General features: G+C 65.4%; 52 protein-coding genes (2 of these 52 running past the window's edge). 39 read left to right on the top strand and 13 right to left on the bottom strand.

What is annotated here, in order from left to right; all coding sequences use genetic code 11:
* A protein-coding gene (locus ACIGJC_RS10520; RefSeq protein ID WP_483711517.1) for an ArsR/SmtB family transcription factor crosses the window boundary here: on the bottom strand, window positions 1-128 show its 5' end (the start). Its footprint begins 241 nt before the window's first position; 128 of the gene's 369 nt are visible here — the first part of the coding sequence; its start codon is at window positions 126-128; its stop codon lies off the left edge, out of view.
* A gap of 173 nt (window positions 129-301) precedes the next feature.
* Between ACIGJC_RS10520 and ACIGJC_RS10515 the strand changes: the two genes are divergently transcribed.
* On the top strand, window positions 302-1444 hold the full coding sequence (locus tag ACIGJC_RS10515; protein ID WP_483708717.1) for a PLP-dependent cysteine synthase family protein: 1143 nt from the start codon (window positions 302-304) through the stop codon (window positions 1442-1444).
* Window positions 1445-1512: 68 nt separating this feature from the next.
* On the top strand, window positions 1513-2385 hold the full coding sequence (locus tag ACIGJC_RS10510; protein ID WP_483708716.1) for a class I SAM-dependent methyltransferase: 873 nt from the start codon (window positions 1513-1515) through the stop codon (window positions 2383-2385).
* Window positions 2386-2428: 43 nt separating this feature from the next.
* Here the strand turns inward: ACIGJC_RS10510 and ACIGJC_RS10505 are convergent, their stop codons facing one another.
* The gene (locus ACIGJC_RS10505; protein ID WP_483708715.1) at window positions 2429-4024 is read right to left on the bottom strand and encodes an ABC transporter substrate-binding protein; all 1596 of its coding nucleotides are present in this window, start codon (window positions 4022-4024) and stop codon (window positions 2429-2431) included.
* Between the two features lie 150 nt (window positions 4025-4174).
* Between ACIGJC_RS10505 and trmB the strand changes: the two genes are divergently transcribed.
* Window positions 4175-4852 (top strand): tRNA (guanine(46)-N(7))-methyltransferase TrmB, encoded by a 678-nt coding sequence (gene trmB, locus ACIGJC_RS10500; RefSeq protein WP_483708714.1) that lies wholly within the window; start codon window positions 4175-4177, stop codon window positions 4850-4852.
* A gap of 60 nt (window positions 4853-4912) precedes the next feature.
* Here trmB and ACIGJC_RS10495 read toward each other — a convergent pair whose 3' ends face one another.
* From ACIGJC_RS10495 to ACIGJC_RS10465, 7 genes are all read right to left on the bottom strand, one after another.
* Window positions 4913-6115 (bottom strand): DUF2863 family protein, encoded by a 1203-nt coding sequence (locus ACIGJC_RS10495; protein ID WP_483708713.1) that lies wholly within the window; start codon window positions 6113-6115, stop codon window positions 4913-4915.
* 102 nt (window positions 6116-6217) lie between these two features.
* Window positions 6218-6358 (bottom strand): hypothetical protein, encoded by a 141-nt coding sequence (locus tag ACIGJC_RS10490; protein ID WP_483708712.1) that lies wholly within the window; start codon window positions 6356-6358, stop codon window positions 6218-6220.
* Window positions 6359-6581: 223 nt separating this feature from the next.
* Window positions 6582-9293, bottom strand: coding sequence for an aconitate hydratase AcnA (gene acnA / locus ACIGJC_RS10485; RefSeq protein ID WP_483708711.1), 2712 nt, complete (start codon window positions 9291-9293; stop codon window positions 6582-6584).
* A 246-nt stretch (window positions 9294-9539) separates the two neighbouring features.
* Window positions 9540-10085 carry a hypothetical protein gene (locus tag ACIGJC_RS10480; protein ID WP_483708710.1) on the bottom strand — a complete coding sequence of 182 codons (546 nt, stop codon included), beginning with the start codon at window positions 10083-10085 and terminating at the stop codon, window positions 9540-9542.
* 194 nt (window positions 10086-10279) lie between these two features.
* Entirely contained in the window at window positions 10280-11461 is a 1182-nt protein-coding gene (gene prpC / locus ACIGJC_RS10475; protein WP_483708709.1) for a bifunctional 2-methylcitrate synthase/citrate synthase, read from the bottom strand.
* A gap of 56 nt (window positions 11462-11517) precedes the next feature.
* The gene (locus ACIGJC_RS10470) at window positions 11518-12498 is read right to left on the bottom strand and encodes an HpcH/HpaI aldolase/citrate lyase family protein (protein WP_483711516.1); all 981 of its coding nucleotides are present in this window, start codon (window positions 12496-12498) and stop codon (window positions 11518-11520) included.
* 126 nt (window positions 12499-12624) lie between these two features.
* Window positions 12625-13608 (bottom strand): malate dehydrogenase, encoded by a 984-nt coding sequence (locus ACIGJC_RS10465; RefSeq protein WP_483708708.1) that lies wholly within the window; start codon window positions 13606-13608, stop codon window positions 12625-12627.
* Between the two features lie 380 nt (window positions 13609-13988).
* Between ACIGJC_RS10465 and ACIGJC_RS10460 the strand changes: the two genes are divergently transcribed.
* The 29 genes from ACIGJC_RS10460 to ACIGJC_RS10320 all read left to right on the top strand — a co-directional run bounded on the left by ACIGJC_RS10460 (window position 13989) and on the right by ACIGJC_RS10320 (window position 45460).
* Window positions 13989-14855, top strand: a complete 867-nt coding sequence (locus ACIGJC_RS10460) for a GntR family transcriptional regulator (RefSeq protein WP_483708707.1) — start codon at window positions 13989-13991, stop codon at window positions 14853-14855.
* 276 nt (window positions 14856-15131) lie between these two features.
* Entirely contained in the window at window positions 15132-15542 is a 411-nt protein-coding gene (gene sdhC, locus ACIGJC_RS10455; protein WP_483708706.1) for a succinate dehydrogenase, cytochrome b556 subunit, read from the top strand.
* An 11-nt stretch (window positions 15543-15553) separates the two neighbouring features.
* On the top strand, window positions 15554-15919 hold the full coding sequence (sdhD, locus tag ACIGJC_RS10450; protein ID WP_483708705.1) for a succinate dehydrogenase, hydrophobic membrane anchor protein: 366 nt from the start codon (window positions 15554-15556) through the stop codon (window positions 15917-15919).
* Between the two features lie 3 nt (window positions 15920-15922).
* Entirely contained in the window at window positions 15923-17701 is a 1779-nt protein-coding gene (gene sdhA / locus ACIGJC_RS10445; protein WP_483708704.1) for a succinate dehydrogenase flavoprotein subunit, read from the top strand.
* 34 nt (window positions 17702-17735) lie between these two features.
* The gene (locus ACIGJC_RS10440; protein ID WP_211948961.1) at window positions 17736-18437 is read left to right on the top strand and encodes a succinate dehydrogenase iron-sulfur subunit; all 702 of its coding nucleotides are present in this window, start codon (window positions 17736-17738) and stop codon (window positions 18435-18437) included.
* A 92-nt stretch (window positions 18438-18529) separates the two neighbouring features.
* Window positions 18530-18817, top strand: coding sequence for an FAD assembly factor SdhE (locus ACIGJC_RS10435; RefSeq protein WP_483708703.1), 288 nt, complete (start codon window positions 18530-18532; stop codon window positions 18815-18817).
* A 44-nt stretch (window positions 18818-18861) separates the two neighbouring features.
* Window positions 18862-20163 carry a citrate synthase gene (gltA, locus tag ACIGJC_RS10430; RefSeq protein ID WP_483708702.1) on the top strand — a complete coding sequence of 434 codons (1302 nt, stop codon included), beginning with the start codon at window positions 18862-18864 and terminating at the stop codon, window positions 20161-20163.
* Between the two features lie 520 nt (window positions 20164-20683).
* Window positions 20684-21799 carry a branched-chain amino acid ABC transporter substrate-binding protein gene (locus ACIGJC_RS10425; RefSeq protein ID WP_483708701.1) on the top strand — a complete coding sequence of 372 codons (1116 nt, stop codon included), beginning with the start codon at window positions 20684-20686 and terminating at the stop codon, window positions 21797-21799.
* A gap of 90 nt (window positions 21800-21889) precedes the next feature.
* Complete coding sequence (livH, locus tag ACIGJC_RS10420) at window positions 21890-22816, top strand: high-affinity branched-chain amino acid ABC transporter permease LivH (protein ID WP_483708700.1); 927 nt, start codon at window positions 21890-21892, stop codon at window positions 22814-22816.
* Window positions 22817-22829: 13 nt separating this feature from the next.
* The gene (locus tag ACIGJC_RS10415; protein ID WP_483708699.1) at window positions 22830-24083 is read left to right on the top strand and encodes a high-affinity branched-chain amino acid ABC transporter permease LivM; all 1254 of its coding nucleotides are present in this window, start codon (window positions 22830-22832) and stop codon (window positions 24081-24083) included.
* Window positions 24080-24853 (top strand): high-affinity branched-chain amino acid ABC transporter ATP-binding protein LivG, encoded by a 774-nt coding sequence (gene livG / locus ACIGJC_RS10410; protein ID WP_483708698.1) that lies wholly within the window; start codon window positions 24080-24082, stop codon window positions 24851-24853. The genes ACIGJC_RS10415 and livG overlap by 4 nt, the downstream gene beginning before the upstream one ends.
* Window positions 24853-25554, top strand: a complete 702-nt coding sequence (locus ACIGJC_RS10405; protein ID WP_483708697.1) for an ABC transporter ATP-binding protein — start codon at window positions 24853-24855, stop codon at window positions 25552-25554. Before livG ends, ACIGJC_RS10405 begins: the two co-directional genes overlap by 1 nt.
* Window positions 25555-25873: 319 nt before the next feature.
* Entirely contained in the window at window positions 25874-27283 is a 1410-nt protein-coding gene (leuC, locus tag ACIGJC_RS10400; RefSeq protein WP_483708696.1) for a 3-isopropylmalate dehydratase large subunit, read from the top strand.
* 7 nt (window positions 27284-27290) lie between these two features.
* Window positions 27291-27422: an entericidin A/B family lipoprotein gene (locus ACIGJC_RS10395; RefSeq protein ID WP_483708695.1), complete on the top strand. Its 132-nt coding sequence runs from the start codon at window positions 27291-27293 to the stop codon at window positions 27420-27422.
* A gap of 10 nt (window positions 27423-27432) precedes the next feature.
* A complete protein-coding gene (gene leuD / locus ACIGJC_RS10390) occupies window positions 27433-28083 on the top strand; it encodes a 3-isopropylmalate dehydratase small subunit (protein ID WP_483708694.1) in 651 nt (216 codons plus the stop codon).
* 33 nt (window positions 28084-28116) lie between these two features.
* A complete protein-coding gene (gene leuB / locus ACIGJC_RS10385; RefSeq protein ID WP_483708693.1) occupies window positions 28117-29184 on the top strand; it encodes a 3-isopropylmalate dehydrogenase in 1068 nt (355 codons plus the stop codon).
* A gap of 322 nt (window positions 29185-29506) precedes the next feature.
* Window positions 29507-30643, top strand: a complete 1137-nt coding sequence (asd, locus tag ACIGJC_RS10380) for an aspartate-semialdehyde dehydrogenase (RefSeq protein WP_483708692.1) — start codon at window positions 29507-29509, stop codon at window positions 30641-30643.
* 281 nt (window positions 30644-30924) lie between these two features.
* Window positions 30925-33747, top strand: coding sequence for a motility hub landmark protein FimV (locus ACIGJC_RS10375; RefSeq protein ID WP_483708691.1), 2823 nt, complete (start codon window positions 30925-30927; stop codon window positions 33745-33747).
* 124 nt (window positions 33748-33871) lie between these two features.
* A complete protein-coding gene (truA, locus tag ACIGJC_RS10370) occupies window positions 33872-34693 on the top strand; it encodes a tRNA pseudouridine(38-40) synthase TruA (RefSeq protein ID WP_483708690.1) in 822 nt (273 codons plus the stop codon).
* Window positions 34680-35381 carry a phosphoribosylanthranilate isomerase gene (locus ACIGJC_RS10365; protein WP_483708689.1) on the top strand — a complete coding sequence of 234 codons (702 nt, stop codon included), beginning with the start codon at window positions 34680-34682 and terminating at the stop codon, window positions 35379-35381. Before truA ends, ACIGJC_RS10365 begins: the two co-directional genes overlap by 14 nt.
* 114 nt (window positions 35382-35495) lie before the next feature.
* Window positions 35496-36689, top strand: coding sequence for a tryptophan synthase subunit beta (gene trpB, locus ACIGJC_RS10360; protein ID WP_483708688.1), 1194 nt, complete (start codon window positions 35496-35498; stop codon window positions 36687-36689).
* Window positions 36689-37603: a DNA-methyltransferase gene (locus ACIGJC_RS10355; protein ID WP_483708687.1), complete on the top strand. Its 915-nt coding sequence runs from the start codon at window positions 36689-36691 to the stop codon at window positions 37601-37603. Before trpB ends, ACIGJC_RS10355 begins: the two co-directional genes overlap by 1 nt.
* A 1-nt stretch (window position 37604) precedes the next feature.
* Window positions 37605-38402: a tryptophan synthase subunit alpha gene (gene trpA / locus ACIGJC_RS10350; protein WP_483708686.1), complete on the top strand. Its 798-nt coding sequence runs from the start codon at window positions 37605-37607 to the stop codon at window positions 38400-38402.
* Window positions 38403-38613: 211 nt separating this feature from the next.
* Window positions 38614-39486, top strand: a complete 873-nt coding sequence (accD, locus tag ACIGJC_RS10345) for an acetyl-CoA carboxylase, carboxyltransferase subunit beta (protein WP_483708685.1) — start codon at window positions 38614-38616, stop codon at window positions 39484-39486.
* Window positions 39487-39621: 135 nt separating this feature from the next.
* Entirely contained in the window at window positions 39622-40932 is a 1311-nt protein-coding gene (folC, locus tag ACIGJC_RS10340; protein WP_483708684.1) for a bifunctional tetrahydrofolate synthase/dihydrofolate synthase, read from the top strand.
* Between the two features lie 111 nt (window positions 40933-41043).
* Complete coding sequence (locus ACIGJC_RS10335) at window positions 41044-41781, top strand: SPOR domain-containing protein (protein ID WP_483708683.1); 738 nt, start codon at window positions 41044-41046, stop codon at window positions 41779-41781.
* A gap of 37 nt (window positions 41782-41818) precedes the next feature.
* Entirely contained in the window at window positions 41819-42316 is a 498-nt protein-coding gene (locus ACIGJC_RS10330) for a CvpA family protein (RefSeq protein ID WP_483708682.1), read from the top strand.
* Window positions 42317-42416: 100 nt separating this feature from the next.
* Window positions 42417-43943, top strand: a complete 1527-nt coding sequence (gene purF / locus ACIGJC_RS10325) for an amidophosphoribosyltransferase (protein ID WP_483708681.1) — start codon at window positions 42417-42419, stop codon at window positions 43941-43943.
* A gap of 311 nt (window positions 43944-44254) precedes the next feature.
* Complete coding sequence (locus ACIGJC_RS10320) at window positions 44255-45460, top strand: O-succinylhomoserine sulfhydrylase (RefSeq protein WP_483708680.1); 1206 nt, start codon at window positions 44255-44257, stop codon at window positions 45458-45460.
* A 20-nt stretch (window positions 45461-45480) separates the two neighbouring features.
* Here the strand turns inward: ACIGJC_RS10320 and ACIGJC_RS10315 are convergent, their stop codons facing one another.
* The 4 genes from ACIGJC_RS10315 to rpsU all read right to left on the bottom strand — a co-directional run bounded on the left by ACIGJC_RS10315 (window position 45481) and on the right by rpsU (window position 47987).
* Window positions 45481-45639 carry a hypothetical protein gene (locus ACIGJC_RS10315; protein ID WP_483708679.1) on the bottom strand — a complete coding sequence of 53 codons (159 nt, stop codon included), beginning with the start codon at window positions 45637-45639 and terminating at the stop codon, window positions 45481-45483.
* 182 nt (window positions 45640-45821) lie between these two features.
* A complete protein-coding gene (locus ACIGJC_RS10310) occupies window positions 45822-46682 on the bottom strand; it encodes an ABC transporter permease (protein ID WP_483708678.1) in 861 nt (286 codons plus the stop codon).
* Window position 46683: 1 nt separating this feature from the next.
* Window positions 46684-47595 (bottom strand): nodulation factor ABC transporter ATP-binding protein NodI, encoded by a 912-nt coding sequence (nodI, locus tag ACIGJC_RS10305; RefSeq protein WP_483708677.1) that lies wholly within the window; start codon window positions 47593-47595, stop codon window positions 46684-46686.
* A gap of 179 nt (window positions 47596-47774) precedes the next feature.
* The gene (gene rpsU / locus ACIGJC_RS10300) at window positions 47775-47987 is read right to left on the bottom strand and encodes a 30S ribosomal protein S21 (RefSeq protein ID WP_211948988.1); all 213 of its coding nucleotides are present in this window, start codon (window positions 47985-47987) and stop codon (window positions 47775-47777) included.
* A 525-nt stretch (window positions 47988-48512) separates the two neighbouring features.
* On the opposite strand from rpsU, the gene ACIGJC_RS10295 reads away from it, so the two are divergent.
* The 7 genes from ACIGJC_RS10295 to kdpE all read left to right on the top strand — a co-directional run.
* Entirely contained in the window at window positions 48513-48683 is a 171-nt protein-coding gene (locus tag ACIGJC_RS10295; protein ID WP_483708676.1) for a hypothetical protein, read from the top strand.
* Window positions 48683-48772 carry a K(+)-transporting ATPase subunit F gene (kdpF, locus tag ACIGJC_RS10290; RefSeq protein ID WP_483708675.1) on the top strand — a complete coding sequence of 30 codons (90 nt, stop codon included), beginning with the start codon at window positions 48683-48685 and terminating at the stop codon, window positions 48770-48772. The genes ACIGJC_RS10295 and kdpF overlap by 1 nt, the downstream gene beginning before the upstream one ends.
* Window positions 48772-50589, top strand: coding sequence for a potassium-transporting ATPase subunit KdpA (kdpA, locus tag ACIGJC_RS10285; RefSeq protein WP_483708674.1), 1818 nt, complete (start codon window positions 48772-48774; stop codon window positions 50587-50589). Before kdpF ends, kdpA begins: the two co-directional genes overlap by 1 nt.
* A 19-nt stretch (window positions 50590-50608) precedes the next feature.
* A complete protein-coding gene (gene kdpB / locus ACIGJC_RS10280) occupies window positions 50609-52828 on the top strand; it encodes a potassium-transporting ATPase subunit KdpB (protein ID WP_483708673.1) in 2220 nt (739 codons plus the stop codon).
* 27 nt (window positions 52829-52855) lie between these two features.
* A complete protein-coding gene (gene kdpC, locus ACIGJC_RS10275) occupies window positions 52856-53482 on the top strand; it encodes a potassium-transporting ATPase subunit KdpC (protein ID WP_483708672.1) in 627 nt (208 codons plus the stop codon).
* Between the two features lie 78 nt (window positions 53483-53560).
* Window positions 53561-56413, top strand: coding sequence for a DUF4118 domain-containing protein (locus tag ACIGJC_RS10270; protein WP_483708671.1), 2853 nt, complete (start codon window positions 53561-53563; stop codon window positions 56411-56413).
* A 24-nt stretch (window positions 56414-56437) separates the two neighbouring features.
* On the top strand, window positions 56438-56689 hold the 5' end (the start) of the coding sequence (gene kdpE / locus ACIGJC_RS10265; RefSeq protein ID WP_483708670.1) for a two-component system response regulator KdpE. Its footprint extends 444 nt past the window's final position; 252 of the gene's 696 nt are visible here — the first part of the coding sequence; the start codon lies at window positions 56438-56440; the stop codon falls past the right edge of the window.

The following is a 56689-nucleotide window of genomic DNA, read 5'->3' as shown; positions in this document are numbered from 1 at the left end:
ATATCGAACGGGCGCGCCAGTTCGCTGACCGGGGCATCGCCCTCGGACAGCCGCGCCAGGATCGCGCGGCGCGTCGGGTCGGCCAGGGCGGCGAAGATGGTGGAGAGCGGGTCGCTGGTGTTTGGCATGTCTTCATTTAACGTGTTGGTTAAATGAAGATCAAGGGCTGTTACATCTGCCGTTTGCTCCATGCCCGCCGATACGGTGGCATCGGCTCTTCCTGTACGATGGCGGCACGCCCCACCGCCCCGGTCCCTCCGCAGACCGGGCCTGTCACTCGCAGTATTGCCGGGGAAGTGCCATGCCGCATTCAGCCTGGACCCACGAAGCGATCCACCGCATCGAGGCCGATTTCAACCGGTCCTCCGATACCCACCTGATTCCTCTGGACCTGCCGGGCTATCCGGACATCCGCTTCTACTTCAAGGACGAATCCAGCCACCCGACCGGCAGTCTCAAGCACCGGCTCGCGCGGTCGCTGTTCCTGTATGCGCTGTGCAATGGATGGCTGCATGAGGACAGCACGGTAGTGGAGGCATCGAGCGGCTCGACCGCGATCTCGGAAGCCTATTTCGCGCGCCTGCTGGGGCTGCCGTTCGTGGCGGTGATCCCGGCCGGCACCTCGCGTGCCAAGGTGGAGGCCATCGAGTTCTATGGCGGGCGCTGCCATCTCGTCGACAACCCGTCCGAGATCTACGCCGAGTCGCACCGCATCGCGCGCGAATCGGGCGGGCATTTCATGGACCAGTTCACCTACGCCGAACGCGCGACGGACTGGCGCGCCAACAACAATATCGCCGAGTCCATCTTCAAGCAGATGGCGCAGGAACTGCATCCGGTACCGGCGTGGATCGTGGCCAGCGGCGGCACGGGCGGCACGGTGGCCACGCTGGGGCGCTACGTGGCCTACCGGCGGCACCAGACGCGCATCCTTTGCGCGGATCCGGAGAACTCCGTGTTCTTCGATCATTTCCGTGGCTGCCTGGCGGGGCAACCCGATCCGGCACTGACGCTTGATACGGGCTCGCGCATCGAAGGCATCGGCCGTCCGCGCGTGGAGCGGTCTTTTCTCCCGACCTGCATCGACGCCATGCTCAAGGTGCCCGACGCCATGTCGTTCGCCGCGATGCGCTACCTGGCGCAACGGTTCGGGCGCCGCGTGGGCGGATCGACCGGCACCAACTTTGTCGGCGTGCTGTACCTCGCGCAGCGCATGCGCGCGGCCGGGCAGGGCGGCGCGATCGTCACGCTGCTGTGCGACAGCGGCGAACGCTATGCCACAACCTATTACGACGACGACTGGTACCAGGAACAGCGCATCCAGGTGGACGCGGCGGACGCACTGATCGGCCGTGCCGTGAAAGGTGAACCGGTGCTGACGCCGCTGGCAGTGGACGGCCTGGCGGCCGCGGGTGACGGGTTTCCCGGCGGCGCCGCGGAATGACCGCGCGCGTTTCTGTCACAATCGCGGCTTTCCTGCGCTGGCTGCTGGCCTGCCCGAACAAGCAAGACATGACCCTACTGAAACGCAAATCGATCGAGGCCGTGGCCTCGCGCCGCCCCGCGCGCGGCACCCGTACGCGCGGCGAACGCCCGGCCAAGGAAGAAAAGCGCATGACGCCGCGCTTTGCCCCGGTGACGTTCTCCGAAATGGACGGCGTGCGTTACCTGCACTTCGGCACCGAGTGGGTACAAGGCGCGATGCGCCTGCGCAAGCCCGATGCTATCGAACTCGAATACGCCCAGCAGATGATGGCGTGGCTGCTGTTCCTGTCGCCCTCAGCGCCGGACTTCCACGTGGTGCAGCTCGGTCTGGGCGCGGCGGCGCTGACCAAGTTCAGCCACCGGCATTTCGCGCGGGCCCGCGTGACCGCGGTGGAGCTGAACCCGGCGGTGATCATCGCCGGCCGCAGCATGTTCGGCCTGCGCGAGGACGACGCGCGCCTGAGCGTGCGCGAGCAGGATGCCTGGGATTATGTGATGGACGCCGCCAGCACGGAGTCGGTCGATGCGCTGCAGGTGGACCTGTACGATGCCACGGCGCGCGGCCCGGTGCTCGACACCACCGCCTTCTACCGCGCCTGCCGCCGTACGCTGAAGTCGCCGGGCGTGATGACCATCAACCTGTTCGGCGACCACGACAGCTTCCCGAAGAACATCGAGCGCATCTGCGATGCCTTCGACAACCGCGTGCTGGTGTTCCCGGAAGTCCACGACGGCAACGTCATCGCCCTGGCGTTCAACGGGCCGACCATCGACGTGTCGTGGGAAACGCTGGAAGCGCGTGCCGACGTGGTGGAAACGACCACCGGGCTGCCGGCGCGCGACTGGGTGAAGAAGCTGCGCGGGGCCAATGCGCGCCAGGAAGAGAAGCTGGTGATCTGATGGATAGCTGATGCGCGGGGCCCGCCGCGGCATCAGCGGGCCGTCACTCCTTGTGGAAGAACTGCGCGAGCGACCACTCGTCGGTACGCGCTTCGTACTTCAGGCCCTTCTTCATCGCCCACATCGCGAGCTGGCTGTGCGACGGAATGATGGCGTGGTCATCCAGCGCGAATTTCGCGGCGGCCTTCGCGTTCTCTTCGCGCGCCTTGTCGCTGCTGACTGTGGTGAGCGATTTTTCGATCAGCTTGTCCAGTTGCGGATTGCTGTACTTGCCCCAGTTCCATGTACCGTAGCCGGTCTTGGGATCGGGTGTGCCGACGATCGAGCGCAGCGCCACGTCGGCCGCGGCGGAGCCCCAGCCCAGCATCTCGAACGAGAAATCGCCCTGGCGCGCGCGCGTGAAGTACACCGCCACCGGCATGGTTTCAACCTTGGTCTGGATGCCCACTCGCGTCAGCATGCTCGCGGTGGCCTGCGCCACGGCGGCATCGTTCAGGTAGCGGTTGTTGGTCGCGTGCAGCGTCAGCCCGAAGCCGTTCGGATAGCCGGCGGCGGCCAGCAGCTTCTTCGCGCCTTCCGCGTCGTAGGCCTCGGGCTTGGTCCCCGGGTGCCCGAAGATCTGCGGCGACACCAGCGACGATGCCGGCACCGCCAGGCCCTCCATGATGCGGCTGACGATGGCGTCGCGGTTGATGGCCTTCGAGATCGCGGCGCGCACGCGCGCATCCTTGAACGGGTTCTTGCCCAGCGGCTTGCCCGCCTTGTCGGTGACGTACGGCGGGTTGTCGCGCGACTGGTCCATCTGCCAGAAGATCGTGCGCCATGACACCGTCTGCTCGATGCGGAACTTCGGGTTTTGCTTGAGCTTGGCCACGTCGGCCGCCGGCACGCTTTCGATGACATCGACATCGCCCGCGAGCAACGCGGCGGAGCGGGCGCCGTTGTCGGTGATGATGCGGAAGATCGCGCGGTCCCATTCGGGCTTCGGACCCCAGTAGTCGGGATTGCGCGCCATTACGATCTCCTGGCCGCGCGCGAAGCGCACGAACTTGAACGGGCCGGTGCCGATCATGGCCTTGCCCGAGTCGAAGTCGGCCTGCGTGAGCGTGGCGGCCACCTTCTTTGGCAGGATCGGCACGCTGTTCAGGTCATTGGCCAGGTTGGCGTAGTTCGGCACGTTCATGGTCAGGCGCACCGTCAGGGCGTCGGGCGTGTCGATGCGCGCGATCGGCTTGGTGTAGCTGGTGAACGAGCCGGGGCTGTTGACCAGCTTCTCGGGCCGCTCCAGCGAAGCCTTGACGTCCGCACTCGTGAACGGCGAACCGTCGTGCCATTTCACGTTGGGGCGCAGCTTGATTTCCCACGTGGTCGGGTTAAGCGGCTTCCAGGACAGCGCGAGCCCCGGGATGTAGCGCGCGTTCTTGTCCATGAACACCAGCGACTCGAACATATGCAGCGCGATGGCGTTGTTCGGGCCGGCGTTGTTCCATTGCGGGTCCATCGACGTGACATCGGCGGCCAGGCCAATGCGCAGGTCTTCGGCGCGTGCGCCGCCGATGGCCGAAAGCGTGAAGACGGCGCCACAGAGCAACGCGGCGCGAATGGCGCGGGAGGGGTTGGAAGGGCGGCGGAAAGGCATGGCGCTAGGCTCCTCATGCTGGCCCGGTCGGCCGCGGGCGAGGCGGGCGCGCGGCCATGGGCGGTTGTCGGGCAATTTGCCCGCATTGTGCCGGCAAAACGACATCCATGCAGGCTTTCCAGTCAGGCGCGGGTGCCCGGCGCCGTTAAAATGGCGGCCATGTTTGCCAATTCTCCCAACATTGTCTCGGCACAGTCCGACATACACGAACACCTCGCGGCACGCGTGACACGCCATCTTGCCGAGCCGTTTCGCAAGCCGATCGGCGATGTCAGCCGACGCGCGCTCGACCAGGCGTTGGCGCAGTGGCGGCAGGCCGGCGACGTACCGCTGATCCTCGACGCGGGCTGCGGCGTGGGCGAAAGCACGCTGCGCCTGGCCACGGCATTCCCGGACCATTTCGTGATCGGCGTGGATCAGTCGGAGAAGCGCCTCGGTGCCGGCAAGGACTGGTGGGGCGACGCGCCCATGCCCGGCAATTTCTGCTGGGCGCGCGCCGACCTCGTCGATGTGTGGCGCATGTTGCAGGAAGCCCGCGTGCCGGTGGCGCGGCACTATGTGCTCTATCCGAATCCATGGCCGAAGATCGGGCATCTCGGACGGCGCTGGCAGGGGCACGCCGTGTTTCCCGCGCTGGCAGCCTGTGGCGATTACCTGGAATGCCGCAGCAACTGGAAGATCTACATCGACGAGTTCGCGGCGGCGCTGGGCATGCTCGGCCGCTCGTCCGCCACCGAGGCCTGGCAGCCGGAGCCTGCGATGACGCCGTTCGAGCGCAAGTACGCGGCATCAGGGCATGGCCTGTGGCGCTGCGTGACGCAGCGCTAGCCGCAAAGCACAACGGCCCGCAGTGCGGGCCGTTGCGTGGAAGCGGGAGAAATCCCTGCTTCAGTGGAACAGGGGCTGCTGCGTCGGCGCGTCTTCGGGCAACTCGGCGTGAACGATCTCGCCATTGCGGTCCGCATAGAGCGGCGTGCCGCAGTCTTCGCAGTATTCCGGATCGAACAACGCGGCGTGGCGGAAGATGTCCTCGACGCCGGCATTGCGCAGCTCTTCGCAGATCTGCTCGAGCGGGTTGCCCTTCTCGTCGGCATCCACTTCGCCGGCTTCGCGGCCATAGACTGGCCAGACGATGCCGTAGATCACGTCCTTTTCGCCACGCATGGTGAAGCCGACGCGGTACTCTTCCACCACTTCCTCGCCGAACGCCGCCACCACCGCCGCGAGCTGGCCGGCCGGTACGTCCAGCGTGCCGCTCAGGTAGTTCACGGCCGCGCGCACGGTCAGCGGGCGGATGCTCTTGTCGGATTCGCGGCAGGACAGGAAGAAGGCGTCCGGCAGCAGCAGTTCGAACTCGCAGCCCGGCAGCAGCAGGGCCACGGTGGCCTGCACCTGGCTGCGCCACTGTTCGAGACAGGTCGAGCGCTCGGCGTGGTGTTCCTTGGCATCTTCCTGCCAGCGGAACAGCCCTTGTTCGTGCGGTGCCACCACCACGGCCAGCAGGTAGCGCGGATCGGCCAGGATCGGCGCGGTTTCGGGCAGGTCGCGCAGGTCCACCTTGGGCACCGTACCGCTCAGTGCGGCGGCGGCCAGCTTGTGGGTCAGCGCGAAGGTGTCGCTATGGGTGCGCGGCAGCTGGTCGATGCTGTACAGGTACGGCGACAGCGCCACTTTGGTGCCGGTGGCCAGCACGTGTGCCTGCAGGTGCACGGCCAGCGTCTGCGCCAGGTCGGGCTTCAGCGAGCCGGACGGAATGGCGTAGCGGGTATGGGCCAGGATGGGCGCGGCGACCAGCAGCGCATCATAGCGCACGCCATCGGCTTCCACCGTGGCCGATTCGGCCAGCGTCTCGGCCTGCTCGGCCAGCACGTCGGAGGCGTCCGCGTTGTGCTTGAACAGGTGTTCGAGCGCCGCGTCGAGCGCGGTCTGGCTGCCATTCTTCAGCAGCCGGCCCAGGCGTTGCGAGAGCCGCCGTTCCCAGTAAGCGTCCTCCATGCGGCTGCCCGATGCATCGAGGGCGAGCGCATCGGCCACCAGTCGCTCGGCATCGGGCGAAAGACGCGGGGAAGCCTTGGGGCGAAAACCTGCCATATAGAGAAACCGTCCGTTTTTTCGTAAAACGGTATTCTACTCGCTGCGCTGACAGGAATGACGCCTGTCCGAGCGGACTGGCGCCATGTCCGGGTGTCTGTCCTACTTTTGCTCGGCGGCAGCCGGTGCGTGGGTTTCGGTGCCGTGCTGCTCACCGCCCATCGACACATCGCCGCCGCCCTTGCTGAGCAGGTAGAAGGCGGCGCCGGCGACGACGACGAACGCAATGATGATCTTGACCATGGTGTCTCCTGGATTCGTGGATCGGAGGACTGTGGCTGGCTGGCCTCCGGGCGTTGAACGCCATTCTTGTGAGGCACAGTGTGGCAGCGCTGGCTTGCGTGGAACTTACACGCGGCTAGCCCGAAAAGTGATGAACGAATTTCCTGCGCCCCAATGAAAACCGCCCGCCCCGCCCGGCACAAGGCCGGGCAGGGCGGGCGGCGGTCGTCAGTACGCGAGCCGCTCAGGCTGCCAGCAACTGGCGCAGCACGAACGGCAGGATGCCGCCGTGGTTGTAGTAGTCGACTTCGATCGGCGTGTCGATGCGCAGCAGCACCGGTACGCGCTGCACGTCGCCGTTGGCGCGCTTGATCACGAGCACCACGTCCTGCTGTGGCTTGAGTTCGCCCTCGATGCCTTCGATGTCGAAGGTCTCGTTGCCCGTGATGCCCAGCGTCTGCGCGCTGTCGCTGCCCTTGAACTGCAGCGGCAGCACGCCCATGCCGACCAGGTTGGAGCGGTGGATGCGCTCGAAGCTGCGGGCGATCACCGCCTTCACGCCAAGCAGCTGCGTGCCCTTGGCCGCCCAGTCGCGCGATGAGCCGGTGCCGTATTCCTCGCCGCCGAATACCACCGTGGGGGTGCCTTCGGCGATGTACTTCATCGCGGCGTCGTAGATCGACATCTCGTCGCCGGTCGGATGGTGGATGGTCAGGCCGCCTTCCACGCGCGAACCGTCGGCCTTCGGCGGGATCATCAGGTTCTTGATGCGCACGTTGGCGAAGGTGCCGCGCATCATCACCTCATGGTTGCCGCGGCGCGAACCGTAGCTGTTGAAGTCCGCCTTCAGCACGCCATGCGACAGCAGGTACTTGCCGGCGGGCGAGGTGTCCTTGATCGAGCCGGCCGGGGAGATGTGGTCGGTCGTCACGGAATCGCCAAAGACGCCCAGTGCCCGGGCGCCGCGCACGCTGGGGCTGACGCCGGACGGCTCCAGCGTGAAGTCATCGAAGAAGGGCGGTTCGGCGATATACGTCGACTCCGGCCAGTCGTAGACCTGGCCCTTGGTGCCCTTGATCGCGCCCCACAGCTTGCTCGGCTTCTTGACCTGCTCGTAGTTGCCCTTGAAGGTCTTGGCATCCATCGCAAACTTCATCAGCGCATGGATTTCGTCCGAGCTCGGCCAGATGTCGCCGAGCCAGATGTCCTTGCCGCCCTTGCCCTTGCCGACCGGCTCGGTCATCAGGTCGCGCGTCACGTTGCCGGCGATGGCATAGGCCACCACCAGCGGCGGCGACGCCAGGAAGTTGGCGCGGATATTCGGGTGGATGCGGGCTTCGAAATTGCGGTTGCCCGACAGCACGGCGGCTGCGACCAGGTCGTTGCTGACGATGGCCTCGTTCAGTTCGGGCGTCAGGTCCCCGGCGTTGCCGATGCACGTGGTGCAGCCGTAGGCGGTCACGCCGAAACCGAGTTTTTCCAGGTAGGGCAGCAGGCCGGCGGCCTTCAGGTACTCGGTGACCACGCGGCTTCCGGGGGCCAGCGAGGTCTTGATGTGCGGCGCCACCGTCAGCCCCGCTTCCACGGCTTTCTTCGCCAGCAGGCCGGCGCCGAGCAGTACGCTGGGGTTCGAAGTATTGGTGCAGGAGGTGATGGCCGCGATCAGCACGTCGCCGTTCTTCACGTCGATGCCATCGGCGGTCTGGTAAGTGCGGTCCAGCTCGGCCGGCTCCTTGTTGAAGCCGTTTTCGGCCACGGGCTTGCTGAACAGCGAGCTGAAGGTGCTCTTGACGTTGCCGATCTCGATGCGGTCCTGCGGACGCTTGGGGCCCGCCAGCGACGGGGCCACGGTGCCAAGGTCCAGCGAGACCACCTTGCTGTAGTCAATATCGCCAGCCTTGGGGATGCCGAACATCTGCTGCGCACGGAAATAGCCCTCGAAGGCGGCGATTTCCTCGTCCGAGCGGCCGGTGCCCTGGAAGTAGTCGATGGTCTTCTCGTCCACCGGGAAGAAGCCCATGGTGGCGCCATACTCGGGCGCCATGTTGCCGATGGTGGCGCGGTCCGGCAGCGCCAGGCTGGCGGTGCCTTCGCCGAAGAATTCGACGAACTTGCCGACCACCTTTTCCTTGCGCAGCATCTCGGTGATGGTCAGCACCAGGTCGGTCGCGGTCACGCCTTCACGCAGGCGGCCAGTCAGCTCCACGCCCACCACATCCGGCGTAAGGAAGTACACCGGCTGGCCGAGCATGCCGGCTTCCGCCTCGATGCCGCCCACGCCCCAGCCCACCACGCCGATGCCGTTGATCATGGTGGTGTGGCTGTCGGTGCCGACCAGGGTGTCGGGGTAATACACGCCGTCCTTCTTGTGGACGCCGCGTGCCAGGTATTCCAGGTTGACCTGGTGCACGATGCCGAAGCCCGGCTGCACCACGCCAAAGGTGTCAAAGGCCTGCATGCCCCACTTCATGAACTGGTAGCGCTCGTTGTTGCGCTGGAATTCCAGTTGCATGTTCAGGTCCAGCGCCTTTTTCTCGCGGAAATGGTCGACCTGAACCGAGTGGTCGACCACCAGGTCCACGGGAACCAGCGGTTCGATCTGCTTGGGATTCCGGCCCATTTTCTCGGCCACGTTGCGCATGGCGGCCAGGTCGGCCAGCAACGGCACGCCGGTGAAATCCTGCAGGACGACGCGGGCCACCACAAACGGAATCTCGTCGACACGGTCCGCGTTCGGCTGCCAGCCGGCAAGCTGGCGGACATGTTCCTCGGTCACCTTCTTGCCGTCGCAGTTGCGCAGCACGGACTCGAGCACCACGCGAATCGACACGGGCAGGCGTTCGATCGCCACGTTCAGTTCCTCGCCCAGCCGGGGCAGGGAATAAAACTGGCCCTTGCCTGAAGAGCCGATCTTGAATTCTTGTAGGGTCTGCGTCTTATTGAGGTTGTGGGGCATTGCCATACTCCAGTCGAGGAATGTTGCGGTGGCGTTGAGTCGGACCTGACCCCGGCGGCGCTGTCATGGCGTTCACCGCGGTCCGATGTCGTTGCGACTGATACTCTAACCGCCGCGCACGCCGCCCGCCAGCGCGTGCCGGCGAACGCTGCGTTCGCGCAATGACTGCCATGCCGGCAACCATCCCGAGCCGGCATGGCGCCCGATGGCCCGGCCCTGAGAGGGCCGGCCCGGGAACCGCCGGATTTACTGCTTCGGCACAGCCGACTGCTGGGTCGCGTCGGGCAGTTGCTGTTGTTGTTGCTGCGGCGGCGCGGCCAGCAGCGGCGAGGTCACCGGCGCGCGCAGGCCACCAGCCTGGGTCGGCGCGGCACCGCCGGCCTGCATCTCGGCGTTCTGGCATTCATCGGCCAGGCGCTGGCCGAGGTTCTTGTTGAACAGCATGGCCTTGCTCGGGATCACCACCAGGTCCAGGCCGCTACGGGCGTCGAAGTAGCGGTCGGCACCGGTCACGGTGGACTGGCGCGGCAGCTTGTATTCGCGGCCCTGCCAGTTCACGGTCAGGACTTCATCGCGCAGCATGTTGCCCGAGATGTACAAGGCGTTGCCCAGTTCGCACTGCCATTTTTCGCCGGTCGGCGTCACGGCGGCCGCTGCAGCCGGGGCGGCCTTGCTGCTCTTCTTGGCCGGCGCCTTCTTGGTGGTCTTGTGGGCCGGTTCCTGGGCCATCACGGTGCCGGCGGTGCCGAGGGTGAACGCGCCGAGGCACGCTGCGAGGACGAGCTTTTTCATAGAAATAACCTTTCGGGGTCTGTGTCTTTATGGTCTGGCACGCCTGGGAGGATTCCCGGGCGTGGGCAAGATTCCGCCGATATTCTCTACGATTTGCGGAACAGGGCAAGTAGCCTGCCCTTTCGTTACATAATCGGGCGCAAGTCGGGGGAATGTGGCGGACGCGAGCCTCACATGCGCTTTACTTCCGCGCTTTACTTCCGTTTCGCGATCGGGACGAACTTCAGATTTTCGGGGCCAGTGTAGTTGGCGCTCGGGCGGATGATCTTGTTGTCGATGCGCTGCTCGATGATGTGCGCAGCCCAGCCCGACGTACGCGCGATCACGAACAGCGGCGTGAACATCGCGGTCGGCACGCCCATCATGTGATAGCTCACGGCGCTGAACCAGTCCAGGTTCGGGAACATCTTCTTGATATCCCACATCACCGTTTCCAGGCGCTCGGCGATGTCGAACATCTTCATCGAGCCGGCTTCCTTCGACAGTTCGCGCGCGGTGGCCTTGATGACCTGGTTGCGCGGGTCGGCAATGGTGTACACCGGATGGCCGAAGCCGATCACGACTTCCTTGTTCTCCACGCGGCGGCGGATATCCGCCTCGGCTTCGTCGGCGTTGTCGTAGCGTTTCTGGATCTCGAAGGCCACTTCATTGGCGCCGCCGTGCTTGGGGCCGCGCAGCGCGCCGATCGCGCCGCAGATGGCCGAATACATGTCCGAGCCCGTGCCGGCGATGACGCGGCCGGTGAAGGTCGATGCGTTGAACTCGTGCTCCGCGTACAGGATCATCGAGGTGTGCATCGCGCGTTCCCACTGGGCCGACGGCTTCTTGCCGTGCAGCAGGTGCAGGAAGTGGGCGCCGATGGAGTCATCGTCGGTTTCGACTTCGATGCGGCGGCCGTTGTGGCTGAAGTGGTACCAGTACAGCAGCATCGAGCCCAGGCTGGCCATCAGCTGGTCGGCGATGTCGCGCGCGCCCGGGGTGTTGTGGTCGTCCTTCTCCGGCAGCACGGTGCCCAGCACCGACACGCCGGTGCGCATCACGTCCATCGGGTGGGCCGAGGCCGGCACGCATTCCAGCGCGGCCTTGACGTTGGCGGGCAGGCCGCGCAGCGACTTCAGCCTGGTCTTGTACGCGGCCAGTTCGGCCTTGTTCGGCAGCTTGCCGTGGACCAGCAGGTGGGCGATTTCCTCGAACTCGCAGGCATCGGCCACGTCCAGGATGTCATAGCCGCGGTAGTGCAGGTCGTTGCCGGTACGGCCAACGGTGCACAGGGCGGTGTTACCGGCGGTCACGCCCGACAGGGCAACGGACTTCTTGGGCTTCGGCCCCGTCGGCTGCGGGGCTTCAGCGCGCGCCTCGTTCTTGGTTGCGGACATCCTGTTCTCCTTGAATTTTGGTATTTGCCGGATGTTGTGCGGACGCGGGCCCCGGCCTAGTCGAAGAACAGCTCGGCCACGTTGTCCGGCAGTGGCGTGCCCGTGGCGTGGGCGCGCTGCAGCAGCGACCAGTAGTAGCGGTAGCTGGCGCGGTCGTGCAACTGCCCGTCGTGCCGGATCGGGGCCCAGTTGTTCTCGTGGGCGGCCAGCAGGATCTGGCTGGCGGCGCCGATTTCCTCGATGCCAGGCCGGAACGCGGCGACGATCGGCTCGATCTGGCCCGGATGGATGCTCCACTTGCGCAGGTAGCCGAACTCGGAGCGCGCGCGCAGCGCGTCATCGCCCGCGCGCTGCGGGGCCTGCACGTCGGTGCTGACATTGTGCGAAGGGACCTTGCCGTATCGATGGCAGGCGGCCGAAATCTCCAGCATGGCACGGCGGATCAGCGGGTGCTCGAACTGCTGGGGTGAACGCATGGCATCGCCGGGAATGGCGCCGTGGTGGGCCGACACGAAGTCCATCAGGCCGAAGCTCAGGCATTCGACCTGCACCAGCGAGGCGATTTCGAAAGCCTGTTCGAGCGCGGCGTGCGTTTCGATCAGTACATGGATCGGAATGTGACGCGCAATGCCTGCCGTGCGTGCGGCCTGGTTGACGTGGTCGGTCACGCGCGCCACTTCGACAACGTCGGTCACCTTGGGCACGACCACATACGCCAGCCGTGCGCCGGCGGCACGCACGAGCACATCGACATCCTGCTTCCAGCTTGAATGGGCAGGATCATGGATGCGCACACCCACGCGATTGTGCCGATTGAGCGGGCTGTTCACGAGCCCGGCGCACAGTTCGGCGTGCTCGCGCTCCAGCCCCACGGCGGCACCGTCTTCGCAGTCAAAGGTGATATCGAAGACGGGACCAAGCTCTTGCTGCAGGGCCAGCGATTTGAGCATCAGCCTTTCGCTGCCCGCGTAGTGATCGCACACCGGCAACTGGGTGGGGATGGCTTCGCCCTGGAACAAGACCTCGGAAGGGTGCACTTGGATTCTGGTCAAAAATGATCTGGGGCCGCCGGGAAAGGTCGCGGCCCAACAAAAAACCGGAGCCCGCGCCGATTCTTGAATCGTTGCGGTGCTCCGGTTTCCCTGGCGGAATGGATCCGAAGATCAGCCGAGCAGGTGCTGCACGCCGGCCTTTTCTTCTTCCAGTTCGTTCAGGGTGATGTTGATCTTTTCACGGCTGTAGTCGTCGATCTCCAGGCCCTTGACGATTTCGTACTTGCCGTTGGCGCAGGTCACGGGGTAGCCGAACATGGTGTCGGCCGGGATGCCGTATTCGCCGTTCGACGGGATGCCCATGGTGACGACCTTGCCGTTGGTGCCCAGCACCCAGTCATGCACGTGGTCGATGGCGGCATTGGCAGCCGAAGCGGCCGACGACAGGCCACGGGCTTCGATGATGGCGGCGCCGCGCTTGCCGACGGTCGGCAGGAACACGTCGTTGTTCCACACCGGGTCGTTGATCATGTCCTTGACGCTCTTGCCGTCGACGGTTGCGTAGCGGTAGTCGGCGTACATGGTCGGGCTGTGGTTGCCCCACACGAACATCTTCTCGATCGATGCCACCGGCTTGCCGGTCTTGGCGGCGATTTGCGACAGGGCACGGTTGTGGTCCAGGCGCAGCATGGCGGTGAAGTTCTCGCGCGGCAGGCTCGGGGCCGACTTCATGGCGATGTAGGCATTGGTGTTGGCCGGGTTGCCGACCACCAGCACCTTGACATTGCGGCTGGCGACTTCGTCCAGTGCCTTGCCCTGCACCGTGAAGATCTGGGCGTTGGCTTCGAGCAGGTCCTTGCGCTCCATGCCCTTGCTGCGGGGACGGGCGCCCACCAGCAGGGCGACGTCGGCGTCCTTGAAGGCGACCTTCGGATCATCGGTGATCACCACGCCAGCCAGCAGCGGGAAGGCGCAGTCTTCCAGTTCCATCACCACGCCCTTGACGGCCGCCTGGGCCTGGGGCAGGTCGAGCAGTTGGAGGATGACCGGCTGGTCTTTGCCCAGCATGTCGCCATTGGCGATGCGGAACAGCAGGGAGTAGCCGATCTGGCCAGCGGCGCCGGTCACTGCGACGCGCATTGGGGCTTTAGCCATGAGTAAATCTCCAAACGAAAAGATGGGGGAAACCGGTGGGTGGCGCGCCGCGTAGGGGGAGGCACGTCACCAGGTGCTGGTTGTCGCCATAGCGGGGAGCAGCCGTCCGCCGGAACCAGGTGGCAGGGCCACGGGGCGGAGCCGGTGAGGGAGAGCCACAACGGGTCATGGTAAGGCAACGAAGCGTAAGTCTACTGCGAAGCGGGGCGCGTTAGCCAGATCGGACGGTTGTCTTGTTTCTGTCACGCGTGCCGCCGGCGTGGACCAGCGCGAGTGTAGGCCCGGCCATCCGCGATGTCAATTCATATGTCTTATATAAGACATAAGACATTTAACGTCGGGCTGGACGGGCTTTGCCCTTTTGTGGTGAAATCCCCCCTATGTCCTCCCTGCCTACGTCCCTGACCGGCGCCTCCGCACCCGGAGCGCAGGATTCTGGCGCCGCCAATTCCAGTTCCGGCGCCGGGGCGCAGTCGTCACCATCGCCCTCCCACCCGCCGGCCGCGCTTGCCGCGGCCCACGCCGTGCCGTCGCCTACATTCAGTCCGCTCTACCAGCAGATCAAGGCCCTGATCACGCGCAGCCTGCAATCGGGCGAGTGGAAGCCGGGCGAGATGATTCCCAGCGAAATGGAGCTGGCATCGCGCTACAAGGTCAGCCAGGGCACCGTGCGCAAGGCCATCGACGAGCTCGCCGCCGACAACCTGGTGGCGCGCCGGCAGGGCAAGGGTACCTTCGTCACCACCCACCACGAAGACGTGGTCAAGTTCCGCTTCCTGCGGCTGGTGCCGGACGAAGGGGAGCCGCATTATGGCGCCAGCCAGGTGCTCGAGTGCAAGCGGCTGCGCGCGCCCGCGGAGATTGCCCGGCTGCTCGATATCCGTACCGGCGACAGCGTCGTGCAGATTCGCCGTGTGCTGACATTTTCGGGCGAGTCGACCGTGCTGGACGAGATCTGGCTGCTCGGCGCCAACTTCAAGGGGCTCACGGCAGAGAAGCTGACCGAGTGGAAGGGCCCCATGTACGCATTGTTCGAGGCCGAGTTCGGTACCCGCATGATTCGGGCCTCCGAGAAAATCCGTGCGGTAGCCGCCGACGAGACGGCGGCTACCTTGCTGTCTGTCCCGGTCGGGTCGCCGCTGCTGTCGGTCGAGCGCGTGTCGTATACCTACGGCGACCGTCCGGTCGAGGTGAGGCGCGGGCTGTACGTGACCACGCGCCACTATTACCAGAATGACCTGAGTTGAATATCGGAATATCGCGGCTGCCGGCGGGCCGGGCGCCATGATTATTGCGATATTCGTCATGATGGTTGCGGCTATTGCGGGGCGCGGGTGGTTTTTGCACTTCCCGCATTGCTGTGTGCGATTGTCGGGCGCCGCCTGTCCGGGCCTGATAGCTGAAAATTATTGGTGCGGCGCGCAACAAAGGCGCTAAAATCTCATGGATTTGCCCCAATGCATTCTTTTGCATGCAGGGCAATGGCAGTTTCGTTTTTTGTTTACCGCAAATTGGGGTCTCGCATGGCTGAAGCCGTCAAACAAGCCAGGCCGGAGTTCCGGAATATCGGTGTCTCGCAGATCGCGAAATACCGGTTGCCCTGGGCCGGCAAGGTATCCATCCTGCATCGCGTGAGCGGTGCCTTGATGTTCCTCCTTCTTCCCTTTGTTCTGTACCTGTTTGAGCAGAGCATTACCTCCGAACTGAGCTTCGCAAAGTTCTCGGCGCTGTTGTCCGGTGGCTTCGTCAAGCTGGTTGTGCTGGCCCTGATCTGGGGTTATCTGCATCACTTCTGCGCTGGTATCCGCTTCCTGCTGCTGGACGTGCACGTTGGCGTCTCCAAGCCCGCTTCGGCCAAGTCTGCCATCGGCGTGCTGGTTGTCAGCCTGCTGCTTACCCTGATTTTCGGCCTGAAGCTGTTCGGCCTGTTCTGAGGAGAATCAAGGTGGCAAACAATAATATCGGTCCCAAGCGTCTTGTCGTCGGTGCGCACTACGGCCTGAAAGACTGGCTCGCGCAACGCGTCACGGCCGTGATCATGGTGGTCTTCACCATCGTCCTGGCTATTGCCTTCCTGCTGTCGAACGGCGCTTCGTACGAAGCGTGGGCAGGGCTCTTCTCCAATCAATGGATGAAGATCATCACGTTCCTGACCATCCTGTCGCTGCTGTATCACGCCTGGTTCGGCGTGCGCGACATCTGGATGGACTATGTGAAGCCGATGGCGCTGCGCCTCGTGCTGCAAGTTCTTACGATTCTGTGGCTCGTCGGTTGTGCGGGCTACGCTGCTCAGATTCTCTGGAGGGTGTAATAAATGGTCGCAGTCAAGACTGGATTGCCGCGTCGCCGCTTTGACGTGGTCATCGTCGGTGCTGGCGGCGCCGGGATGCGCGCATCCCTCCAGCTCGCGGAAGCCGGCCTGAACGTCGCCGTGCTGTCCAAGGTGTTCCCGACCCGTTCGCACACCGTGGCGGCGCAGGGCGGCATCGGTGCTTCGCTGGGCAACATGAGCGAGGACAACTGGCACTATCACTTCTACGACACCATCAAGGGCTCCGACTGGCTGGGCGACCAGGACGCCATCGAGTTCATGTGCCGTGAAGCCCCGAAGGTCGTGTACGAGCTCGAGCACTTCGGCATGCCGTTCGACCGCAATGCGGACGGCACGATCTACCAGCGTCCGTTCGGCGGCCACACCGCCAACTACGGCGAGAAGCCTGTGCAGCGCGCCTGCGCCGCGGCGGACCGTACCGGCCACGCACTGCTGCACACGCTGTACCAGCGCAACGTGCGCGCCAAGACCCACTTCTTCGTCGAGTGGATGGCGCTGGACCTGATCCGCGACCAGGACGGCGACGTGCTGGGCGTGACCGCGCTGGAAATGGAAACCGGCGAGGTCTACATCCTCGAAGCCAAGACCACGCTGTTTGCGACCGGCGGTGCCGGACGTATCTACGCGGCTTCCACCAACGCCTTCATCAACACCGGTGACGGCCTGGGCATGGCGGCGCGCGCAGGCGTGCCCCTGGAAGACATGGAGTTCTGGCAGTTCCACCCGACCGGCGTGGCCGGCGCGGGCGTGCTGATCACCGAAGGCGTGCGCGGCGAAGGCGGTATCCTGCGCAACAAGGACGGCGAGCGCTTCATGGAGCGCTATGCCCCGACGCTGAAGGATCTGGCGCCGCGCGACTTCGTGTCGCGCTCGATGGACCAGGAAATCAAGGAAGGCCGCGGCTGTGGCCCGAACGGCGACTACGTGCTGCTCGACCTGACCCACGTCGGTGCCGAGACCATCATGAAGCGCCTGCCGTCGATCCGCGAGATCGGCATGAAGTTCGCCAACGTCGACGCGATCAAGGAACCGATCCCCGTCGTCCCGACCATCCACTACCAGATGGGCGGCATTCCGACGAACTACCATGGCCAGGTCGTGGTGCCGAAGAACGGCAACCCGAACGAAGTGCTCAACGGTTTCTACGCGATCGGCGAATGCTCGTGCGTGTCGGTGCACGGCGCCAACCGCCTGGGCACCAACTCGCTGCTCGACCTCGTGGTGTTCGGCCGTGCGGCTGGCAACCACATCATCGCGCAGAACCTGAAGCAGAAGGAACACAAGCCGCTGCCGGCCGACGCCGCCGACCTCGCGATGTCGCGCCTGGCCAAGCTGCAGGGCACGTCGTCGGGCGAGTACACGCAGGACGTCGCCAACGACATCCGCAAGAACATGCAGTCGCATGCCGGCGTGTTCCGTACGCAGAAGCTGATGGACGAAGGCGTGGAGCGCATCCTGGAAGTGTCGGAGCGCGCCAACAACATCCACCTCAAGGACAAGTCCAAGGTCTTCAACACCGCACTGGTGGAAGCCCTGGAAGTGGCCAACCTGGTGGAAGTGGCCAAGGCCACCATGATCTCGGCGGCTGCCCGCAAGGAGTCGCGCGGTGCACACGCACACAGCGACTTCCCGAACCGCGACGACCAGAACTGGCTCAAGCACACGCTGTTCTACAGCGAAGGCAACCGCCTCGACTACAAGCCGGTGAAGATGAAGCCGCTGACGGTGGAAAGCGTTCCGCCGAAGGCCCGTACCTTCTGAGCACCGCATCGTAGAGAAAACAGGACCCACAGAAATGAAGCGTATTTTCGAAGTCTACCGCTACGATCCGGACAAGGACGCGGCACCTCGCATGCAGACCTACGAGGTCGAGCTCGATGGTCACGAGCGCATGCTGCTGGACGCGCTGGTCAAGCTGAAGAAGCTGGACGAGACCATCTCGTTCCGCCGCTCGTGCCGTGAAGGCGTGTGCGGTTCGGACGCGATGAACATCAACGGCAAGAACGGCCTGGCGTGCCTGACCAATATGCGCGAGCTGCCTGACCGCATCGTGCTGCGTCCGCTGCCTGGCCTGCCGGTCGTGCGCGACCTGATCGTCGACATGACGCAGTTCTTCAAGCAGTACAACTCGATCAAGCCGTTCCTGATCAACGACGAGCCGCCGCCCGAGAAAGAGCGCCTGCAGTCGCCGGAGCAGCGCGACGAGCTGGACGGCCTGTACGAGTGCATTCTGTGCGCGAGCTGCTCGACGTCGTGCCCGTCGTTCTGGTGGAATCCGGACAAGTTCGTCGGCCCGGCCGGCCTGCTGCAGGCTTACCGCTTCATCGCGGATAGCCGCGACCAGGCCACCGGCGAGCGTCTGGACAACCTGAACGACCCGTACCGCCTGTTCCGCTGCCACAGCATCATGAACTGCGTCGACGTGTGCCCGAAGGGTCTGAACCCGACCAAGGCCATCGGCAAGATCAAAGAGCTGATGGTCCGCCGCGCGGTCTGATCCGGCGGAGTTCGCAGTAGAAAGCAGTTGTTGTAAGCGGCGCGTCGGCCTGAGCGGCAATATCAGGCAGGCGCGCCGGAAAGCAGGATGCCATGACCGAGAGTCCCGCCACCATCTTCTCCCACCAGGCCGATCCACACAAACGCGCGCGTCTGCGCTGGCGTGCGCGCCGCGGCCTTCTGGAGAACGACATCATCGTCGAGCGATTTTTCAACCGTTACGAGGAGAGCCTGTCCGACGAGGATGTGGCTTCGCTGAGCACGCTGTTCGAGCTCAGCGACAACGAGTTGATGGACCTGCTCCTTGCCCGCAAGGAGCTCGACGGTGAACTCGACACGCCCCCGATGCAGCGCATTATTGGCCTGCTGCGTTCGGTCTGAGTTTTTGGTCAATACTATTATTCACAGCATTTGAAGGATCCGACATGACGCCGTCCGATGTGAAAGCCACGCTATCGTTCTCCGATGGTTCCCCCAGCGTTGAGCTGCCGATTTACCAGGGCACCGTGGGCCCGGACGTGATCGACATTCGCAAGCTGTACGGCCAGACCGGCAAGTTCACCTACGACCCCGGTTTCATGTCGACGGCTTCGTGTAATTCGAAGATCACCTACATCGACGGCGACAAGGGCGAGCTGCTGTACCGCGGCTACCCGATCGAGCAGCTGGCGCAGAAGTGCGACCACCTCGAAACCTGCTACCTGCTGCTGAAGGGCGAGCTGCCCAACGCCAAGCAGAAGGAAGAATTCGTTGGCCACGTCATGAACCACACCATGGTTCACGAGCAGCTGCAGTTCTTCATGCGCGGTTTCCGCCGCGATGCCCACCCGATGGCCGTGCTGACGGGCCTGGTGGGTGCCATGAGCGCGTTCTACCACGACGCGATGGACATCGACGATCCGCACCAGCGCGAGATCTCGGCCATCCGCCTGATCGCCAAGATGCCGACCATGGTCGCCATGGCGTACAAGTACAACATCGGCCAGCCGTACATCTATCCGCAGAATGACCTGTCCTACTCGGGCAACTTCCTGCGCATGCTGTTCGGCACGCCGTGCGCCCCGTACACCGTGAACCCGGTGCTCGAGCGCGCGCTGGACCGCATCTTCATCCTGCACGCCGACCACGAGCAGAATGCTTCGACCTCGACCGTGCGCCTGGCTGGCTCGTCGGGTACGAACCCGTTTGCCGCCATCGCCGCCGGCGTGGCCTGCCTGTGGGGTCCGGCCCACGGCGGCGCCAACGAAGCCGCACTGAAGATGCTGGAAGAAATCGGCAGCGTCGACAACATCGGCGAGTTCATCAAGCAGGTCAAGGACAAGAACTCGGGCGTGCGCCTGATGGGCTTTGGCCACCGCGTGTACAAGAACTACGATCCGCGCGCCAAGCTGATGCGCGAAACCTGCCATGAAGTGCTGAACGAACTGGGCCTGCACAACGACCCGCTGTTCAAGCTCGCCATGGAGCTGGAAAAGATCGCGCTGGAAGACGAGTACTTCGTCAGCCGCAAGCTGTACCCGAACGTCGACTTCTACTCGGGCATCGTCCAGCGCGCGCTGGGCATCCCGACGTCGCTGTTCACCTGCATCTTCGCGCTGGCTCGTACCCCGGGCTGGATCTCGCAGTGGGAAGAAATGATCACCGATCCGGAATACAAGATCGGCCGTCCGCGCCAGCTGTTCAACGGCGCCGCCACGCGCAACGTGCCGGACGTGGACAAGCGCTAAGCCTTCCACTGCCTGCTGCTGCGCAATGCAGCAAATCGCAAACGCCCCGGCCCGCCGGGGCGTTCGTCTTTCTGGCTCCAGCGCCTTGTGCGATGACGTGAGAGCAGGAAATTGCACGCCAAGTGGTCAGAAGCGCAATTTGTGGAGAATTGTGTCGCAATCTGTCAACTAGGTTCCGCATTTGTTGTGCGATTTTCGCTTCCGGCGGGGAATTTGACCCTATAATGCGGGCTGCTCTGCCGATGGCAGCCGGGCTACCCTCCGGCACGCCGTGCGGCAAGCGGGGCAGGCGACAGCGCTTGCGCAATAGAGAACGCATCAAACGTTGTCTTTCCGAACCATGCTCCCCTGATCCTTCCGGGGGCTGACACATGCCGGGCCCCGCATCTGCTGTCTTCTTGCCGGACCCGTCTGCCGCGTCTCGGACCTGGTTTCCCCTGTCGTCCGCGGTGTGTAGTTCGATTGCGCAGGTCATGCTGTCTCTGCCCGTATGACCACAAAACCAATCGAGGAGCACCCGATGACGCTTTCCCGCCTTACGTCCATTTCGCTGGCCGCCGTGCTGGCTACCCTTGGCGCTGCCGCCAACGCCGAAACCGTGAAGATCGCCATTGCCGGCCCGATGAGCGGTTCGGTTGCCCAGTATGGCGACATGGTCAAGGCCGGTGCGCTGACCGCCATCGAACAGATCAACGCAGCTGGCGGCGCCGGCGGCAACAAGTTCGAAGCGGTGCTGATGGACGACGCCTGCGAGCCGAAACAGGCCGTGGCCGTGGCCAACAAGATTGTCAGCCAGGGCATCAAGTACGTGATCGGCCACGTCTGCTCGGGTTCGACCATTCCGGCTTCGGACATCTACGAGAACGAAGGCATCGTGATGGTCACGCCGTCGGCCACCGCGCCGCAGCTGACCGAGGCCAAGAAGCGCAAGTTCATCTTCCGCACCATCGGCCGCGACGACCAGCAGGGTCCGGCTGCCGCCCAGTACATCATCACCAAGGTCAAGCCGAAGAAGGTCGCGGTACTGCACGACAAGCAGTCGTACGGCCAGGGCATCGCCACTTCGGTGAAGAAGGACCTGGACGCCGCCAAGATCCCCGTGGTCGTGTTTGAAGGCATCAACGCCGGCGATTCGGACTACTCGGCCGTCATCACCAAGCTGAAGTCGCAAGGCGTGGACTTCGTGTACTTCGGCGGCTACCACCCGGAAATGGGCCTGCTGATGCGCCAGGCGCGCGAGCAGGGCGTGAAGGCCACCTTCATGGGTCCCGAAGGCGTGGGCAACAAGGACGTGACCGCGATTGCCGGTCCGGCCTCCGAAGGCATGCTGGTGACGCTGCCGGCCGACTTCTCGGCCGATCCGGCCAATGCCGGCCTGGTGAAGGCTTTCGCCGACAAGAAGCGTGACGCCAACGGTCCGTTCCAGATGCCGGCCTACGCCGCCGTCAAGATCGTTGGCGACGCCATCGCCGGCGCCAAGAGCACCGATCCGGCCAAGGTCGCGGCGTACATGCACAAGAACGCCTTCCAGACCCCGATCGGCAAGGTCGAGTACGACGACAAGGGCGACCTGAAGTCCTTCAAGTTCGTGGTCTACACCTGGCACAAGGACGCCAGCAAGACCGCCGCCAACTAATCCGGGCATTTCCTTCGCCGGCATCCCGCGCCCCCACAAGGGGCGGCGGGATGTTCCGCTATCGGGCTTCGATTTCCTGAGGCTTCCCCCATGAACGAATTTCTTCCACAGTTCACCCAGCAGCTGGTCAACGGCCTGACGCTGGGTGCGATCTATGCGCTGATCGCCATCGGCTACACGATGGTCTACGGCATCATCGGCATGATCAACTTTGCCCACGGCGAGATCTACATGATCGGCGCCTACGTGGGCCTGGTCACACTGACCGCTATCGGCGTGCAGGCCGGTTATCCCTTGCCGCTCGTGCTGGGTGCCGCGCTGCTGGTATCCGTCCTGGTCACCGGCTGCTATGGCTTCGCGGTCGAGCGCGTGGCGTATCGCCCCTTGCGCGGCGGGCCGCGGCTGGTGCCGCTGATCTCGGCCATCGGCATGTCGATCTTCCTGCAGAACTATGTGCAGATCGGGCAGGGCGCACGCGACGTGTCCGTGCCGATCCTGATCTCGGGCGCCATCGAGTTCCAGATGGGCGGCGACTTCGTCGTCACCGTACCGTACTCGCGCCTGCTGATCGTCGGCGTGACGCTGGTGCTGATGATCGCGCTGACCCTCTTCATCGGGCATTCGCGCATGGGCCGCGCCTGCCGCGCCTGCGCCGAAGACATGCGCATGGCCAACCTGCTCGGCATCGACACCAACCGCGTGATCTCGTTCACGTTCGTGCTCGGCGCGATGCTGGCCGCGGTCGGCGGCGTGCTGATCGGGCTGACCATCGGCAAGCTCAATCCGTTTATCGGCTTTATCGCCGGCATCAAGGCGTTCACGGCCGCGGTGCTCGGCGGCATCGGCAGCATCCCGGGCGCGATGCTTGGCGGCGTGCTGCTGGGGCTGGCCGAGACTTTCGCCTCCGGCTACATGCCGGCCGAATACAAGGACGTGGTGGCATTCAGCCTGCTGGTGCTGGTGCTGCTGTTCCGCCCGACCGGCCTGCTCGGCAAGCCGGACGTGGAAAAGGTCTGAGGGGGAACGCGACATGACAAACCGGACTTCTGCAATGCCCGCCGGGCAATCCCTGAAGAATGCGGTGATGGCCGCCGTGATGACGGCCATCCTGACCATTCCCGTCCTTGGCCTGCAGCTCAAGCTGGAAGGCTACAAGGTCGTGCTGGAGCCGCACTGGCGGCCGGTGTGGATCGCCGTGGCGGCGGTCTTCCTGTTCCAGCTGTTCAAGCCGCTGCTGACGCGCGCGGGCAATGCCGTGCGCCTGCCGGCCATGCCGCAGCTCGGCGTGGGGCAGCAGCGCGCAGCGGTGTGGGTGCTGCTGGCCGTCGGCCTGGTGTGGCCGTTCTTCGGCTCGCGCGGCGCGGTGGACGTGGCCACGCTGGCGCTGATCTACGTGATCCTGGGGCTGGGCCTGAACATCGTGGTCGGCTTTGCCGGCCTGCTGGACCTGGGCTACGTGGGCTTCTACGCCGTCGGTGGCTACACCTACGCGATGCTGAACCAGTACTTCGGGCTCAGCTTCTGGGAATGCCTGCCGATCGCGGCGGGGATGTCGGCCACCTTCGGTTTCCTGCTCGGGTTCCCGGTGCTGCGCCTGCGCGGCGACTACCTGGCTATCGTGACGCTGGGCTTTGGCGAGATCACCCGCCTGCTCGCGCGCAACCTGACCGAGTACACCGGCGGCCCGGACGGCATCTCCGGCATTCCGAAACCGACCGTGTTCGGCTTCGAGATGGCGCGCAGCGCCAGCGTGGAGGGCGCACGCACGTTCCACGAGCTGATCGGCCTGGACTACCAGGGCGAGCACATGGTGATCTTCCTGTACCTGATCGCGCTGCTGCTGGTGGGCTTTACGCTGTTCGTCACCAGTCGCCTGATCCGCATGCCGATGGGCCGTGCCTGGGAAGCGCTGCGCGAAGACGAGATCGCGTGCCGTTCGCTGGGCCTCAACCCGACCCGCATCAAGCTGTCGGCGTTCACGCTGGGCGCGGCCTTTGCCGGCATCGGCGGCGCGTTCTTTGCGGCGCGCCAGGGGCTGGTCAACCCGGAATCGTTCACTTTCATCGAATCGGCGCTGGTGCTGGCCGTGGTGGTGCTGGGCGGCATGGGCTCGCAGCTGGGCGTGATCCTGGCGGCGATCCTGCTGACCGTGCTGCCCGAAGTGGCGCGCGGCTTTGCCGAGTACCGGATGCTGATTTTCGGCCTGGTGATGGTCCTGATGATGATGTGGCGTCCGCAGGGCCTGCTGCCCGCGAGCCGTCCGCACGTGGAGTTGCCGCGATGAGTGCCAATGCAGAATTGCTGAAGGTCTCCGGCCTGCAGATGCGCTTCGGCGGCCTGCTGGCGGTGGATGGAATCGAATTCGACGTGAAGCGCGACGAGGTCTTCGCGATCATCGGCCCGAACGGCGCCGGCAAGACCACGGTGTTCAACTGCGTCGGCGGCTTCTACAAGCCGACGGCGGGCGAGGTCACCATGGACGGCCACGCCATCGCCGGCCTGCCGAGCCATATGGTGGCGCGCCACGGCCTGGTGCGCACGTTCCAGAACATCCGCCTGTTCAAGAACCTGACGGTGGTGGAGAACCTTCTCGTCGCGCAGCACCTCCAGGTGCAGGCCGGCCTCCTGCGCGGGCTGTTCGCCACGCCGGCCTACCGCCGCGCCGAGCGCGAGGCGCTGCAGCGTGCCGCTGACTGGCTGGAGCGCATGGGCCTGACCAAGGTCGCCAACCGCGAGGCCGGCACGCTGTCATACGGCCACCAGCGCCGGCTGGAGATCGCGCGCTGCATGATCACCAAGCCGCGCCTGCTGATGCTCGACGAGCCCGCCGCGGGCCTGAACCCGCAGGAGAAGATCGAGCTGTCGCAGCTCATCGACCAGCTGCGCAAGGAGTTTGGCATCGCCGTGCTGCTGATCGAGCACGACATGAGCCTGGTGATGGGCGTGTCGGACCGCATCCTGGTGATGGAGCACGGCAAGCCGATCGTGATCGGCAAGCCCGACGAAGTGCGCAACGACCCGCGCGTGATCAAGGCCTACCTGGGAGAGGACTGATGCTGAAGCTGGAACAGGTCCATACCCACTACGGCGCCGTGGAGGCGCTGTCGGGCGTATCGATCGAAGTCAACAAGGGGGAGATCGTCACCCTGATCGGCAGCAATGGCGCCGGCAAGACGACGCTGATGATGACCGTGTGCGGCTCGCCGCGCGCCTCGAGCGGCCGCGTGCTGTTCGAGGGGCAGGAGATCACCGGCCGCTCCACGCACGAAATCATGCGCATGGGCATGGCCATCTCGCCCGAAGGGCGGCGCGTGTTTCCGAGCCTGACGGTGCTCGAAAACCTGAAGATGGGGGCGTTCTTCGCCAAGCGCGATGAAATCGAGGCGGGCATCGAGCATGTGTTCAAGCTGTTCCCGCGGCTGAACCAGCGCTCGGGCCAGCGTGCCGGCACCATGTCGGGCGGCGAGCAGCAGATGCTGGCGATCGGCCGCGCGCTGATGAGCCGGCCGCGCCTGCTGTTGCTGGACGAGCCCACGCTTGGCCTGGCGCCGCTGGTCATCGCGCAGATCTTCGACATCATCCGCACCATCCGGCAGGAGGGCGTCACGGTGTTCCTGGTCGAGCAGAATGCCAACAAGGCGCTGCAGGTGGCCGACCGCGGCTACGTGCTGGAAACCGGCAAGGTCGTGCTGGCCGATACCGGCGCCAACCTGCTGGCCAACGACCGGATCAAGGCGGCCTACCTGGGCGGCTGATCCTGCTCCCCTCGTTCCCATGCGGGAGCGAGGGGGCAAAAGTGCTTTCGCCATCCGCGAAGGCCCCCTTTCGCCAATCGCGGCGCAGCGCAACGCTGTGCCGGGGCCGGCTGGCGCTGGTCCCGTGGCATAATCGCTTGAGAAGTCAAGCATCGCAAAAGCGCTCGCTTCGGGCGGCTTCCGGCGTCATTATCGCGGTTGTCGTCACGGTGTCCTGCCCTCCGGCAACGAGGCGGGCGGACAAGAAAAGATCCCTGCAAACCACTACGCGGCACCGCGCCATTTCCACCGGAACTGGACGCTGGCCGCCCCCTGCATCATGGCCAAGACGCTCTACGACAAACTCTGGGATGACCACACCGTCCACGTCGAGGAAGACGGCACCACGCTGCTCTACATCGACCGCCACCTGCTGCATGAAGTCACGAGCCCGCAGGCGTTCGAAGGCCTGAAGATGGCGGAGCGCCCGGTATGGCGCATCAGCGCCAACCTGGCGGTGTCGGACCACAACGTGCCGACGACCGATCGCACCCAGGGCATCGCCGATCCGGTGTCGAAGCTGCAGGTCGATACGCTGGACGCCAATTGCGACAGCTTCGGCATTACCCAGTTCAAGATGAACGATCATCGCCAGGGCATCGTGCACGTGATCGGGCCGGAGCAGGGCGCGACGCTGCCGGGCATGACGGTGGTGTGCGGCGATTCGCATACGTCCACGCACGGCGCCTTCGGCGCGCTCGCGCACGGTATCGGCACGTCGGAAGTCGAGCACGTGCTGGCCACCCAGACGCTGCTGGGCAAGAAGGCCAAGAACATGCTGGTCAGCGTGGAAGGCAAGCTGCCGCGCGGCTGCACCGCCAAGGATATCGTGCTGGCGATCATCGGCAAGATCGGCACGGCCGGCGGCACGGGCTACACCATCGAGTTCGCCGGCTCGGCGATCCGCGACCTGACCATGGAAGGCCGCATGACGGTCTGCAACATGGCCATCGAAGCCGGTGCGCGCGCGGGCCTGGTGGCGGTGGACAACGTCACGCTCGAATACGTGAAGGGCCGCCCGTACGCCCCGCAAGGCGTGGAGTGGGAGCAGGCCGTGGGCTACTGGCGTACGCTGCACTCGGACGCCGGCGCCAAGTTCGACCAGGTGGTCGAGCTGCGTGCCGAAGAAATCCGCCCGCAGGTGACCTGGGGCACTTCGCCCGAGATGGTGGTCAGCATCGAAGACCGCGTGCCGGACCCCGAGAAGGAAAAGGACCCGACCAAGCGCAACGCCATGGAGCGCGCGCTCGAGTACATGAACCTCCAACCCAACGTGCCGATCGAGAGCATCAACGTTGACAAGGTGTTCATCGGCTCCTGCACCAACAGCCGCATCGAAGACATGCGCGCCGCCGCGTGGGTCGTGCAGAAGCTGGGCCGCAAGGTGGCGTCCAACGTCAAGCTGGCGATGGTGGTGCCCGGTTCGGGCCTGGTCAAGGAGCAGGCCGAGCGCGAAGGGCTGGACAAGGTGTTCAAGGCCGCGGGCTTCGAATGGCGCGAGCCCGGCTGCTCGATGTGCCTCGCCATGAATGCCGACCGACTCGATCCGGGCGAGCGCTGCGCATCCACGTCGAACCGCAACTTCGAAGGCCGCCAGGGCGCGGGTGGACGTACGCACCTGGTGAGCCCTGCGATGGCGGCTGCCGCCGCCATCGAAGGCCATTTCGTCGATATCCGCAAGCTGGGTTGAGGACGCGATGAAACGGATCCTGATCGCAGTGCTGGCATGCCTGGGCATGCTGCAGCTGGCCGGCTGCAATACCATGGCCGGCCTGGGCAAGGACACGCAGGCCGCCGGCAGCTCGCTTGAGCGCGCGGCCAAGAAGTAAGGAAAGAGACATGGACAAGTTCACCGTACACAGCGGCCTCGTGGCTCCGCTCGACCGCGAAAACGTCGATACCGACGCTATCATCCCGAAGCAGTTCCTGAAGTCGATCCAGCGTACCGGCTTCGGCCCGAACCTGTTCGACGAGTGGCGCTACAAGGACGTCGGCGAGCCTGGCATGGACAACAGCAAGCGTCCCCTGAACCCGGACTTCGTGCTGAACCAGCCGCGCTACCAGGGCGCGTCGATCCTGCTCGCGCGCCGCAACTTCGGCTGCGGCAGCTCGCGTGAACACGCACCGTGGGCGCTGACGCAATACGGCTTCCGCGCCGTGATCGCGCCGAGCTTTGCCGATATCTTCTTCAACAATTGCTACAAGAACGGCCTGCTGCCGGTGGTGCTGAGCGAGTTGCAGGTCGACCACCTGATCAACGAGACCAACGCCTTCAACGGCTACAAACTGACCATCGACCTGGACAAGCAGGCCGTGATCACGCCGGGCGGCGATGCCTACAGCTTCGACATCGCCCCGTTCCGCAAGTACTGCATGCTGAACGGCTTCGACGACATCGGCCTGACGCTGCGTCATGCCGAGAAGATCAAGGCGTATGAAGCCGAGCGCGTGGCAAGGATGCCGTGGCTGAACAACCGCCTGGTCGGCTGAGCGCGGCAGCAAAAATCAAACGAGGAAAACAGCATGAAGATCGCAGTCCTGCCGGGTGACGGCATCGGTCCGGAAATCGTTGCCGAGGCCGTCAAGGTCCTGAACGCCCTCGACGAGAAGTTCGAGATGGAAACTGCCCCGGTGGGCGGCGCCGGCTACGAGGCCGAAGGCCATCCGCTGCCGGAAAACACGCTGAAGCTCGCCCAGGAAGCCGACGCCATCCTGTTCGGCGCCGTGGGCGACTGGAAGTACGACAGCCTGGAGCGCGCGCTGCGCCCGGAGCAGGCCATCCTGGGCCTGCGCAAGCACCTGCAGCTGTTCGCCAACTTCCGCCCGGCCATCTGCTACCCCGAACTGACGGGCGCATCGAGCCTGAAGCCGGAACTGGTGGCGGGCCTCGACATCCTGATCGTTCGCGAACTGAACGGCGACATCTATTTCGGCCAGCCGCGCGGTGTTCGCGAGGCGCCGGACGGCCTGTTCAAGGGCGCGCGCGAAGGCTTCGACACCATGCGCTACAGCGAGCCGGAAATCCGCCGCATCGCGCACGTCGCGTTCCAGGCCGCGGCCAAGCGCGGCAAGAAGCTCTGCAGCGTGGACAAGGCCAACGTGCTCGAGACCTTCCAGTTCTGGAAGGACATCGTGATCGACGTCAGCAAGGAATATCCGGACGTCGAGCTGTCGCACATGTATGTCGACAACGCCGCCATGCAGCTGATCAAGGCGCCCAAGAGCTTCGACGTGATCGTGACCGGCAACATGTTCGGCGACATCCTGTCGGACGAGGCTGCCATGCTGACCGGTTCGATCGGCATGCTGCCGTCGGCATCGCTCGATGCGAACAACAAGGGCCTGTACGAGCCGTCGCACGGCTCGGCGCCGGACATCGCCGGCAAGGGCGTGGCCAATCCGCTGGCCACCATCCTGTCGGCCGCGATGATGCTGCGCTACTCGCTGAACAAGGCCGAGCAGGCCGATCGCATCGAGAACGCCGTCAAGAAGGTGCTGGCGCAGGGCTATCGCACCGGCGACATCCTGACGCCGGGCTGCAAGCAGGTCGGCACGCGTGAAATGGGCGAAGCCGTACTGGCCGCTCTGTAAGTCACAATCCGGGAAAGGCGCTGCATTGCAGCGCCTTTTCTTTTATTTGTCCTGATTTCCCACGCTGCGGCAGCGCCGCAAAATCGTGTAGACTCTGTGGATGGCCCGATTTTCCCAGTCCACCCTGACTGCTGTTGCTGCCCTGACCGCTACCCGCGGCCCGGTCGGCACGATTTCGCTCGGCCAGACCGCAACGACGATTAAAACTATTATTAAAACCGCGATCGCCTAGATCCGTTCGTCGTGCCTGCCCGTCTTCCCCGCGCAGCCACGCCGGGCGAGGAAAATGGCGGGGAAGTAAAAATCACATCCGAGGTAAATCATGATTGTAGGTCTCGTCGGTTGGCGGGGAATGGTCGGCAGCGTCCTGATGCAGCGCATGCAGGAAGAGCGTGATTTCGACCATATCGAGCCCGTCTTCTTCAGCACGTCCAATGCCGGCGGCAAGGCGCCCGCCATGGCCAAGAACGAAACCACGCTCAAGGATGCCAACGACATCGAGGCACTGAAGAAGTGCGACGTGGTGCTGACCGCCCAGGGCGGCGACTACACCAATGAAGTCTTCCCGAAGCTGCGCGCGGCTGGGTGGAAGGGCTACTGGATCGACGCGGCTTCGTCGCTGCGCATGAAGGACGATGCCATCATCGTGCTGGATCCGGTGAACCAGGGTGTGATCAAGGATGCGCTGTCCAAGGGCGTGAAGAATTTCATCGGCGGCAACTGCACGGTCAGTTGCATGCTGATCGGCCTGGGTGGCCTGTTCCAGGCCGACATGGTCGAATGGATGACGTCGATGACCTACCAGGCAGCCTCGGGCGGCGGCGCGCAGCATATGCGCGAGCTGCTGACGCAGTTCGGCACGCTCAACGCTTCGGTCAGGCCGCTGCTGGACAATCCGGCGTCGGCCATCCTGGAAATCGACCGCCAGATCCTGGCGACGCAGCACGGCCTGTCCGCCGAGGAAACCAAGCAGTTCGGCGTGCCGCTGGCCGGCAACCTGATTCCCTGGATCGACAAGGACCTGGGCAACGGCCAGTCGAAGGAAGAATGGAAGGGCGGCGCCGAGACCAACAAGATTCTGGGCCGCGGCGAAGGGTTCCTGGGCGCGACCGGCGCTACGCCGATCGCCGTGGACGGGCTGTGCGTGCGCATCGGCGCCATGCGCTGCCATTCGCAGGCGCTGACCATCAAGCTGCGCAAGGATGTGCCGCTGGACGAGATCGAAAGCATGCTCGCCGAGGCCAACCAGTGGGCCAAGGTGGTGCCGAACACGCGTGAAGCCAGCATGACGGACCTGACCCCCGCTGCCGTGACCGGCACGCTGACCATTCCGGTCGGCCGCCTGCGCAAGATGCAGATGGGTGGTGAGTACCTGTCCGCCTTCACCGTGGGCGACCAGCTGCTGTGGGGCGCGGCCGAACCGCTGCGCCGTATGCTGCGCATTTTGATCGAGTCCTGATCCTCCGGAACCGACCTTTCGGGACCTGGCGGCTATCGTTGCGGCCAGGCAACAGAAACCCCGGATCAGCCTGTGACGCCGCGCCCCTGCGCGGCGTTGTTACATCTGAACGCCTATTTCCCCGGGGGATGGGTCACAATACGTCGGCATGCGCCTGCGTGCCGGCCTTCGTGTCGGCACTGCGCGCAATCTGGCGACGGGCGCACAAGAATGCCCGCTAGCCGGAGCGAATGCTTTGGGGTCGGGTTTCTATCGCTACTAAAACCATAACGGAGCACAAGGTGAGTGTGAGCCAACATCGCCGGAAAGATGCGCCAACCGTCCGTCAGCGCTGGTCAACGCTGGCCGTTACGGCTATCGGCCTGCTGCTTGCGCAGCCGGCTGCCTATGCCGCGGGGTTCGGGCAATTGCGGGTTCAGTCGAATCTGGGTCAGCCGCTGCAGGCCGAGATCGACATCAGCGGGGTGAGTGCAGAAGAGGCAGCAGGGCTCAGCATCAAGCTGGCCCCTCCGGCGGCATATGCCCGCGCGGGGCTGACCTATGTGCCGGCAGTGAGCAGCCTGCGGCTTGACATCGAGCGCCGCGCCAATGGCAGCTACGTGGCCAAGGTCCGGTCCAGCCAGCCGATCAGCGAGCCATTCGTCGACATCCTGGTCGACATGAGCTGGTCCAGCGGCAAGGTGTCGCGGGCCTATACATTCCTGCTTGACCCCGCCGGGGCCAAGCCTTCCAACCAGAGTTTCTCGCCCGCGACGGTCGTGCAGGCCGCCACGCCGGACGCGTCGCCGGCCGCCGCACCGGTGTCGGCACCGCCGCAGCCCGCCGTCGCGCAGGGCACGCAGCCGGCTGCTCCGGCTCCGGTCCCGGTGGCCAAGCCCGCGAGGCAAGCTGCCACGCACCGCGCCCAGCCAGCACAGGCTGGCGCCGACGCAGCGGCAGGCGGTGCGTACACGGTCAAGCGCGGCGACACGCTGTCGTCGATCGCCGGCGATGCCCTGATGGATCAGGAGGGCGTGTCGCTGGACCAGATGCTGGTCGCGCTCTACCGAAACAATCCGAATGCCTTTATCGGCGGCAACATCAACCGCCTGAAATCCGGCACCGTGCTGCAGGTGCCTTCGCGCCAGCAGGCACAGTCGGTGGCGCCCAAGGCTGCCCGCCGCGAGGTGGTTGCGCGCACGCAAGGCTTTGACGCCTACCGGAGCCGCCTGGCGGGTGCCGCCGCGGCCAAGTCGGTCGAGCCGGACAGCGGTCGCCAGCAGTCTGGCAACGTCACCGCACGCGTGCAGGACCAGGCCGTGCCGGCCGCGGGCCCGCAGAACGAACTCAAGCTGAGCAAGGCCGAGCGCTCGGGCGCGGCCAGTGCCGCGGCGCAGGCCGAAGCCAGCGTCGCGCGCGAGCGGCAGTTGAAGGAAGCCGAGAGCCGTCTGGCACAGCTCGAAAAGAACGTCGGCGACATGCAGAAGCTGATCGAGCTGAAGAACAGCGAGATCGCCAAGCTGACACAGGCCAACCAGGCAGCATTGGCCGACAAGGACAAGGCCGAGAAGGCGGCGGACAAGGCCGCGAAGACGGAAGCCAAGGCGCCGAACGTGGTCGCAGCCGAGCCGCCGAAGGCGGATGCGCCGGCCGAAGCCACGCCAGCCACGCCGGCCGCAACCGCGGCACAGGCGACCGCCAGTGCGGCGGCAGCTCCGGCCGCGGCGGCGGCCACTGCAACGGCGGCCGCCTCGGCGCCGGCCGCGGCGGCCAGCGCTGCGCAGGCCGCTGCCCCGGCGTCGGCCCCGGCCGTCAGGCGTCCGCCGGTCGTGGTGCAGGCACAGCCCGCTCCGGAGCCGTCGTTCCTCGACGGCCTGCTGGCCAACCCGATGCTGTTGCCGGGCGGCGGCCTGCTGGTCGCGCTGCTGGGCGGCTATGCAATCTATCGCCGCCGCCAGCAGCAGAAGACGGCCGATAGCGGCGCCTTCGGTGACAGCATCCTGTCGCAGGAAAGCACCGTGATGGCCGGCGCCAATTCGCTGTTTGGCGCCGCCGGTGGCCAGAGCGTGGACACCTCGCAGCACAGCGTGTTCGGTGCCGATTTCCGTATCGGCAACAACATGCCGGAGGCCAGCGAGGTCGACCCGATCGCCGAGGCGGAAGTCTATATCGCCTACGGGCGCGATGTGCAGGCAGAAGAGATCCTGCGCGAAGCGCTCGAGAAGGATCCGGAGCAGCAGCCGATCAGGCTCAAGCTCCTGGAGATTTACAGTAATCGTCAGGATGTGGAAGGTTTCCGCGTGATTGCAGAAGAGATGTTCGCCCAGACCGGTGGACAAGGCGCGGAATGGCTCAAGGCCGCGGAAATGGGGCGCGCACTCGATGCGGGCAATGCGTTGTTCCTGTCGGTGACGCCGGATACCAGTGGTGGTCCAGAAACGGCCACCGCGCCGGGCGATCAGTGGCGCACGCAGGATCCGTCGCAGAACCCTGCCGCGGCGCCGCGCGAAGCCTCGCTGGCGGACTTGGCCCTGCCGCTCGATGCCTTCCCGGCACCGGCGGCCGGCGACCCGATCGTGGCGCCGGAATCGGCCGCACTGGTGTTTGGCGATACCGCCATTCACGCGGACGAGTCGCTTGAACCGGCTGGGAAATTCGACGATGGCCTGGACCTGACGCTGCCGGTTACCGGTGACGACGCCCTGGCGGACGTGCCGCGCCTGGACACGCCGACGCGCTCGCGCGGATTGGATTTCGACATGTCGGGCATCTCGCTCGACCTTAGTGCCGGATCCACGGCCGAAGCGCGCAGCGACGCCGAGGCCGCTACGCCGCTGCCGTCCCCGACCATGATCCGTGACGGCAAGCTGCCCGAGCCGATCGATCTGGCCGCCATTGGCATGAGCGACAGCGGCGCGGACACCACGCCGGGCGTCTCGCCGAGCACGCTGTCGACGGACGGCATTGATGGCGGGCGCGATATGCAGATCAAGCTCGACCTGGCCCGCGCCTACATCGAAATCGGCGACAAGGAAGGCGCGCGCGAACTGCTGCAGGAAGTCGTGGAGCAGTCGCAGGACGACCTGCAAGCCGAGGCGCGCTCGCTGCTGCTCGAGGTCGCCTGAGTTATCATCGACGGTCCGGGCAGGCGGCATGCTTGCCGCGGCCCGAAGCGATGCGCCGGAAGCGTCCCTTCCGGCGCATTTGTTTTTGTCGGCCCCCTCGATTGGCGGGCCAGTCTTCCGCGCCATGAACCGCATCGCCATCGGCCTCCACTACGACGGTGCAGCCTTTTCCGGCTGGCAGTCGCAGCCCCATCGCAATACCGTGCAGGACCACCTCGAGGACGCCATCGAGCGCTTCGCCGGCGTGCGCCTGCTGACCACCGTGGCGGGCCGCACCGATGCCGGCGTGCATGCGCTGGGCCAGGTGATCCACCTCGATACCACGCTGAACCGTGAAAGGTTCTCGTGGGTGCGTGGCGTCAATGCCTTCCTGCCGCCTTCGATTGCGCTGCAGTGGGCGCTTCCGGTCAGTGAGGACTTTCACGCTCGCTTTCTCGCATTCGAGCGCATGTACTACTACGCGCTCTACACCGGGCCGCACCGCGTGCCGCTCGCGCATGGGCGCGCCGGGTATCTGATGCTGCCGCCGGGCCAGCGGCTGGATGTGGATGCCATGCGCGAGGCTTCCCGGTGCCTGCTGGGCGAGCATGATTTTTCGTCGTTCCGCGCCGCCGAGTGCCAGGCCAAATCGCCGGTCAAGACCATGTACGACGTGACGCTGAAGGCGGACGGCAACTGGACCTTCGTGCGGTTTCGCGCCAGTGCCTTCCTGCACCACATGGTGCGCAACCTGATGGGTTGCCTGGTGGCGGTGGGGCGGGGGCGTTACCCGGCGCACTGGCTGGGCGAGGTGCTGAACGGGCGCGATCGCAAGCTTGCCGCACCGACGTTCATGCCCGACGGCTTGTACCTCGCGGACGTGAAGTATCCTGAGGCTTTCCAGATTCCGGCGGCCGACTCGTCCGCCAGCCTGTTCCACGGAGTGTTTCCCCATGACGCAGCCTGAGCGCACCCGCATCAAGATCTGCGGCCTGACGCGCGAGGAAGACGTGCGGGCCGCGGTCGATGCCGGCGCCGATGCCATCGGGCTGGTGTTCTATCCGCCCAGCCCGCGCTACGTCGACCTGGCGCGCGCCGCCCAGCTCGCCGAAGCCGCCGGGCCGTTCGTCTCGGTGGTGGGCCTGTTTGTCAATGCCGACATGGAAGAAGTGGCCCACGTGGCCGAGCGTGTGCCGCTGACGCTGCTTCAGTTCCACGGTGACGAGAGCCCGCAGGACTGCTCGCAGATTGCGCAGCGCTGCCGCCTGCCTTTTCTGCGCGCGGCGCGTGTGCGGCCCGGTCTCGATTTGATAGAATTCGCCGATCAATACCGTGATGCCGCTGGCCTGCTGCTGGATGCCTTCGTCGAGGGCTATGGCGGCGGCGGCCACGTCTTCGACTGGACCCTGATTCCTCCGGCATGGCTCGCTTCCAACCATCCGTCCCATCCGTCCACCCGCAACCCGAACGCAAGCGGCGCTCCTCGCATCGTTTTGAGTGGTGGGTTGAACGCGCAAAACGTCGCTGGCGCGATTGAACGCGTGCGGCCCTACGCTGTGGATGTCAGCAGCGGCGTCGAGGCCGCCAAGGGCGTGAAAGACCACGCCCGCATTGCCGCGTTCGTGCGCGCTGTCCGCAGTGCCGAGGCCGGATGAGGCGAGTCGCAAGATCGCCGCTTTGCCCGGCGTCCGCTGGCCGCGCCACCCGCATCACCGTCAAATTTGCGCCCCTTGCCCCGAGGCAAGGCCGCTGACCTGAAGAGTCCAGACATGTACGACCTGCCCGATTCCCGTGGCCATTTCGGCCCTTATGGCGGCACCTTCGTCTCCGAGACGCTGGTCCACGCGCTCGATGAACTGCGCGAGGCCTATGCCCACTACCAGAAAGATCCGGAGTTCGATGCCGAATTCCGTCGTGAACTGAAGCACTTTGTCGGCCGCCCGTCGCCGATCTACCACGCGCAGCGCTGGAGCGAGCTGCTCGGCGGCGCCCAGGTCTATCTCAAGCGCGAAGACCTGAACCACACCGGCGCCCACAAGATCAACAACGTGATCGGCCAGGCGCTGCTTGCGAAGCGCATGGGCAAGAAGCGCGTGATCGCCGAGACCGGCGCCGGCCAGCACGGCGTGGCCACGGCCACCATTGCCGCGCGTTTCGGCATGGAATGCGTGGTCTATATGGGCTCGGAGGACGTCAAGCGCCAGGCCGCCAACGTCTATCGCATGAAGCTGCTGGGCGCCACCGTGGTGCCGGTGGAAAGCGGCTCGCGCACGCTCAAGGACGCGCTCAACGAAGCCATGCGCGACTGGGTGACCAACGTCGAGAGCACCTTCTACATCATCGGCACTGTCGCCGGCCCGCACCCCTACCCGATGATGGTGCGCGATTTCCAGTGCGTGATCGGCGAGGAAGCCAAGGTGCAGATGCCCGAAATGACCGGCCGCCAGCCGGATGCCGTGATCGCCTGCGTGGGCGGCGGCTCCAATGCGATGGGCATCTTCTACCCGTATATCGAGCACAAGGACGTGCAGCTGATCGGCGTGGAAGCAGCAGGCGATGGCCTGGATACCGGCCGACATGCGGCCTCGCTGACCGGCGGCACGCCCGGCGTGCTGCACGGCAATCGCACCTACCTGCTGCAGGACGAGAACGGCCAGATCATCGAGACGCATTCGGTGTCGGCTGGCCTCGACTATCCGGGCGTCGGACCCGAGCATGCCTGGCTCAAGGACATCGGCCGCGCGCAGTACGTGCCGATCACCGATGAAGAGGCCCTCAAGGCTTTCCACGACTGCTGCCGCATCGAGGGCATCATCCCGGCGCTGGAATCGAGCCACGCCATTGCCTATGCATGCAAGCTGGCGCCAACGCTGCCCAAGGACAAGTTGTTGCTGGTGAACCTGTCCGGCCGCGGCGACAAGGACATGCATACCGTGGCCGAACGTTCGGGGCTCAAGCTCTGATGCGCGCGCTGCCACCTTCCGCACCTTCGGAACTGGCCCTGGGCGGGGCTTCGGACCTGCCCGGCGCGGCGGACGCGCCCGCGCTGCAGCTGTTCCAGGAAGACATGTTCGAGGGCATTGCGCGCCTGCCGGATGGTTCGGTCGACCTCATCGTCGCCGATCCGCCCTACGGGCTGGGCAAGGACTACGGCAATGACTCCGACCTGCTCTCCGGCCAGGCCTACCTGGAGTGGTCCGAGCGCTGGATGGATGCCGTCTGCCCCAAGCTGTCGCCCAAGGGCACGCTGTACCTGTTCTGCACCTGGCAGTACTCGCCCGAGTTGTTTGTCATGCTCAAGCGCCGCCTGACCATGATCAACGAGATCATCTGGGACCGCCGTGTGCCGAGCATGGGCGGCACCACGCGCAAGTACTCGTCGGTGCACGACAACATTGGCTTTTTCGCCAAGGCGCGCGACTACTACTTCGACCTGGACCCGGTGCGCATCCCGTATGACCCGGAGACCAAGAAGGCGCGCAGCCGCCCGCGTTTCGAAGGCAAGAAGTGGCTCGAGATGGGCTACAACCCCAAGGACCTGTGGAGCATCTCGCGCATCCACCGGCAAGACCCGGAACGCGCCAACCATCCCACGCAGAAGCCGCTGGAGATTGTCGAGCGCATGGTGCTGTCGAGCTGTCCGCCGGGCGGCCTGGTGCTGGATCCGTTCGCCGGCAGCGGCACGACCGCCGTGGCGTGCCTGCGCCACGGGCGGCGCTTCGCGGGCTTCGAGATCAATCCCGAGTATGTCGAGGTGGCTCGCGGACGCGTGGCAGCGGCCGTGCAACTGGCCAGGTCCGAGGCGGACCGCAACCCAACATCGGCGGCTGCCAATGACGAGGATTCGTCGGCGCAGCGGCCTCACCTGATTCCCTGATATGTCCCGCATCCAGAAGACATTCGCGGCGCTGGCCGCGCAGAACAAGAAGGGCCTGATTCCGTTCATCACCGCTGGCGACCCGGAACCGGGCCTGACCGTGGCCCTGATGCACGCGCTCGTTGCCGGCGGCGCCGACGTGATCGAGCTCGGCGTGCCGTTTTCCGATCCGATGGCCGATGGCCCGGTGATCCAGCGTGCTTCCGAGCGCGCACTGGCCAGTGGCGTGTCGCTCACGCAGGTGCTGCAGTGGGTGCGTGAATTCCGCCAGACCAATGCCGACACGCCGGTCGTGCTGATGGGCTATGCCAATCCGATCGAGCGCATGGGCGAAGCCGCCTTTGCCGGTGCCGCGCGCGACGCGGGCGTGGATGGCGTGCTGGTGGTCGACTACCCGCCCGAGGAGTGCGAGTCCTTCGCCGCGCTGATGCGCGACAACGGCATCGACCCGATCTTCCTGCTCGCACCGACCTCCACCGACGACCGCATCGCGGCCGTGGGCAAGGTGGCGAGCGGCTATGTCTACTATGTCTCGCTCAAGGGCGTGACCGGCTCTGCAACGCTCGACCTGGACAGCGTGGCGGCGCGCATGCCGCTGATCAAGAAGCACGTCAACCTGCCGGTCGGCGTGGGTTTCGGCATCCGCGATGCGGAAACCGCGCGCGCCATCAGCGGCGTGTCCGACGCCGTGGTGATCGGCAGCCGGCTTGTGCAGCTGCTCGAAGACGCACCGCGAGCCCAGGCGGTCGAGTCGCTGCGCTCGTTCATTGCCGGGATTCGCCAGGCCATGGACGCCTGAAGTGATCCATTGCCGGCTTAAGGACTGCTAAAAAGTGCCGAAGCGTGCGCCTGATGCGCGTTCTGCTTCGGCTGATCCTTGTCGGCATGGTAAATTCCCGGGTTGATTCCCTGTCGTTGCCCTGGCTATCGCCGGGCCGATGCGTAATGTTCGTCATGCAATCGTCATGCCGTCGCGCACGGTGAACGGCAGTCATCCGAAAGGAGCTTTCATGAGCTGGTTGGATAAACTCCTGCCCCCAAAGATTCAACAGACCGACCCCCGTACCCGCAAGGGCATTCCCGAGGGGCTGTGGGTCAAGTGCCCGTCGTGCGAGTCCACCCTGTACCGGACCGACGTCGAGGCCAACCTGCACGTCTGCCCGAAGTGCGACCATCATATGCGGATCAGCGCGCGTGCGCGCCTGGATGCGCTGCTCGATGCCGAAGGCCGTTATGAGATCGGCCAGGAAATCGTGCCGGTGGATGCCCTCAAGTTCAAGGACAGCAAGAAGTACCCCGACCGCATCAAGGCGGCCATGGATGACACCGGCGAGACCGATGCCATGGTCGTGATGGGCGGTGCCATCCACACCATTCCGGTGGTGGCAAGCTGCTTCGAGTTCGAATTCATGGGCGGCTCGATGGGCTCCGTGGTCGGCGAGCGCTTCGTGCGCGGTGCCCAGGCGGCGCTGGAGCAGAAGGTGCCGTTCATCTGCTTTACCGCCACGGGCGGTGCGCGCATGCAGGAAAGCCTGCTGTCGCTGCTGCAGATGGCCAAGACCACGGCCATGCTGAACCAGCTGTCCGCGTCGAAGCTGCCGTTCATCAGCGTGCTCACCGACCCGACCATGGGCGGCGTGTCCGCGAGCTTCGCGTTCCTGGGCGACGTGGTGATCGCCGAGCCCAAGGCGCTGATCGGCTTTGCCGGCCCGCGCGTGATCGAGCAGACCGTGCGCGAAAAGCTGCCGGAAGGCTTCCAGCGTTCGGAGTTCCTGGTGCAGAAGGGCGCCATCGACATGATCGTCGACCGCCGCAAGATGCGCGCCGAGCTGGCGCAACTGCTTGCGCTGCTGCAGAAGCAGCCCGCGGACGCGGTCGCGTAAAAGCGCATCGGTGGACCAGGCAAGGGCGCGGGCGGTTGACGCGCCTTTTGCTTTTGCTGGCGCCACCGCGCAACAGCGAACTTGACTTTCAGGCCGGCTGGCCAAATCTAGTAGCAAAGCCTCTTCACCCCCCTCATGCCTGTCTTCCACACCCTTCCCGAATGGCTCGCCCATCTCGAAACTGCCCATCCCGTGGGCATCGACATGGGCCTGACCCGCATCACGCGCGTCAAGGAAGCGCTGGGCCTGCGCATCGATGCCGTGGTGTTCACGGTTGGCGGCACCAACGGCAAGGGCTCAACCTGCGCCATGCTGGAGCGCATCCTGCTGGAGGCGGGCTACAAGGTGGGCTGCCATACGTCGCCGCACCTGGTGTCGTTCAATGAGCGCGCCCGCATCAATGGCGAGTTCGCCACGGACGCGCAACTGCTGCCGCACTTCGAAGCGGTGGAACGCGCCCGCACGAGCTTTGCCGATCCGGTGAGCCTGACGTACTTCGAGTTCACCACGCTCGCCATCATCCATATGTTTGCGGCGGCCGGGCTCGATGCCATGGTGCTGGAAGTGGGGCTGGGGGGCCGGCTCGACGCCGTCAACGTGATCGACACGGACTGCGCGGTCATCACCAGCGTCGATATCGATCACACGCAATACCTCGGCGACACGCGCGAGAAGATCGGCTTCGAGAAGGCCGGCATCTTCCGTCCTGGCGTGCCGGCGATCTGCGGCGACCCGGTGCCGCCGCAATCGCTGGTGGACCACGCCGAGGCGATCGGCGCCGACCTGTGGCTGGTCGGGCGCGATTTCCGGCACCAGGCCGCCAAGGGCCAGGAACGCCAGCAGTGGGACTGGAGCGGGCGCGAGCGCAAGCTCAACGGCCTCGGCTATCCCGCGCTGCGCGGCGCCAACCAGCTGCTGAATGCGTCGGCGGCGCTGGCTGCGCTGCAGGCCATGCGTCCGCAGCTGCCCGTCAGCGCGCAGGAAGTCCGCAATGGCCTGGCCTTCGTCGAACTGCCGGGGCGCTTCCAGGTCCTGCCCGGGCGGCCGGCAGTGATCCTCGACGTGGCGCATAACCCGCATGCGGCGGCCACGCTGGGGCAGAACATGGAGAACATGGGCTTCTTCCGCTATACCTACGCGGTGTTCGGCGCCATGCAGGACAAGGATCTCGCGGGGGTGCTGAGCCAGGTTGCCGACAAGGTCGACCACTGGTGCCTGTGCGACCTGCCGACCGAGCGTGCCGCTACCGCCGCCGATTTGCTGCTGAAGCTTGAAGAGGGCGGTTTCCAGGCGGGGCCGGACGCCACGGCGGCCTGCTTTTCCAGCCCCGAGGCGGCTTACAGGGATGCCATCGAGAGAGCGACCGAGAATGATAGAATTCTGGTCTTCGGATCGTTCTATACCGTTGCCGGCGTGATGGCTTACCGCGCCACGCAGGCAAACTAGCGGTACCGCCGCCGGTACGATCGTTGCAGCGCAACGGTCGTGCGGCAATCGAGCGACAAACCAGCGGTCGACACCGACTCAACACGGACGGCCGCCGCACCGAACCAATCTATGGGCCTGCTTTCGCTGTTTTCTTCCCGCAAGGGCAACGACCCGGCACCCGAGCGTGCGCGTCGCCAGCGCACCGATCCTGGTGCAGGCATCGCCTCGTCGCGCCGGCTGGCGGAGGAATATGCCGATGACACGCTGGATCCCGAGTTCCCGCAGAAGCAGCGCGCACGCCGCCGTCTGATCGGCGCCGTGGTGCTGGTGGTGGCCGCCGTCATCGTGCTGCCCATCATCTTCGAAACCAAGCCGCGCCCGGTCTCCGACGATGTGTCGGTAAAGGTCTCGGGCGGCCAGGCCGCGCAGAAGCCGAAGGTCGAAGCCCGCAAGGCCGAGCCGCTGCCGCCGGCCCCGCAATCCCAGCAGGCCCGCGGCGAAGGCGCCGAAGCGCTCGATGCCGGCGAGGAGCTCGTAAGCACGCCTGCAAAGCCTGCCGCGGCGGCGGAAAAGCCTGCTGCCCGTGCGGACGCCAAGCCCGCCGAAGCCAAGACCGCCGAGGCCAAGCCGCAAGGCAGCGGCAAGTACCTGATCCTGATTGGCGCCTTCTCTTCGGAAGAGCGGGCGAAGAACTGGCTGGCCAAGCTCAAGGCGAGCAAGGTGCCGGCGTATGTGGAAAAGAAAGTGCTGGCCGATGGCGAGCGAATCCTGCTGCGCGCGGGCCCCTTCAATGACCGGGATGCCGCCGATGCCGCCGACAAGCGCGTGCGCGCGGTCGGCCTGACGTCGAAGGTGGTGGAACAGTAAGCCCGTGTGGCCGCGCGTGGCGCGGCCGCCAGCAACGATGCAGCCGACTTTCTTCGACTACGCAGTCGTCTTCACCCTGCTTGCTTCCGGCCTGATCGGCGTGCTGCGCGGACTGGTCCGCGAGGTGCTGTCGCTGATCGGCTGGGTCGTGGCATTCTGGGTGGCCTATCGCTTTGGCGGCGTGGCCGCGGGCTGGATGCCCGAGTCGCTGCCCGGCGGCGAAATCGCGCGCCATGCGCTCGGCTTTATCACCTTGCTGATCGGCACCGTGATCGGCGCGGCGCTGGCGGGCACGGTGATCGGCCAGTTGCTGGAGAGCACCGGGCTGAAGCCGGCGGATCGCGGGCTCGGGCTGGTGTTCGGGCTGCTGCGCGGCGCGCTGCTGGTGATGCTGCTGGTCACGCTGGCCGGCCTGACGAAATTGCCGGAAGAGGAATTCTGGCGCGACGCGGTGAGCCGCCCTTATGTGATGCAGGCCATGGAATCGCTGAAGCCATGGCTGCCACCGGAGCTGGCGAAGTACGTCAAGACATGACATTAGGCCTGGCACCCATGCCTGGCCGGTACGAAACGCAAGCCGTGTCCTAAGGACAAGGCTGCGCCCCTGAATCAAAGCCTTTCCCTGGGAGCTTGGCATGTGCGGTATCGTCGGCGTGGTCTCCACCTCGCCTGTCAACCAATTGATTTACGACAGCCTGCTGTTGTTGCAACACCGCGGACAGGATGCTGCCGGCATCGCCACCGCCAACGGCAGTACCTTCCACATGCACAAGGCCAACGGCCTCGTGCGCGACGTGTTCCGCACGCGCAATATGCGCGGCTTGCCCGGCACGGCTGGTATCGGCCAGGTCCGCTACCCGACCGCGGGCTCGGCATCGAGCGAAGAAGAGGCGCAGCCCTTCTACGTCAACGCGCCGTACGGCATCATCCTGTCGCACAACGGCAACCTGACCAACTGGCAGCAGCTGCGCGAAGAGATGTTCCGCCGCGATCGCCGCCACATCAACACGCACTCGGACACCGAGGTGCTGCTGAACGTGCTGGCCGACGAGCTGCAACGTGCCAGCCATGGCATGGCGCTGGAACCCGAGACCATCTTCACAGCCGTTGCCGGTATGCACCGCCGTGTGAAGGGCTCGTACGCCATTGCCGCGCAGATCGCGGGCTACGGCATGCTGGCCGTGCGCGACCCATTCGGCATCCGCCCGCTGTGCCTGGGCAGCGTGGACACGCCGAGCGGCAAGGAGTGGATGGTGGCGTCCGAGTCGGTGGCGCTGGAAGGCATCGGCTACCGCCTGGAGCGCGATGTGGCGCCCGGTGAAGCCATCTTCATCGACCTCGACGGCAAGCTGCACAGCAAGCAGTGCGCGGACAATCCCGTGCTGACGCCGTGTATCTTCGAATACGTCTACCTGGCGCGCCCGGATTCCTGCATCGACGGCGTTCCCGTCTATGACGCACGCCTGCGCATGGGCGATTACCTGGCCGAGAAGATCCGCCAGGAAGTCTCGGCCGGCGACATCGACGTGGTCATGCCGATTCCCGATTCCAGCCGCCCGGCCGCCATGCAGGTGGCCAACCGGCTGGGCGTCGGCTACCGCGAAGGCTTTTTCAAGAACCGCTACGTGGGCCGCACGTTCATCATGCCGGGCCAGGCGGTGCGCAAGAAGTCGGTGCGCCAGAAGCTCAACGCCATGGGCGTGGAGTTCAAGGGCAAGAACGTGCTGATCGTCGATGACTCGATCGTGCGCGGTACCACTTCGTTCGAAATCGTGCAGATGGCGCGCGACGCGGGCGCCAACAAGGTGATCTTTGCCTCGGCCGCGCCGCCGGTGAAGTACCCGAACGTGTACGGCATCGACATGCCGACGCGCAGCGAGCTGGTGGCCCATGGCCGCACGCACGAAGAGATCGCGAAGATCATCGGCGCCGACAAGCTCGTGTACCAGGACGTGGAGGCGATGAAGCAGGCCGTACGCGACATCAACCCTGCGCTCAAGGACTTCGACGCTTCGTGCTTCGACGGCCGCTATATCACCGGCGACATCGACGAAGCCTACCTGGAACGCCTGGAAACCGCGCGCAGCCAGGCCGACCGCGAAGGCACCGGCGACATGGAGCGCTCGCAACTGCACCTGCAGCGTTCGGGCGGCAACGAGTAAGCCGCGCCGGCCCCGCGTGCGTTGACGAATGCGAGGCCCGGCCGTAACATGGCCGGGCGTCGATTTGAAGGTCAGCTTGCGGACGCGGGTCCTGCCCGAAACAGCTAAAGAGATAGCCGTCAGAGGATTGCCGTCAGAAGGGAAACAAGCGGCTGTAGCCGCGCAATCCCGAGTCAATCCCAAGGTATCCGCAGAACACGCAAGCCCGTCGATCCGACCACCCGATCGCACGGGCTTTTTTCATGGCCGGCTGCTTTGCCGCCGGTTTGTTGGAACCACTGCATTCACGCGGGTACGACCGCGCCATCAGCATGAACGAACCGCTCAATCCTGAATCGCTTGGCATCGATACCCTCGGCGTGCGCGCCGGCACGCTGCGCAGCGAATACATGGAGCACTCCGAGGCGATGTACCTGACCTCGAGCTTCTGCTTCAACAGCGCCGCCGAAGCCGCGGAACGCTTCGCCAACTCGGAAGAGGGCTTCACCTATTCGCGCTTCACCAACCCGACGGTGTCGATGTTCCAGTCGCGCCTGGCGGCGCTGGAGGGCGCGGAGTCCTGCATGGCGACTGCCTCGGGCATGAGCGCTATCCTCTCGGTGGTGATGTCGCTGATGCAGGCGGGCGATCACCTGGTGAGCTCGCGCGCGATCTTCGGCTCGACCATGACGATGTTCGGGAATATCTTCGCGAAGTTCGGCATCGAGACCACCTTCGTCGATCCGGCGGATCTGAACGCATGGCGCGCGGCGGTGCGGCCGACCACGAAGATGTTCTTCCTGGAAACCCCGTCGAATCCGCTCACCGAAGTGGCCGACATCGCCGCCGTGGCCGAGATCGCCCACGATGCCGGCGCGCAGCTCGTCGTCGACAACTGCTTCTGTTCGCCGGCGCTGCAGCAGCCGATCAAGTTCGGCGCGGATATCGTGGTGCATTCGGCCACCAAGCATATCGACGGACAAGGCCGCGTGCTGGGCGGCGCGGTGGTCGGCACGCGCGACTTCATCATGGGCAAGGTATTCCCGTTCGTGCGCACCGCCGGCCCGACGCTGTCCGCTTTCAACGCCTGGGTGCTGCTCAAAGGCATGGAAACGCTGGCCATCCGAATGGAGCGGCATTCCCTCAACGCGCTCGCGCTGGCAGAGTTCCTGGAATCGCATCCTGCCGTGGCGCGCGTGTTCCACCCCGCGCTCAAGTCGCATCCGCAGCACGAGATCGCCATGCGCCAGCAGAGCGGCGGTGGCGCTATCGTGTCGTTCGAACTGAAAGGCGCCACGCCCGAGCAGCAGCGCGCGAATGCCTGGCGCGTGATCGACAACACGCGGCTGTGCTCGATCACCGGCAACCTCGGCGACACGCGTACCACGATCACGCATCCGTACACGACCACGCATGCGCGCGTCACGCCCGAAGCCAAGGCGGCTGCGGGCGTCGGCGAAGGGCTGATTCGACTGGCGGTGGGGCTGGAGTCGGTGGCCGACCTGAAGGCCGACCTGCTGCGCGGACTGGGCGAGTAAGAGGACTGCGTGGTGCCGGCTCAGGGCACCTGGGCCGGTGTCTCGCTATCGCTGCCGGCCACGGCCTTGACGCCGGCTTTGGTCACGTCATAGGTTGCTCCGACCGCCGTCGAAGCAACGCTGACGGCGGCAGAGCCTACGGTCGCCACGGTCGATACGGCTGCGCTGCCAACGGCCACGGTTGCCCCAACGACGCTGCATCCCGCAAGCGTGACGCCAGCCAATACGGCGCCGGTGACGCAGACGGCCAGATGTAAAGGGCGGGGAGAACCGGAAAACGAAAACGGCATGCAGGGCGGCCCGGCGGGCATATGGATAAGCGCCGGGTCATCGGGCCCGGGCAACCGGCCGCTGGCGCATCTCAGCGCAGCAAGCGGCGCCGCAACAGTACCAGCGAAAGCACCAGCGCGACAATGGCGTAAGCGGCCAGCACCGCGATATGCAGTCCGGCGTTGTCGACCGGACGTGCGAGCATCAGCGGCCGGATCAGCGCCACCGCATGCGCGAGGGGCAGGACATTGGTGGCCGCGCGTGCGCCCTCCGGCAACTGTTCAAGCGGAAAGAAGACACCCGAGAGCAGCAGCATCGGGGTGATGACCAGCGTCTGGTAGAACATGAAGAAGTCATAGCCGGGGGCCAGCGCCGTCACGATCATCGCCAGGCTGGCGAACGTGATGCCCGCCAGCACGATCACCGGCAGCGCGAGCAGCGCTCCCGGCATGTGCGCATATCCCAACGCTCCCGCCACCAGCATGATGGCGAGCCCCGACAGAACGGCCTTGCTGGCTGCCCACAGGATCTCTCCGAGCACCACGTCGCCGAGGGTCAGCGGCGCATGCATGATCGCTTCCCACGTGCGCTGCACGTGCATGCGCGAGAAAGCCGAATACATGGACTCGAAGCTGGCCGACATCATCACGCTCGATGCCGTGGTGCCAGCCGCGAGAAAGGCAATATACGGAACCCCATGCACCTGCCCGACCAGCAGGCCAAGCCCGATCCCCAGGCCGAACAGGTAGATCATCGGGTCGGCCAGGTTGCCGATCATCGATGGCAGTGCCAGCTTCTTCCACACCATGTAGTTGCGGTACCAGACCATCATCCAGTTGCGCAGGTTGCGGGGCAGCACCGGCTGCCGATAGTGCTGCCGCGGTTCGGTGCCCTGGCGGGCGTGGCCGACCTCTGCGGTGGCCGCTTCCTGGCGCGGATCCTGTTCGCTCATGTCAGTCCCTCATCTCGCGGCCGGTCAGCTTGAGGAACACGTCCTCGAGGTTGGCCGGCCGGTGCAGGTAGCGTACGCCGCTCTGGCCGTGCAGGGCGGCCAGCAGCGGGGCGGGCTCGCGCACGTAGCAGAAGAGCGTCTCGCCGCTCATTTCGGTGCGCTCGGCCAGCGGTGTCAGGCTGCCGCGCAGCGTGTCGAGCTCATCGCCATAGACTTCGACCACGTCGCACCCGATCTGGCTGTCGATCAACTCGTGCGGCTTGCCTTCGGCAATCTTGCGGCCGCCGTCGATCACGCACAGGTAGTTGCACAGGCGCTCGGCCTCTTCCATGAAGTGCGTGGTCAGCAGGATGGTCTTGCCGCTGGCCATCAGCGATTTCAGCCGCTCCCAGATCAGGTGCCGGGCCTGCGGGTCGAGCCCCGTGGTGGGCTCGTCCATGATCAGCAGGTCGGGGTCGTTGATCAGCGCGCGGGCCACCGTCAGGCGCCGGCGCATGCCGCCGGACAGGTCGCGCACCTGGGCATTGGCACGGTTCTCCAGTCGCGCGAATTCGAGCAGGGCAGGTACGCGCTGCGCGATCACGGCCGAGGGCAGGCCAAAGTAACGGCCGAAAATGCGCAGGTTCTCGATGACCGAGAAATCCGGGTCGAGGTTGTCGAACTGCGGCACCACGCCCACGCGCATGCGCGCCTGCGGTGCGCGCTCGGGAATCGGTTCGCCGCAGAGCGTCAGCGAGCCGCCTGCCGGTGTGGTCAGGCCCAGCAGCAGCCGTAGCGTCGTGGTCTTGCCGGCACCGTTGGGCCCGAGCAGCCCGAAGCACTGGCCGCGATGCACCTGCAGGTCCAAGTCGTTGACGACGACCGTATCGCCGTATTGCTTGCGCACCTTGCGCAACTCCAGGATGGCAGTCAAGGCAGGAAGACGGTTGGCGCGCCGGCGGGCGCAATATCCGCCATTATGCCGGTCATCGCCACGCATGACCGGTGCTGCGCTGCACTATGCCCCGGGGGTGCTTCAGCGTGGTGGCGTGAAACGTGCGTACATAAAAAAACCGCCAGCATGCTGGCGGTTTTTTTATGGTGCGAACCGAATCAGTACATCTTCTTCGGCAGCATCTGCATGCGCAGGCGCTTGCGCAGGCGCGCTTCGGCAGCCTTTTTCTTACGCTTGCGCTCGGTCGTGGGCTTTTCGTAGGCGGTGCGGCTCTTCAGCTCGACGATCAGGCCAGTCTGCAGAATGGAGCGGCGGAAGCGACGCATTGCAACTTCAACCGGCTCACCGGGTTTCAAGACGATCTTGGTCAATTCAGTCCTTTAGGGGATGGCTGCCGCGCAAGCGGCTGGTTCAAACGAGGGGAAACTGCGGCCGCCGGGGCGGCTGGTATTGCACACGGGGCAGACACTGCCCTGTATGCACCCCCGCGAACCTGAAAGATGTGGACCGGTGAGTCCGTGCAACCAGTGTCAGGGGTGATAGCGCCGGGTTCCTTATGCATCGGGAGCCTGGCAGTACCGGTTTCCGTAAAAAGCTATACGCCCGTAACTATGGCACGTATACGACGCAAATGTCAAGAACGTGCCGTGATTCGGAGGCATCGCGCGCTACGCGTTACCAGTAATGTGGCCCGTGAATCGCCCCCGGAGCCGTGATGCCGACTTCAGGGCGGTGCCAGCCAAGGCCGTGAATTTACACCAGGTTATGCCGCGGCGGGAATTCTCGGCCGTCCTGCGTCTTTATAGGTTCTTTATATCGGCTTCCGGTCTTTCTACCCCGTTTTTAGGTGCCGATCCATAAGCTTCCCGGTGTCAGTCACTCCTGGATCGATTGTCATGGACGGGTTCTTCCTCATCGCCTTGATCGTATTGGCTGCCGCCAGCGCGGCATTGCTATGGCTGTGCGCCGCCTTGGGCGCCAATGAGGCGAAAGCCGCCGCCGGGCATGATGGACTGCACAACGATGCCGCGCCCGGCAACCAAAGCGCTGCCGGCAGGGGGCTGTGATGGATTGGGCCGATCTGTTGAGCGGCGCAGTGGCCGCGCTGATTTTCATCTACCTCCTGATCGCGCTGTTCCGCCCGGAGAAATTCTGATGTCAACCGAATTCCTGGGCCTGCTGGCCCTGTACCTGGCAATCCTGTTCGCCTTCGCGCCATTCCTCGGCCGCTATATGCGGCGCGCGATGGAGGACGGCGCGTATAGGCTGACCGCCTGGGGGCGTCCGCTCGAACGCTTGCTTTACAGGCTCGCCGGCGTCCGCGCCGATGCCGGGATGGGCTGGAAGCAGTACGCGATTGCCGTGCTTGCGTTCAACCTGCTCGGGGTGGTCGCGGTCTACGCGCTGCAACGGCTGCAGGGCTACCTGCCGCTCAATCCGCAAGGCTTCGGCGCCGTGTCGCCCGACTCGGCGTTCAATACCGCCATCAGCTTTGTCGCCAACACCAACTGGCAGGGCTACGCGGGCGAGTCGACGATGAGCTACCTGACGCAGATGCTGGCGCTCACGGTGCAGAACTTCGTCTCCGCTGCGACCGGCATCGCGGTGGTGTTCGCGCTGATCCGCGGCTTTGCGCGCCAGCGCAGCGCGACCATCGGCAACTTCTGGGTCGATATGACGCGCAGCACGCTGTACGTGCTGCTGCCGATCGCGACCGTGATTGCGCTGGCGCTGGTCAGCCAGGGTGTGATCCAGAACTTCGACGGCTACAAGGAAGTCAGCCTGGTGACGCCGGTCGAGTACAGCCAGCCCAAGGTCGATGCAGCCGGGCAGCCGGTGCTCGACACACAGGGCAAGCCGCTCACGGAAGACCTGAAGACGGACAAACAGATTCTGGCCATGGGCCCGGTAGCCTCACAGGAAGCCATCAAGATGCTGGGCACCAACGGTGGCGGCTTCTTCAACGCGAACTCGGCGCACCCGTACGAGAACCCGAACGCACTCGCCAACCTGATCGAGATGCTGGCCATCTTCCTGATCCCGGCAGCGCTGTGTTTCACCTTTGGCGAGATGGTGAAGGACCGGCGCCAGGGCGTGGCGGTGCTCGCTTCGATGACGGTGATCTTCGTGGCCATGGCATGTGTGGCCTCGATGTCCGAGTTGCACCTGAACGCTGCCCTCGCCGGACTACCGATCGATCACGCGGCTTCCGCACTGCAGGCCGGCGGCAACATGGAAGGCAAGGAAACGCGCTTCGGCATGGCGGCGTCGGCGCTGTTCGCCACCATCACCACTGCCGCTTCGTGCGGCGCGGTCAATGCGATGCATGACTCCTTCACCGCCATCGGCGGCCTGGTACCGATGCTGCTGATGCAGCTCGGCGAAGTCGTGTTCGGCGGCGTCGGCTCGGGCCTCTACGGCATGCTCGTGTACGCGGTGCTGGCGGTGTTCATCGCCGGCCTGATGATCGGGCGCACGCCGGAATACCTGGGCAAGAAGATCGAGGCGTACGAGATGAAGATGGCCGCCGTGGCGATCCTGGTCACGCCACTGCTGGTGCTGCTTGGCACGTCGATCGCAGTGATGACCGAGACGGGCAGGGCGGGCGTGTTCAACCCCGGCACGCACGGCTTCAGCGAGATCCTCTATGCACTGTCTTCTGCGGCCAACAACAACGGCAGCGCCTTTGCCGGCCTGTCCGCCAACACGCCGTTCTACAACACCCTGCTTGCCGCGGCGATGTGGTTCGGCCGCTTCTGGATCATCATCCCCGTCCTCGCGCTGGCCGGCTCGCTGGCGGCGAAGAAGCGGCTGCCGGTCACGCCCGGCACCATGCCTACACATGGCGCGCTGTTCGTGGTGCTGCTGGTCGGCTCGGTGCTGATGGTAGGCGCGCTGACCTATGTCCCGGCCCTGGCACTGGGGCCCGTTGCCGAGCAGCTGCAGGGCGCAGTGACGGCGATTGCCAAGTAAGCGTATTGCGGAGAAACGCATGCAACAAGAATCCATGGCGACGCAGAGCAAGGCTGGCGGCGCCGCATCCAGCGCCCATGCATCGGCGGCAACGTCCATGACGCCTGCGAGCGTTGCCATCCAGGCGCCCGGCCAGCATCATCGTCCTCCACGGCGCGGCATGTTCGCGCCCGAGCTGGTCAGACCGGCTCTGGTGGCCGCACTGAAGAAGCTGTCGCCGCGCGAGCAACTGCGCAACCCGGTGATGTTCGTGGTGTACGTGGCCAGCATCCTGACAACCATCCTGTTCCTCAAGTCGCTGGCCGCGCCTGCCGCGGCGGGTGGGGAAAGTGCCGGCTTTATCCTTGCCATCTCGGTCTGGCTCTGGTTCACGGTGCTGTTCGCCAACTTTGCCGAAGCGCTGGCGGAAGGCCGCAGCAAGCAGCAGGCCGAATCGCTGCGCGGACTGAAGACCACCGCCGTGGCGCGCGTGCTGGTGGACGGCAAGCGGGGCGGCGCGACGCAAACGCGCGCGGCCACCACCTTGCGGCGCGGCGATATCGTGCTGGCCCAGGCCGGAGACATGATCCCCGGCGATGGCGAAGTCATCGAGGGCGTGGCGTCGGTGGACGAGAGCGCCATTACCGGCGAATCCGCGCCGGTGATCCGCGAATCGGGTGGCGATTTTTCGTCGGTGACCGGCGGCACGCGCGTGCTGTCGGACTGGATCGTGATACGCATCACCACCAATCCGGGCGAAAGCTTCATCGACCGCATGATCGGCATGGTCGAGGGCGCCAAGCGGCAGAAGACGCCCAATGAACTGGCATTGACGATCCTGCTGGTGGGCCTGACCATCGTGCTGCTGCTGGCCACCGCCACGCTGCTGCCGTTCTCGCTCTACAGCGTGCTGGTTACCAGGGCCGGCCTTCCGGTGACGATCACCGTGCTGGTCGCATTGCTGGTGTGCCTGATCCCGACGACGATCGGCGGGCTGCTATCGGCCATCGGCGTCGCCGGCATGAGCCGCATGATGGAGGCGAACGTCATTGCCACCTCGGGCCGCGCGGTGGAAGCCGCGGGCGACGTGGATGTGCTGCTGCTCGACAAGACCGGCACCATTACCCACGGCAATCGCCAGGCCTCGCGCTTCTTGCCCGCACCGGGCATCGCGGCTGAGCCGCTGGCACAGGCGGCATGGCTGTCTTCGCTTGCCGACGAGACGCCGGAAGGGCGCAGCATCGTGACGCTCGCGCGCCAGCAGCAGGGTGTTGCCGCACCCGACATGGCAGTGCTACGGCCGGTGTTCATCCCGTTCGCGGCGCAGACGCGCATGAGCGGCGTGGACCTGCGCAATGGCGACGGCGAGCGCATCGTGCGCAAGGGCGCTGCTGATGCTGTGCGCCGTTTCGTGACCGAGCGCGCCGGCAAGTTTCCCGAGGCTGTGATGCAGGCAGTAGACGATGTGGCCCGCGCGGGCAGCACGCCTCTGGTGGTGGCAGAGGCAGCCGACGGCAACGTACGTGTGCTGGGCGTGGTGGAACTCAAGGACATCGTCAAGACCGGTATCCGCGAGCGCTTCGCCGAGCTGCGCAAGATGGGCATCAAGACCGTGATGATCACCGGCGACAACCGGCTGACCGCGGCGACCATCGCAGCCGAAGCCGGTGTCGATGACTTCCTTGCCGAAGCGACGCCAGAGGCCAAGCTCAAGCTGATTCGCCAGTACCAGGGCGAGGGCCGCCTCGTGGCGATGACCGGTGACGGCACCAATGATGCGCCGGCGCTGGCCCAGGCCGATGTCGCGGTGGCGATGAACAGCGGCACGCAGGCGGCGAAAGAGGCCGGCAATATGGTCGACCTCGACAGCAACCCGACCAAGCTGATCGAGATCGTCGAGATCGGCAAGCAGATGCTGATGACGCGCGGATCGCTCACGACGTTCAGCGTGGCCAACGACGTGGCCAAGTACTTCGCCATCATCCCGGCCGCGTTTGTCACCACCTACCCGCAGCTGAACCTGCTGAACGTGATGGGACTGACCACGCCGTCGTCGGCCATCATGTCGGCCGTGATCTTCAACGCGCTGATCATCGTGGCGCTGATACCGCTGGCGCTCCGGGGCGTGGCCTACCGGCCGCTCGGCGCGGCGGTGCTGCTGCGTCGCAACCTTCTGGTCTATGGTCTCGGCGGCATCCTGGTGCCCTTTGCCGGGATCAAGCTGATCGACATGGTGCTGGCCCTGCTGGGCTGGGTCTGAGCATACCTTTGCATAGAGAAGGCATTCATGAATACGCACATGCAATCCACGCAGCCAGCCCCAGTCGAGCCGCAGCAAGGAGGGCTGCTGCGGCCGGCGCTGGTCGTCTTCATCGCGCTGTCGCTGCTGACGGGTTTGCTGTACCCCAGCGTGATCACCGCAATATCGCAAGTGGTGTTCCAGAAGCAGGCAGGCGGCTCGCTGATCGTCAAGGACGGCAAAGCCGTCGGCTCGGCGCTGATCGGCCAACCTTTTTCGGACCCGAAGTATTTCTGGGGCCGCCTGTCGGCGACGGCGCCCATGCCCTATAACGCGGCGGCATCCGCCGGTTCCAATTTCGGGCCGACCAACCCCGCCCTGACCTATGCCGCGCGCGCACGCATCGATGCCCTGCGCGCGGCGGACCCGGACAACAAGGCGGCGGTACCGGCCGATCTTGTCACGGCCTCCGGCAGCGGACTGGATCCGCACATCAGCCTGGCGGCAGCCGATTACCAGGTATCGCGCGTGGCGCGCCTGCGCGGATTGGCGCCGGAGGCGGTGCGGGAATTGATCCGTGCGAACACGGAGTCGCCGTTGCTGGCCGTGCTGGGTGACCCCGGCGTCAATGTGCTCGAGCTGAACCTGGCGCTGGATGCGGCCTCCGGAAAATAGGCCGGCAATGCGGGCGCGCTTTCGCGCGCGTGGCACAATCCGACCGTGCCCGGCCCTGCGTCGGGAAGTGCGCTAACCATGCCCGAATTGCCATCTCCCGCTGAACGTCCGGACCCGGACAGCCTGCTGCAGCGCATGCAGGACGAGGGCGCGCGCGCCGCGCGGGGCAAGCTGCGCGTCTACTTCGGTGCCTCTGCCGGGGTAGGCAAGACCTTCGCGATGCTGAGCGCAGCACGGTCGCTGAGAGAGCAGGGCGCAGATGTGGTCATCGGCGTGGTCGAGACGCATGGCCGCGCCGAGACCGAGGCGCTGATCGACGGCATCGAGCGCCTGCCGATGCGGGACGTGCCGTACCGGGACCGCGTGCTCTCGGAGTTCGACCTGGACGGTGCGCTGGCGCGTCGACCGGCGCTGGTGCTGGTCGATGAGCTGGCCCATTCGAACGCGGCCGGCAGCCGGCATCCGAAGCGCTGGCAGGACATCCAGGAATTGCAGTCGTCAGGCATCGACGTCTGGACGACGGTCAATGTCCAGCACCTCGACAGCCTCAATGAAGCCGTCGGTGGCATTACTGGTATCCGCGTCTGGGAAACCGTGCCCGACGCCGTCTTCGACAGTGCCGACGAAGTGATCCTGGTCGACCTGCCCGCCGATGAACTGCTGCGGCGCCTGCGCGAAGGCAAGGTCTACCTGCCCGAGCAGGCCCGCCACGCAGTACGCAATTTCTTCCGCAAGGGCAACCTGATCGCGCTGCGTGAACTGGCCCTGCGGCGCACGGCCGATCGTGTCGACGACGATGTGCGTGCCTATCGCCGCGCCGAGTCGATCCAGTCGGTCTGGCGCACGCGCGAGGCGGTGCTGGCCTGCATCGGATCCGGCAGCGATGCCGAACAGGTTGTCAGGAGCGCGCGCCGCCTGGCCGGCCAGCTCGATTGCGACTGCCATGTGATCACCGTGGCCGCGCCGCGGCTCGCGCCCGCGTCGGACGCGGAGCGCATGCGGCTGCAGTCGGCGATGCGCCTGGCCGAAGAACTGGGCGCGCGCACCGAGACGCTGGCCGGCAGCGATATGGTGCAGGCGGTCGCCGGCTACGTCAGGCGCCACAATCTGACCAAGGTGGTGCTTGGCCGCACCCCGACCCGATGGCGGCGCGAGGACGAGTCGCTGCTAATGCAAGGGCGCTCGCTGCTGGCCTGGGCGCTGTCGCCGTTCCTGGGCGCGCGTGCCTGGCTGTTCGGCCGCAAGAGCTTTGCCGACGCCTTGTCAGTCGCCTGCCCAGAGATCGACGTGATACGCGTGGCTGCGGACACCACGCGCATGGACGTCAAGCCCGTGAGCGCTCCCGCCCCGGCCGAGGAAAGCGAGGCCGCGCAGGTACAGGAGCGCCGCGTCCGCATGCAGTCCTACCTGTGGGCCGTGGCCTGGTGCGCCGGTGCAACGGCGGTGTCGATGCTGGCCCGGCCCTGGTTCGACCTGGTCAATATCGCCATGCTGTTCCTGGTGGCGGTGGTCGGCGTGGCATTGCGGCATGGCCGCGCTGCGGCGGCGCTGGCTTCGGTGATCGCCGTGGGGGCTTTCGATTTCTTCTTCGTGCCGCCCCGGCTTTCGTTCGCCGTCAGCGATGTGCAGTACCTGCTGACCTTCCTGGTGCTGCTGTCGGTGGGGCTGGTGATCGGCCAGCTCACTGCAGGCCTGCGCGAGCAGGCCGAGGTGGCGGTGCAGCGCGAGACCGACGCGCGCACGCTCTACGAGCTCGCGCGCGAGCTGTCGTCGTCATTGATGACAGAGCAGATCGTCTCGATCGGCAGCCGCTTTCTGCACGCGGCCTTCGATGCGCGTTCGGCATTCTTCCTGGTAGGGCCGGATGGCCGCCTGCAGGCGCCCGTGGTCGAGCCGGGGCAAGCCGATGCGCACAGCGACGCGATCGACCGCGTGCTCGCGCAATGGGTGTTCGATCATGGCCAGCCGGCCGGCACGGGCACGCACACGCTGCCGGCCGGCACGGTGCTGTACCTGCCGCTCAAGGCGCCGATGCAGACGCGCGGCGTGCTGGCGGTGGAACCGCGAGCGTGGCGCGCGTTTGCCCAGCCGGCATTGCGGCGGCAGGTCGACGTGTTCGCGACGCTGATCGCCATCACCATCGAGCGGCTGCACTATGTGGACGTCGCGCAGCAGGCGCTGCTGTCGATGGAGTCGGAGCGGCTGCGCAGCTCGCTGCTGGCCGCGGTATCGCACGACCTGCGCACGCCGCTGACCAGCCTGATCGGCATGGCCGAGACCCTGCAGCGTGGCGATCCGCCGCTCGCGCCACGCGTCGCCGAGACGGTGGCCGCAATGCGAGAACAGGCCAGGCGCATGAGTACCATGGTGGTCAACCTGCTCGACATGGCGAGGTTGCAGGGACGCGACGTACGCATGCGGAAGGAATGGCAGTCATTCGAAGAGCTGGTCGGCGCGGCACTTGGCGCGTTGCGCGACGCGCTTGCACTGCATCGCGTCGTGGTGGCGGACTTGTCCACGATGCCGCTGGTCGAGTGCGATGCCGTGCTGATTGACCGCGTGCTGTGCAACCTGCTGGAGAATGCCGCGAAGTACACACCGGCCGCAACCGAGATCCGTATTCGCGCCGAATCCACTGATGAAGAGATACGTTTGATCGTGGAAGACGATGGCCCTGGCGTTCCGGCCGGCAGCGAACGGCAGATTTTCGAGAAATTCACGCGCGGCGAACGTGAATCGGTGACCGCTGGCGTGGGCCTCGGGCTCGCAGTCTGCGACGCCATCGTGCAGGCCCATGGCGGACGCATTTGGGTCGAGCCGGTGCGCGAAGCGGCCATGGCGGGTGTCGGCATCGGCGCGCGCTTCGTGGTGGCCCTGCCGCGCGGCAATCCGCCGGTGATCGAGCCCGAGGCGGCGGATATCCCCGCGTAATCGCATTCAGACGGAGAGCAACAGATGCCTTTCGAGTTTTCGCCGACGGTGCTGCTGGTCGAGGACGAACCCCATATCCGCCGCTTCGTGCGCACGGCCCTGCAGGCTGAAGGCTGCACCGTGCACGAGGCAGAGAACCTCAAGCGCGGCCTGATCGAGGCGGGCACGCGCCAGCCGGATCTGGTGGTGCTTGACCTTGGTTTGCCCGATGGCGACGGCGTCGACCTGATCCGCGAAGTGCGCACCTGGACCGAGGTGCCGATCCTGGTGCTGTCC

Source organism: Cupriavidus sp. C3SS-1 (genome assembly GCF_057073755.1).
The sequence above is the reverse complement of the archived record's forward strand: the minus strand, read 5'-3'. Positions and strand labels throughout refer to the sequence as shown.

What these genes read in the sequence shown, in the direction of transcription:
- ACIGJC_RS10515 (WP_483708717.1), top strand. Translation starts at nt 302, where the DNA reads ATGCCGCATTCAGCCTGGACCCACGAAGCGATCCACCGCATCGAGGCC.
- ACIGJC_RS10510 (WP_483708716.1), top strand. Translation starts at nt 1,513, where the DNA reads ATGACCCTACTGAAACGCAAATCGATCGAGGCCGTGGCCTCGCGCCGC.
- ACIGJC_RS10505 (WP_483708715.1), bottom strand. Translation starts at nt 4,024, where the DNA reads ATGCCTTTCCGCCGCCCTTCCAACCCCTCCCGCGCCATTCGCGCCGCG.
- trmB (WP_483708714.1), top strand. Translation starts at nt 4,175, where the DNA reads ATGGCGGCCATGTTTGCCAATTCTCCCAACATTGTCTCGGCACAGTCC.
- ACIGJC_RS10495 (WP_483708713.1), bottom strand. Translation starts at nt 6,115, where the DNA reads ATGGCAGGTTTTCGCCCCAAGGCTTCCCCGCGTCTTTCGCCCGATGCC.
- ACIGJC_RS10490 (WP_483708712.1), bottom strand. Translation starts at nt 6,358, where the DNA reads ATGGTCAAGATCATCATTGCGTTCGTCGTCGTCGCCGGCGCCGCCTTC.
- acnA (WP_483708711.1), bottom strand. Translation starts at nt 9,293, where the DNA reads ATGCCCCACAACCTCAATAAGACGCAGACCCTACAAGAATTCAAGATC.
- ACIGJC_RS10480 (WP_483708710.1), bottom strand. Translation starts at nt 10,085, where the DNA reads ATGAAAAAGCTCGTCCTCGCAGCGTGCCTCGGCGCGTTCACCCTCGGC.
- prpC (WP_483708709.1), bottom strand. Translation starts at nt 11,461, where the DNA reads ATGTCCGCAACCAAGAACGAGGCGCGCGCTGAAGCCCCGCAGCCGACG.
- ACIGJC_RS10465 (WP_483708708.1), bottom strand. Translation starts at nt 13,608, where the DNA reads ATGGCTAAAGCCCCAATGCGCGTCGCAGTGACCGGCGCCGCTGGCCAG.
- ACIGJC_RS10460 (WP_483708707.1), top strand. Translation starts at nt 13,989, where the DNA reads ATGTCCTCCCTGCCTACGTCCCTGACCGGCGCCTCCGCACCCGGAGCG.
- sdhC (WP_483708706.1), top strand. Translation starts at nt 15,132, where the DNA reads ATGGCTGAAGCCGTCAAACAAGCCAGGCCGGAGTTCCGGAATATCGGT.
- sdhA (WP_483708704.1), top strand. Translation starts at nt 15,923, where the DNA reads ATGGTCGCAGTCAAGACTGGATTGCCGCGTCGCCGCTTTGACGTGGTC.
- ACIGJC_RS10440 (WP_211948961.1), top strand. Translation starts at nt 17,736, where the DNA reads ATGAAGCGTATTTTCGAAGTCTACCGCTACGATCCGGACAAGGACGCG.
- ACIGJC_RS10435 (WP_483708703.1), top strand. Translation starts at nt 18,530, where the DNA reads ATGACCGAGAGTCCCGCCACCATCTTCTCCCACCAGGCCGATCCACAC.
- gltA (WP_483708702.1), top strand. Translation starts at nt 18,862, where the DNA reads ATGACGCCGTCCGATGTGAAAGCCACGCTATCGTTCTCCGATGGTTCC.
- ACIGJC_RS10425 (WP_483708701.1), top strand. Translation starts at nt 20,684, where the DNA reads ATGACGCTTTCCCGCCTTACGTCCATTTCGCTGGCCGCCGTGCTGGCT.
- livH (WP_483708700.1), top strand. Translation starts at nt 21,890, where the DNA reads ATGAACGAATTTCTTCCACAGTTCACCCAGCAGCTGGTCAACGGCCTG.
- ACIGJC_RS10415 (WP_483708699.1), top strand. Translation starts at nt 22,830, where the DNA reads ATGACAAACCGGACTTCTGCAATGCCCGCCGGGCAATCCCTGAAGAAT.
- livG (WP_483708698.1), top strand. Translation starts at nt 24,080, where the DNA reads ATGAGTGCCAATGCAGAATTGCTGAAGGTCTCCGGCCTGCAGATGCGC.
- ACIGJC_RS10405 (WP_483708697.1), top strand. Translation starts at nt 24,853, where the DNA reads ATGCTGAAGCTGGAACAGGTCCATACCCACTACGGCGCCGTGGAGGCG.
- leuC (WP_483708696.1), top strand. Translation starts at nt 25,874, where the DNA reads ATGGCCAAGACGCTCTACGACAAACTCTGGGATGACCACACCGTCCAC.
- ACIGJC_RS10395 (WP_483708695.1), top strand. Translation starts at nt 27,291, where the DNA reads ATGAAACGGATCCTGATCGCAGTGCTGGCATGCCTGGGCATGCTGCAG.
- leuD (WP_483708694.1), top strand. Translation starts at nt 27,433, where the DNA reads ATGGACAAGTTCACCGTACACAGCGGCCTCGTGGCTCCGCTCGACCGC.
- leuB (WP_483708693.1), top strand. Translation starts at nt 28,117, where the DNA reads ATGAAGATCGCAGTCCTGCCGGGTGACGGCATCGGTCCGGAAATCGTT.
- asd (WP_483708692.1), top strand. Translation starts at nt 29,507, where the DNA reads ATGATTGTAGGTCTCGTCGGTTGGCGGGGAATGGTCGGCAGCGTCCTG.
- truA (WP_483708690.1), top strand. Translation starts at nt 33,872, where the DNA reads ATGAACCGCATCGCCATCGGCCTCCACTACGACGGTGCAGCCTTTTCC.
- ACIGJC_RS10365 (WP_483708689.1), top strand. Translation starts at nt 34,680, where the DNA reads ATGACGCAGCCTGAGCGCACCCGCATCAAGATCTGCGGCCTGACGCGC.
- trpB (WP_483708688.1), top strand. Translation starts at nt 35,496, where the DNA reads ATGTACGACCTGCCCGATTCCCGTGGCCATTTCGGCCCTTATGGCGGC.
- ACIGJC_RS10355 (WP_483708687.1), top strand. Translation starts at nt 36,689, where the DNA reads ATGCGCGCGCTGCCACCTTCCGCACCTTCGGAACTGGCCCTGGGCGGG.
- trpA (WP_483708686.1), top strand. Translation starts at nt 37,605, where the DNA reads ATGTCCCGCATCCAGAAGACATTCGCGGCGCTGGCCGCGCAGAACAAG.
- accD (WP_483708685.1), top strand. Translation starts at nt 38,614, where the DNA reads ATGAGCTGGTTGGATAAACTCCTGCCCCCAAAGATTCAACAGACCGAC.
- folC (WP_483708684.1), top strand. Translation starts at nt 39,622, where the DNA reads ATGCCTGTCTTCCACACCCTTCCCGAATGGCTCGCCCATCTCGAAACT.
- ACIGJC_RS10335 (WP_483708683.1), top strand. Translation starts at nt 41,044, where the DNA reads ATGGGCCTGCTTTCGCTGTTTTCTTCCCGCAAGGGCAACGACCCGGCA.
- ACIGJC_RS10330 (WP_483708682.1), top strand. Translation starts at nt 41,819, where the DNA reads ATGCAGCCGACTTTCTTCGACTACGCAGTCGTCTTCACCCTGCTTGCT.
- purF (WP_483708681.1), top strand. Translation starts at nt 42,417, where the DNA reads ATGTGCGGTATCGTCGGCGTGGTCTCCACCTCGCCTGTCAACCAATTG.
- ACIGJC_RS10320 (WP_483708680.1), top strand. Translation starts at nt 44,255, where the DNA reads ATGAACGAACCGCTCAATCCTGAATCGCTTGGCATCGATACCCTCGGC.
- ACIGJC_RS10310 (WP_483708678.1), bottom strand. Translation starts at nt 46,682, where the DNA reads ATGAGCGAACAGGATCCGCGCCAGGAAGCGGCCACCGCAGAGGTCGGC.
- ACIGJC_RS10295 (WP_483708676.1), top strand. Translation starts at nt 48,513, where the DNA reads ATGGACGGGTTCTTCCTCATCGCCTTGATCGTATTGGCTGCCGCCAGC.
- kdpF (WP_483708675.1), top strand. Translation starts at nt 48,683, where the DNA reads ATGGATTGGGCCGATCTGTTGAGCGGCGCAGTGGCCGCGCTGATTTTC.
- kdpA (WP_483708674.1), top strand. Translation starts at nt 48,772, where the DNA reads ATGTCAACCGAATTCCTGGGCCTGCTGGCCCTGTACCTGGCAATCCTG.
- kdpB (WP_483708673.1), top strand. Translation starts at nt 50,609, where the DNA reads ATGCAACAAGAATCCATGGCGACGCAGAGCAAGGCTGGCGGCGCCGCA.
- kdpC (WP_483708672.1), top strand. Translation starts at nt 52,856, where the DNA reads ATGAATACGCACATGCAATCCACGCAGCCAGCCCCAGTCGAGCCGCAG.
- ACIGJC_RS10270 (WP_483708671.1), top strand. Translation starts at nt 53,561, where the DNA reads ATGCCCGAATTGCCATCTCCCGCTGAACGTCCGGACCCGGACAGCCTG.